This is a genomic window from Kitasatospora sp. NPDC048722 (assembly GCF_040650235.1).
GTDB lineage: Bacteria > Actinomycetota > Actinomycetes > Streptomycetales > Streptomycetaceae > Kitasatospora.
Genome location: NZ_JBEZGX010000025.1, coordinates 56,660 through 113,144, shown reverse-complemented (window position 1 = coordinate 113,144; position 56,485 = coordinate 56,660). Strand labels below are relative to the sequence as shown.

Sequence of the window (56,485 nt, the reverse complement as noted above, 5' to 3'; positions counted from 1 at the left end):
GTCGATGGTCAGGTTGACGGCGGGCCCGGCCGCGCGGAGGGATTCGGCCAGGCCGTGGAGTGCTTGCAGGCCCTCGGGGGCTTGGAGCGGAGGCCGCCGGTCCGGCCGGCGCAGCAGGTCGACCATGGCGCGCATGGAGCCGGTGGCCTGCGCGGCAGCGTCCTCGATGTTCGCCAGCGCCTGGTCAAGCGCCTCCGGTGTCGGGGGACGCCCGGAGGCCGTGATGAAGCGCACCGCCTTGACCTGCGCGGTGATGGCGGTGACGTGGTGTCCGACGAAGTCGTGCAACTCGCGGGCGAATTCGAGGCGTTGGTCGTTCAGGCGGGCGTTCTCCTCCCGCTCGCGGGTGGTGTCGAGGAGGCGCAGGTACAGGCCGAGGACGACCACCACGGGTGCGGCGAGCAGCAGGACCGGGCCGGCGTAACCGGCCACGTGGGCGAGCTGGGAGCCGGGCAAGCGCAGGAGGAGCAGCGGGGCCGCCAGCCAGGCGGCGGTGGCGAGCGGGAGCACACGTGTGAGCGGCTGGTACCGGACCGTGCGGGTGACGAGGAGCAGCAGCACGCACAGTTCGACGATGTCGAAGGTGTGCTCGGGGCGGTGCCGCAGCCGGCTCGTGGCGAGGGACAGGGCGGCGGAGGCGGCGACCGCGGCCCACCCGGCGTACGGGAGGCGGCCGGGCGGCGAGAGCAGCGCGGCGAGGCACAGCACGCCGGTGGCGATCGTGGCGAGGGTAGTGGGCGGATAGCCGGTGTCGAGCGCCTCGATGACGATCGCGGCCACGGCCAGGACGACGACACCGACCGTGGCACCGATGGCGGGGCCGCTGCGGGTGGAGGCCCACGAGGTGAAGTCGGCGCGCGTCGGGAGGGGGATCATGACGGTCAACCGTACGCGGCTGCGCAGGTCCGGCGCCTCCACCGTTTGACCGAGGAGGCTGCCCGGGCGGTCGGTCAGACGGCTGTTACGGGCGCGCGGTCGGCGCGGACAGGATCGGTGACGTCGATCTGCCGTCCGCCCCGGGGACTTCGGAGTTCCATGTCTCGCAAACCCATGCTTCGCAAACCCATGTCCCGTAAGCCCGTCTTCCGTAAACCCATGTTCCGCAAACCCATGTTCCGCACCGCCTGGCGCACCGTCCGCGCCCACCCGTCCCGAACGGGGCTGACCACGCTGGCCGTCGCGGTCGGCGTCGCCTTCGTGACGGGGATCCTGCTGGTCACCGCCACCGTGTCCGACGCCCTCACCGGGGCCTCCCGGCAGACGTACGCGCACACCGACGTGGTCGTCCGCCCGGATACCGGGAGCGTCGGTGCGGCGCCCGGCCTGGGCGAGGCCGAGTTGCAGCGGGTGCGGGGCCTTCCCGGGACGGGCCGGGTCATCGCGGCCGTCTCCGGGTACACGGCCCTCGGCTGCCCGGACGGGCGTTCCGCCGACCGCGGCGGCCCGGCCGTCGGGGCGGGGTACGGCGACTCGGACCCGCGGTACTCGTTCACCGGCGGTCGCCCGCCCGCCGGCAGCGACGAGATCGCCGTCGACGAGGCCGCTGCCGCGCGCTGCGGCTACCACGTGGGGGACGCCGCACGGATCTCGGTGGACGGTCCCGGCCTCACCGTGCGCATCAGCGGCGTCTTCACCACCCGGGCGGAGCCCGCCGTCACCGAAGGCGGGAGCGTGGTGCTGTTCGACACCGCGACGGCGCAGCAGCACTTCACCGGGCCCGGCCGCTACACCGAGTTCCACGTGAAGGCCGTGCCCGGCGTCACCGCCGAGCGGCTGCGGCAGGCGACGAGGACGGCCGTCCCGGGCGCCACAGTCCTGACGGCGGACCTCCTCACCCACGACCGGGCGTTGCGCGCCGACGACCAGGTCGCCTCACTGCGCACCACGCTGTTGTCCTTCGCCGCCGTCGCGCTGTTCGTCTCCTGCTTCCTGATCGCGAACACCTTCGGCATGCTCGTGGCCCAACGGACCCGCGAGGTCGGCCTGTTGCGGGCGATCGGGGCCTCGCGCCGCCAGGTCGGGCGCCTGGTGCTGGCCGAGGCCTCCCTGGTCGGGCTGGCGGGCTCGCTGCTGGGCGTCGTGGCGGGCGTCGGCGTCGGCGCGGTGCTGCGCCCGATCGCCGGCGACCTCGGCAAGGGCGGTCCGCTGCCGACCGGGGACACGCTCAGCCTGCCCGCGTACGCGCTGATCGTCCCGCTGGTCACCGGGGTGCTGACCACGGTGGTCGCCGCCTGGCTCCCGGCGCGGCGGGCCGGGCGGATCGCGCCGCTGGCCGCGCTTCGCGTCGCGGCGGCTCCGGCTCGGGAGGGCGTCGGGAGGGGACGCGTGCTCGCAGGCGTGGTGCTGGCCGCCGGTGGTGCGGCCGGCCTGCTGAGCGGGGCGAGGAGCGACCGGATCCAGGAGGGCGCGCCCGTACTGGCCCTGGGCGGCGTGCTGGTGGCCGGTGGCCTGCTCGCGCTCATGCCGACGCTGGTCGGGCCGCTGCTCGCGGTGGTCCGACCGCTCCTCGGTCGTGCGGGGATCGGCACGCGGCTCGCGGAACGCAACAGCGCCCGCCACCCGCGCCGCGTGTCCGCCCCGGCCGCGTCGCTGGTCATCGGCGTGAGCCTGGTGACCACCCTCACCGTCGTCGCCGCCGGCGGCCTCGCGGCCGCGGACGCCGCGGGCGCGCACGTGCTCAAGGCGGACTACCTGGTGTCGATGCGGAGCCTGGACGCTCAATCGGCCTCCGTGGAACGGACGTTGGCCGCCAGCGCCGAGGTCACCGCCGCCGCGGCACTGCGGGAGGTGGAACTGACGGTCGACGGGGTGCGCGAGTTCGGCCTCGCCCTGCCGCCGAACGCCGTGCGGGACATGCTGCGGCTGCGCGTGAGTGGCGGAGTGGCCGATGTCGGCGGCGGGAAGGTGCTGGTGCCGGCCGGTTACGGCCGGGCGGTGGGAAGTACGGTGCACGCGCGCCTGGTTGACGGGCGGACCGCCGAGTTGACGGTAGCGGGGGTCTACCAGCCCAACGCGCTGGTGAGCGGCTTCCTGGTCGATGCCGCTGCCTTTCCGCCCGGCGCCGTCCAGAGCGTGCTCGTCCGTACCCGAGACCGCCCGGGCCCCGAGCTGCGCCGCGCGCTCGCCCACGCCCTCGGCGACAGCCCGGCCCTGCGCATCGACAGCAGCGACGACCTGGCCCACGCCGCCGCCGCCGACACCGACCGCATGCTCGACCTGCTCTACGCCCTGCTCGGCCTCTCCATCGGCGTCGCGCTCCTGGGCGTCGTCAACACCCTGGCCCTGTCCGTCACCGAACGCCGCCGCGAGATCGGCATGCTGCGGGCCATCGGCCTGACCAGGGCGGGCGTACGCGCCATGGTGCGCGCCGAGTCCCTCATCGTCACCGTTCTCGGCGGCGTCCTCGGCCTGGCCCTGGGTCTCCTGGTCGGCTGGGCGAGCGGCGAGGCGATCGCACGCCACACGCCCGGCTTCCGCCACGGCGTCCCCGTGCTGCGCCTCGCCGTCCTGCTGGCCGCGGCGACGGGAGCGGGCCTCCTGGCCTCCCTGTGGCCGGCGCGCAGGGCGGCCCGGACGCCGGTCCTGGCGGCCATCGGGACGGAGTAGCTGCGCGTAGCGCGAATGCCCGCATCCACGTGTCCAGGGAGCCGCCGCAGGCCAGGGACCGAACCTCGTTGCACCAGAAGGGAAACCAAGCACATGCGCCGCCTCTGGCGAACCCCCCTCCTGCTCCTGGCGGAGGCGGTGACGGCCGCCGCCGTGACCGTTCCCGTGCTGTGGGCGTACGGCTGGAACCGCTTCCGGAAGCCGCCCCTGCCGCCGCTGGGCAGGGTCGCACCTCCGGACCGCCGGTCAGGTGCTCCGGTCGACAGGCCGTAACGCCGGGAGGCCGCCATCCCCTGCCCGGGGAAAATGAGTTGCCCGAGGGGCGCGGTCTCGATGAGGATCGGCCGCATGGACTTTTAGCGGTTGCCGCGTAGCTGTCACCAACCCGTCGCGCGGGTTGGCACCTGAGCCTGAGCACTCGGCTCCGGGGTGATCACCCGCGCCCACGTGTGCATCCGTCATGTCCGGGAGAGCTGTGGCTCGGCCTGCGAGCGCTCCTGGTGAGTCCTGAAAGCAACCACATTCATGAATACCGACCGCAAGGCCCTGTGGGCCGTGCGTCAGTCCGTCCTGCCCACCGTCGTGCGGCCCTGCCCGGACTGCTCCGGCGTGCGTCACCGGGCCTCGGGGAAGATCCGGGTCAATGCGAGCGGGAAGCTCCTCGACGTCTGGCTGCTGCTGAGCTGCGCGTCGTGCGACCGGACCTCGAAGGTGCCCGTTCACGAACGCGTCCACGTGTCGTCGCTCGAAACCGCCCGCCTGGTGGCGTACGAGAACAACGATCCCGAAGTGGTGCGGGAGTTGACGATGAGTGCGTCGCTCGCCGCGAAGAACGGGTATCGCCTGGACTGGACCGGCACCTGGGACGTCGAGGCACGCACGCCCCTCTACGCGCTCGACGACCCCACGCCGCTCAGGGTGCTGGTCGGCTTCGAGCTGCCCGCGCCGGTCCGGGTCGAGCGGCTGCTCATGCTCGGGCTCGGTCTCAGCCGCGGTGCGGTTCGACGCATGGTCCGGGACGGGCGCGTCCGGCTCCCGTTCGCTCCGGATGCCAAGGCGCATCGGGACTTCGAGTTCACCATCCACGGTCCTGGGTCCGTCGATGCGGCGAAGGGTTCGAAGTCCGTTGATGTGCGGATGAGTTCCGTCGGGTCGCCCGACACGTCGGCGCACCTGCCGCGCTCTGCGGCGGTCGGCGGCTGAGGGAGGGAGCGATGGCAGGGCCTCCACGAGCGATCGGGAGGCCCTGCCCGGACCGCCCGCCGCTCGGGCCGCCTCAGGCCGTCGGCAACGGCTGCGGGGCGGCCGGGCCGGTGTAGCGGGCGGCCGGGCGGATGATCTTGGGGTCGGCGGCCTGTTCCAGGATGTTGGCGCTCCAGCCGATCGCCCGGGCCGCGGCGAAGGTGGGGGTGAACATCTCCCTCGGCAGCCCGCACAGGTGCATCACCACGCCCGCGTAGAACTCGACGTTGGTGTGGAGTTCGCGGCCCGGCTTCAGCTCGGCCAGGATCGCCTCGACCCGGGCCTCCACCTGGACGGCGAGCTCGACCAGCTCGCCGCCGAAGGACTCGGCGACACCGCGCAGCATGCGCGAGCGGGGGTCCTCGGTCCGGTAGACGGCGTGGCCGAAGCCCATGATCCGGTCGCCGGCGAGCACGTGCTCGCGGATCCAGCCGTCGATCCGCTCCGGGGTGCCGATCGCGTCCAGGGTGTCGAGGGCGCGGCTCGGCGCGCCGCCGTGCAGCGGCCCGGAGAGCGCACCGAGGCCGCCGACCAGGCAGGCCACGAGGTCGGCTCCGGTGGAGGCGATCACGCGGGCGGTGAAGGTCGAGGCGTTGAAGCCGTGGTCGACCGTGGAGATCAGGTACTGCTCGATCGCCCGGACCTTGCCCGGCTCGGGCTCCTCCCCGGTCAGCATGTAGAGGTAGTTGGCCGCGTAGCCGAGGTCGTCGCGCGGTTCTATCGGCTGTTCGCCCTGCTGCAGCCGCTGGAGCGCGGTGAGGATGGTGGGCACCAGAGCGGTGGCGAACAGCGCGTCCTCGACCCGCTGTTCGGGCGCGGTGTCGTAGAGCGGCCGGACGCCCCGGTCGGCAGCGGCGACCGTGAGTGCGGCGCCCAGGGCGCCGAGCGGGCCGCCGTGGCTGGTGCTCGCCGCCAGCGCGGGCAGGAGCGGTCGCAGCGCGTCGGGCAGGCGGCGCAGCGGTGTGGTGCGGGCGAGGAAGGCGGCGCGGCCGGGGGCGTCGGGCAGCTCGCCGAGGAGCATCAGGTGCCAGACGTCCTCCAGGGTGCGCTGCTCGGCGAGGTCGATCGCGGAGTACTGGCGGTAGCGGTAGAAGCCCTCCAGCCCTCGGACGTCGCCGAGTTCGGTCTCGGTGACGACGACGCCCTTGAGGCCGCGCGGGACCTCGATCTCGGTGGTGTTCGGCATGGCAGTGGCCCTTCTCGTGCGTGCTTCGTGCCAGGTGGTGGGTCTTTCCGGCGACGTTCTGTACTCTCCGACTGTTGATCCATGTTGTCAACGTTGATTGAAATCAATGTGGAATACTGTGGATCATCATCAAGGCATGCGGAGACGGGGCGCAGGTACCCGATCGGAGGGCGAGGGCGGACCATGGCCGAACGCTTGACCACCCAGCAGGTCGCCGAGCAGCTCGGCGTCAAGGTGGAGACGGTGTACGCCTATGCCAGCCGCGGGCAGCTCAGCAGCGAGCGGGCCCCGGGCGGCAAGGGCAGCACCTTCGACGCCCGCGAGGTGGCCGAGCTGGCCGCCCGTGGCCGCCGCGCCCCGGTGCGCCCGGCGCCGGGCGAGGCTCCCGCTGCGGCACTCTGGGGCAGCGAACCGGTCACGGTGCGGACCGGGCTGACGCTGATCGAGAACGGTCGGCTCTACTACCGAGGCCGGGACGCCGTCGAGCTGGCCTCCCGGTGCGGCTTCGAGGCCGCGATCGGCTGGCTCTGGGGCCTGGGCGCCGACGCCCCGGTGGAGCTGCGGGTCCCGCCCGCCACCGCCGAGGCGCTGGCCCGTGCCGCGGCCGCGCTGCCCGACGGGATCCGGCTGCCTGACCGGCTCCGGATCTCGGCGACCGTCGCCGCCGCGCTCGACCCGCTGCGCTTCGACCTGCGCGAGCGGACCGTCCACGCCGCCGGGGCGGCACTGATCGCCGGGATGGTCGAGGCGCTGCCCCGCACCGCGCCCGATCCCGGCCCCGACGCTTCGCTGGCCGCGCGGCTGTGGAGCCGCCTCGCCACGGCCGCGCCCACGCCGGAGGCGCTGTCCTGCCTGGACCGCGCACTGGTCCTGCTGATCGACCACGAGCTCGCGGTCTCCACGGTGGCGGCCAGGCTTGCGGCGTCGGCGCGGGCCCATCCGTACGCCGTGGTCTCCGCCGGACTCGGCGCCACCGACGGTCCGCTGCACGGCGCGGCCAGCCCGCTCGCGCACCGGATGCTCGCCGAGGTGCTGGCCGACGGCGCCGTGCCGGTGGTGTCCGACTACCTGCGCACCGGCCGACCGATCCCCGGGCTCGGCCACCGGCTCTACCCCGAGGGCGACCCCCGTGCGGTGGCGCTGCTCGACGCGGTCCGACGACTCGACGGCGGTGCGGCCGTGGTGGCGGCCGTCGCCGACGTGGAGGCGGCCGCGGGACCGGCCGGCCGGCCGGAGCTGCGGGCCAACATCGACCTGGCGCTGGCCGCCATGGCGCTGACGGCCGGGCTCCCGGCGGAGGCCGGCGAGGTGGTCTTCGCCGTGGCCCGCACTCCGGGCTGGCTGGCCCACGCGGTGGAGGAGTACCACGAGGAGCCCCTGCGGATGCGGGCCCGGGCCGGCTACGTGGGGCCGCGTCCGCAGGCGTAGGAGGCGTCCTCCGGCCCAGGTGCCGGAAGACCGCGACGCCCCTCGCCGGGGTCCCTGCTCGTGAAGATCGGCGAAGCTGCCAGGCGCAGCGGCGTGGGCGCGGGGTCGTTGCGGCACTACGAGGACGAGGGCCTGATCGTCCCCGGCCGTTTCGACAACGGGTTCCGGACTACTGCCAGTCCACGATCGACCGGGTGCTCGTCATCCGCTCGTGCCCGGTGCTCCCCGGATCCACCCCTGGCCGAGGGGCGCGGGTGCTGCAGGAACTCGAAGCGGGTCGGACGCTCGGCAAGCACGCCCTCGATCCGTGGCGTCGGGAGCGGTCCTGCCTGCGGCTCACAGGAGGACGGGCAGCGACTCCAGCCCGTGCACGAGCCGTGAGTGCCGCCAGCGGAGTCGGTCGGCGGGCCGGGCGAGGCGCAGGCCGGGGAAGCGGGCCAGCAGGACGCGCAGCGCGGTCGCCACCTCGGCGTGCGCGAGGGGCGCGCCGAGGCAGCGGTGGATGCCGTGGCCGAAGGCCAGGTGCGCGCGGGCGTCCGCCCGGTCCAGGTCGAGCCGGTCCGCGTCCGCGAAGCGGGCCGGGTCGCGGTTGGCGGCGCCCGGGCTGACGAACACCGGGCTGCCCGCCGGGACGTCCGTCCCGCCGATGCGGACCGGCTCGGGGGCCCAGCGCCAGGTGGCGACGGTGACCGCCGAGTCGTAGCGCAGGAGTTCGTCGACGGCGCCGTCGATCCGGCCCGGGTCCGTGCGCAGCAGCTCCAGCTGGTCGGGGCGCTGGAGCAGGGCGAGGACGGCGTTGCCGATGGCGGCGGTGGTCGTCTCGTGCCCGGCGACCAGGAGCAGCACCGCCAGCGAGACCAGTTCCTGCTCGGTCAGCCGGTCGCCGTCGCCGTCACGGGCGGCGACCAGCGCGGAGAGCAGGGCGTCGTCCGGGGTGCGGCGCTTGGACGCGACGAGCCCGGTCATGTAGTCGGCGAGCGCGTGGGAGGCGGTGTCGGTGCGTTCGTGGTCGCCGGCGGCGAACAGGTCCGTCGACCACGCCCGGACGGCGTCCCGGTCGGCGGCCGGGACGCCGAGGAGCTGGCAGATCACCGTGACGGGCAACGGGACGGCGAGACCTGCGACGAGGTCCACCTCCTCCCCGGGCGTCCACGAGTCGAGCAGGGCGTCGGCGAGACCGTGGACGTACGGGCGCAGGCGGTCGACGGCACCGGGGGTGAACGCCCGCGTGACCAGCCGCCGCAAGCGGGTGTGGTCCGGCGGGTCCGTGGCCAGCATGTTCTGCGAGACGGCCGGGTGGACGTCGCGCCCGGTCTCCCGGCCGGCGAAGAAGCGCGCGGTGTCCTTCGACAGCCCGGGATCGGCCAGCGCCTGCCTCGCCTCGGCGAAACCGGTCACCACGTAGCCGGCCCTGTGCCCACTGCCCGGGAGCTTGAGCACGGCCGCTTCGCTGCGGAGCGTCGCGTACGTCGAGTACGGGTCCCGGAAGAACCCGGGGTCCTGGAGGGGCGTGCTCATGGTCATCCGTTCGCGGTCTTGGGAACCAAGGGAGGCCGCCGTGCCGGTCGGCCGGTGCGGCGCGGGACCGAGCGTAGTCACACCGGATCCGCCGCGACCGCTCACCGGGCCCGCGGGCCACGGCGTTTGACGCCGTGGGGGCGCCGCGAGGGCGGACACCACAGTCGGCGCCGACGTGCGGACCGGCAGCGGACGGGGGCGTCGCAGCACTGCCGAAGGATGTGGACGCGCTGCCCCGGGCCTTGACGGCGGGACGATCCGCCGGCCGCCGAACCCCCCGTCGGGATGGCGGCGATGAGGACGATCAGGCCGGCGAGCAGCCCGATCAGCGCCGCGTCGCGGACGGATGCCGGAGTGATCCGCGCGTGCCGTCCGTGAGGCGGTCCGCCCGCCTCCGCCGGTACGTCGTCGTCCCGGGCCCTCCCACGGCGCATGGGGGCGCTCCTTCCGTTCCACTTTCTGACCGGGTCATGTCGAGCGTATCGACCGGTGCGCGGAGGAACGGCAGGGAGGGCCGGAGGCTTCGTCCCGGCCCGTCTCGACGCGGCCGGCGTGGTCAGGACCTTCAGGGGGAACACGCCGAAGGGGGCGACCGCCGTTACGGCGGCGAACCGGACGATGCCGCATCCTGACCGGACCTGACCGAGTCCGCTCGCAGCTGACCGCACTACTGAGTCGAGAGGGAGACGCCGTTGCGTATCACCGACGCCCGTACGGGCCGGCACAGCGAGATCCGCCCCCGCCGGACCGGACTCCTGCGCGTGACCGTCGACGTGGGGGAGCGGGGCCGGCCGTTCCGGCTCGACGATCTGCGCGCCCTGCTGGTCGGTGACGTCCTGGCGCGCACCTGCGAGACGCACGGCCTGCAAGTGCTCACCGAGCTCGCCGTCCCGAACGGTTCCGGCGACCCCGACGGCCCGGACGAGCAGCTCCGGGCCCTCCGCATCGCCGCCGACCGACTCGGCATCCATCCGCCCGCTCACCAGCACGCGCGCGCGGACGCGCAGGACCGGCCGGTGGCCGACCTGGCCGTCACCAGCCGCCCCGACGCCGACCCCGAACCGTCGGCCGCCGTACTCCTGCTCACCGGTCCCGTGGCCGAGGACCTGCCGACCCCGGCCCTCACCCCCGAGGACGACCCCCTCGCGTTGCGCCTCGCCCTCCTCGAACACGCCGTCACCGCCCCCGTCCGGCTCACCGCCGGCACCCTGGCGGACGCCGCCGAGAAGCTGACCCGCTGGCGCGCGCTCGTCGCCGACCTCGCCTCCATGCCCTCCGGCGCTCCGGAGGCCGACATGGTCCAGGCGAGCTTCGACGGCCTCGACGAGGACCTCGACGCCCGGGTCGCGCTGCGCGCACTCGACGCCCTGGAGGCCCGCACCGACCTGTCGCCCGGCACCCGCTTCGAGACCTTCGTGCGGCTCGACCAGGTCCTCGCCCTCGAACTCGGCCGCGACATCGGCCGCGGGCCGCACTGAGCGCGAGGCTCCTTCGCGTGGCGGCCGAAATCGAGAGCGGAGCACCGGCAGGACGTGACACGGTGGCGGCATGAGCCCACCGAGCCTCGAACGGACCGGTCCCGCCGGCGGCCAGGTGATCGTGCTGACGGGCCCGCCCGGAGCCGGCAAGAGCACCGTCTCGGCGCTCCTCGCCGACCGCCTGACCCCGAGCGTCCACCTGCACGGCGACGACTTCTGGCACTACATCAAGCAGGGTCGGCTCCCGCCCCACCTGCCCGAGGCCCATCGGCAGAACCAGGTGGTCCTGGAGGTCCTGGTCGCGGCGGCGTTCGGCTACGCCGCCGGCGGCTACCACGTGGTGTACGACGGCGTCGTCGGCCCCTGGTCGCCCGGAGTTCGCCCGCGAGCGGATCCGCACAGAGCGCGGCGAGCCGGGCCCGGGCGGACGGCGTGTCGGGGCAGTGGTGGCAGGCTGCGTTCTGGACGCCGGGTTCGCAGTCGTCGAGCCCCTCCTCGGTGAAGCCGTCCGCCGTGGCCTGGCCCCTCTCCGAAGTCTGGCTTCTCCTGCCGGACCCATGACCAGCCGCAGGAGAGAACACAGAGCGGCGTGGGAAGTCGGCCTGGCCGACTTCCCACGCTCGGGCGGGCCTGCGGCGGCGTCAGCCCGTGATCGGCTTCAGGGCGGTGGTCATCATCGCCGCCATGCCCGAGCCGCCGTTGTAGGAACCGACGGTGGCATCGTTCAGGGCGTTGACGATGTCGTCACCGGCGACCTGGTTCCCGTTGCCGACGATCACGGTGTCCCAGTTGCCGCCCGCCGCCTCGGCGGCGTCGACGGCGCCGCCGGCCACGCCGCTGGAGCCGTTGTGGGACCCGACGGTGGCGTCGTGGCCCGCGTTGATGATGTCGTAGCCGGCGACCTGGTTGCCGTTGCCGACCACCACCGTTCCGTGGTTGCCGCCGGAGACGGCCTCGGCGCTCGCGACGGTCGGTACGGCGGCGATTCCGGCGGCGGCGAGTGCGGCCAGCGTCCAGGTGGTGCGACGGTGCATGATGATTCTCCGTTCTGTCAGAAAATATCCCTTTTGCGGGAGCGAGGGAGACAGTAGGCGCCGCTCCTGCCGTGGTGGGCGATGGTCCGCCGGTCGCGGTGTGTCGGACGGGGCGGGCGGGACCGGTCGGGTTAATCGCGCGGTGAAGGGCCCCGCGCGCGGGGGCTACGATCGGGGCTCCCTTCGACCGGCGATCAGGAGCTCACCGATGCGCGTGGACCGACTTCGCGGACCGGCCCGGTTGCCGCGGGCAGCCGGGGCAGCCGGGGCAGCCGGGGCAGCCGCGGCGGTCGTGGCCCTGGCCGCCACCGCGGCCGCCTGCGGGCCGAACAACGACGCCTACGTGGCCCTGCAGAACACGATGAAGTCGCACATCACCACGCAGGACCATCGGCCGGTCGGTTCGGTCTCCTGCACCCCGCACGTCCACGGCACCATGCGCGGGGAGACCGTTCACCTGCGCTGCCAGGTCGACTTCGCCGACGGGACGTCGTACACCGCGAACGCGGCCATCCACGACCAGAACTCCGGCGGTACGCACAACCGGCCCGACACCTATTCCTGGGACAGCCCGCCGCCCACGTGATGCCGGGCGTCGGCGCTTCGAGGCCCTCACCATGCGGCGCCTCGCGACCGCCCTGGAGACCGGGCCCTCCTCGCTCTACGCGCACGTGGTGAACAAGGAGGAGCTGGACGAACTGCTCATCGGCCGTCTGTGCGCCCGGATCGACCTCCCGGAGCCGGACCCGGCCCGGTGGCGGCAGCAGATCACCGGCGTCTGCACCCAGCTGCGCGACCAGTACCTGCGCTACCCCGGCACCTCCCGGGCCGCCTTCGCCGCCGCCCCGTCGGACCTCGACACCCTCCGGGTCGGCGAGGGCCTGCTCGCCATCCTCCTCGCCGGCGGCATCCCCCCGCAGGTCGCCGCCTGGGCCATGGACTCGCTGATGCTCTACGTGAACGCCTACAGCCTTGAGCTCTCCATGGCCGACAAGCGCCACGAACGCGGCGACGGCGCCTGGGTCGTCGAACGCGAGGAACTGCTGCGCCGCTTCGCCGCCCTCCCCGACACCTACCCCCACACCTGGCGCCATGCGGAGGAGTTGACGGCCGGCACCACCCATGACCGCTTCGACTTCACGCTCGGCCTGATGCTCGACGGCATCGAGAGCGCGCGGTCCCGCACCTGAGGACCCGACGGGCGCGTCCTCGGAACGAGGGTGGGGCCGCGGTCCGGCAGGAGGGCCGGGCGCAGTGCGCGCAGTGCCGCCGTCCGGCCGCGAGCGGGACCCCTACCAGCCCCACTCCACCGGGCCGATCGGCTGCAACCCGGCCTGGTGTGCCAGCCATTCGGCGCGCTCGACGTCGCCGTGCCGGAAGTGGACGAAGACCGTGTGCTCCTCGGCGGGCACATCACGGAACACGTCCCGGCTGTTGAGTGCGATCTGGACGTAGGCGTCCTTGTGGCGAACCGCCAGGCCGAGTTCCGGAACGGCCGGCCAGCTGAAGCGGTCCCAGTCGATCGAGCCCGGACCGGACCCGACCACCCCGAAGAACGCCTCCTCGATCGACCCGACCGGCCGCCGTTCGAGGATCAGTGAGATCGGGAGCAGCGCCGCCACGTTCGGGTCCCCCGCCACGACCATGCGTCGGACCTCGTCGTTGGACTCCGGCCGGTACGGGTCGTCAGGGGCGATCGTGGCCGTCGGGAAGGCGGCCGCCATGCGCTGCGCCTCTTCGAGCGTGAGGGCCTTCGTCTCCGCGCTGACGTTGAACGAGTTCATGGGGATCGCGAGGTCCAGCAGCCGCTCGACGGCGCGGTAGGCGGTCGGCAGATCGGGGGTCCGCAGGACGGGCAGGGCGTTCGAATTGCTCACACCGGGCAGTCTGACAGGCCGGGTGCCCCGTGATCACACGGGTTTTCGCCGCTCGCCCGCCCTCCCCGTGGGTCAGCGGCGGCCCCGCGCCGTCGGGGGTTCGACGAGGCGGTCGCCGACGAGGCGGGTGCCGGCCTGCTTGACGAGCTTCAGGACGGGGGAGACCTCCATGCCCTGCAGGCCGGCGAGGGAGCCGATGCGGTCGGAGGTGAACTCGAACAGCTCGTCGAGGTCGCGGCAGTGGGCGACGGCGTGGACGTTCCAGGGGCCGGAGACGGCTGCGGCGAAGGCGATCTCGGGCTCCTGGGCGAGCGCGCGGCCCACGGCCTTCACGGCGGACGGATGGACGCGGAGCCAGAGGTTCGCGCGGGCGTGGTAGCCGAGGGCCGGCGCGGCGATCTCGACGTCGACGTGGACGGCCCGGTGCCGCAGGAGGGTGTCGAGGCGGCGCGAGGCGCGACCGGGGGTGAGACCGGCGGCGGTGGCGAGGTCGACGAGGCTGGCGCGGCCGTCGGCGGCGAGGGCGGCGAGGAGCTTCTCGTCCTCGAGGGTGAGGAGGAGCGGCTCGCGGGCGACGACCGGCGCCTCGGCGAACGGGGGCTCGCCGCTCCCGAGGGCGGCTTCCTCCGCCGGGGTCAGCGTGCCCTGGAGGGCGGTCCAGTAGTGGCCGCGACCTCCGAGGAACTGGCGGAGCATGGCGAAGGCGTTGATGTCGAGCACCGCCGCCGTGCGGGGGAGCCGCCGGCCCAGGAGGTCGTCGTGCTGCTCCCGGGTCCGGGATTGCGTCGCACACGTGACCTCGCAGCCGACGGAGCCGAGGGCCACCCAGTTGACGTCGTCGCGCCCGGCGAGCGCGTCGGCGATCGCCGGCCCGCTGCCGGGGCGGCAGCGCAGCCGCACCAGCCACCGGCTCTGGCCCAGGGCGCCCGGGTTGACCACACCGGCCACGCGGATCACGCCGTCGGCGCGCAGGCGGCGGTAGCGGCGGTTGACGGTGGCCTCGGTCAGGCCGAGGGCGGCGGCGATCGAGGCGAAGGAGGCTCGTGGGGCGATCTGCAGAGCGCGAATGATTCGCACGTCTTCGGGGTCTGGAGATGAGGATTCGGACGTGAGGAAGCCTGCCATGACGCCGATCCTACAAAGCCGGGCCGGTGGCTCGCGTCCGGTGCGCTGTCGGCGGGAGGCTTGCTGCGGCCCCCTACGGAAGCTCGAAGAAGAAACGGGGATGACGCTGCAGATGTCATCGATCGGTATCGAAGAACAACCCCCCACCGCGCTCCTCGTCGGCGCGTCGCGCGGCCTCGGCCTCGCGATGGCGGCGGAGTTCGTGAGCCGCGGCTGGCACGTCGTCGGCACCGTCCGCGGCACCGCCGCCAGGACGCCGCTGCACGAGCTCGCCGACCGCGCGGACGGGAAGGTCACCGTCGAGCACCTCGACATCAACGAACCCGCCCACCTGCCGCCGCTGCGCGAACGGCTCGCCCGGCGGCGGTTCGACGTGCTCTTCGTCAACGCCGGCACGGCCAACGACGAGCACACACCGGCGGGTTCGGTGTCGACGGCCGACTTCGTCGACGTCATGGTGACCAACGCGCTCGGCCCCCTGCGCGTCATCGAGGCCCTGGAGGACCTGGTCTCCCCGGCGGGGCTGATCGGGGCGATGTCCTCCGGGCAGGGCAGCATCACGAACAACACGACCGGAGGCCGGGAGGTCTACCGGGCGAGCAAGGCGGCCCTGAACATGTTCCTGCGGAGCTTCGCGGCCCGGCAGGGTGGGACGGGGCGCGCGGTCGTGCTCATGGCGCCGGGCTGGATCCGCACCGCCCTGGGCGGTCCGGACGCGCCGTTCACGATCGAGGAGACCGTCCCGCCGGTCGTCGACGTCCTGCTGTCCCGGCTGGGCACGCCCGGCCTGGCGTACCTGGACCGCTTCGGCCGGACCGTCCCCTGGTAGGCCCGGCACGGCGGGAGGAACGCTACTGCGTCGGCTCCACCGCGATGTCGCTGAACACCGCCTGGGCGTCCTCGGTGTAGGCGCCGACGCTGCCGCTCAGGTACGGGCGTTCCTCGTCGTCGTAGGAGACCAGGCCCTTGCCGTCGACGCTCACGACCAGGTGGGCACCGCTCTGGACCACCCGGACGCCGGACCAGTCGCCCACGGGGAACCCCTCGGCGGCCGTCGCCAGGAAGCGCTGGCCGCCGGGGTAGGCGGGGTCGCGCTTGCCGAGTTCCCAGCCGTTGGGCTTGAGGATGAGGTAGTAGAAGTGGTCCGGGTCGGTGTACGCCCACACCAGCCACGCCACCTCCCAGGGGTTGGGCGTGGGCGTGCGCAGTTGGGCGATCGTGCGCATGCGGGCCCGGAGGGTCATGTCCCCGTACTGCCGGGTGGAGACGATCAGTCCGGCGTGGGTCTCGTCCGTGCGCCGCGCCGGCTGGGGGGAGAGGGCCAGGCCCTTCGTGAAACCGGTGTTCTCGCCGTGGCCGTCGAAGACCGACCGCCAGGGGCCGTGGACCGAACCGTCGGTCCACGGCCGCACCGGCTCCCCGTACTCGTCCCCCCGGATGGCGCTCACCGCGAAGGCGAGCCCCGCCAGCGCGGCGGCGGAGAGGAGGACGACGGTGAGGAGCCGGTGAACTCTCGTCATGCCGTCGAGTATGACTCCGGGCCCTCGGGCTGGGGGACGGCGAGGGGGGCCGGTGCGGGCGCCGGGTCGGCGTCGACGCCGAAGTCCTCGGCGAGTTGGGCCAGGATCCGCGCGGTGGCGTGCCCGTCCCCGAAGGGGTTTCCGGCCCTCGCCATGCGCCGGTACGCGTCGTGGTCGTCCAGCAGACGCATGGCGGCGTCCAGGATCACGTGCGGTTCCGTGCCCACGAGTTGGGCCGCGCCGGCCTCCACGGCCTCGGGCCGCTCGGTGGTGGTGCGCAGCACGAGGGTGGGCTTGCCGAGGGTGGGGGCCTCCTCCTGGATGCCGCCGGAGTCGGTCAGGACGAGGTCGCAGCCGGCCAGGGTGGCGGAGAAGTCGGCGTAGTCGAGCGGTTCGACGATGCGGATGGCGCAGTGGCCGGACAGTTCGGGCAGGAGTGCCTCGCGGACGGCGGGGCTCTTGTGGAGCGGTAGCACGAGCTCGACGTCGCCGCGGTCGGCGAGCCGGCGCAGGGCCCTGCCCATGGCGCGCATCTTGTCGCCCTGGTTCTCGCGTCGGTGCAGGGTGACCAGGACGCGGCGCGGGCCGCTGCTCTCGAAGTGGTCGCGGCCGGCGCCCTGTTCGAGCACCCACAGCAGGTTGTCGATGACGGTGTTGCCGGTGACGAACACCTCCGCCTCCGGGACGCCTTCGGCGGTGAGGTGCCCGGCGGCGCGGGGGGTGGGCGCGAAGTGCCAGCGGGCGATGCGGCCGATGAGGCGGCGGTTGAGTTCCTCGGGGAAGGGGTTGTCCGCCACCCCGGTGCGCAGCCCGGCCTCCACATGGGCGACGGGGACGTGCTCGTAGAAGGCGGCGAGGGCGCCGGTGAGGGCGGAGGTGGTGTCGCCCTGGACGACGACGAGGTCCGGGCGTTCGGCGTGGACGACCTCGCCCAGGCCCTCGACCAGACGGGCCGTCAGCTTGGACAGCTCCTGCCGCTCTCTCATCACGTCGAGCTCGAACTTCGCCTCGACCTGGAGCAGTTCGAGCATCTGCCGGAGCATCTCGCGGTGCTGGCCGGTCGAGACGACCAGGGGCTCGAAATGCGGGGAGGCGGCCATGGCGCGGACGACCGGCGCGAGTTTGATCGCCTCCGGGCGGGTGCCGAGGACGAGCATGGCGCGGACGGGTGTGGTGTTCGTGTTCGGGGACATGAGTCTCCAAAGAGGGTGCCTGCCGAGGGGCAGGGAGGGTTTTCCGCACAGGTGTTCCGCACGTGCGTGCGTGGAAGGTCATGCGTGGGCGCGTGCGTGGACACCTCCACGCACGCGTGTGCTGCTCGCCGTGCGCGTGGAGGGTGTTGAGGGCAGAGCGGGTGTGCGTCAGGTGCGCGCGGTCTTGAGCCAGGTCTGCTTGCCGGTGAGCATGCGCCACAGGCCCCACCATCCGGCGGCGAACCAGATGTAGCCGTAGACGACGAACACGTGGGAGAGCAGGACCGCGCGGACGAGACCGAGCCCGCGCTCGCGCCGGAAGTAGACCCAGCCGTAGGCGTACGCCGCGGTGAAGGACAGGACGTACGGGCCGATGATCCACATGGGCGACACCAGCGGGTGCCCGGCCTCGACGGAGCCGAGGAGGACGCCACCCGTGGCGATGACGAAGGACAGCGGAAGCAGGGAGGTGAGCAGGATCAGCACGGGGCTGGAGAGGTGGTACAGCAGGTCGATCGCGGGCTTCGTGGGCACTTCGCGCAGGATCAGCGGGACCAGCCGGGCCGACTGCAGGTGGCCCTGGAACCAGCGGGAGCGCTGGCGCACCAGCCGCCGCACGTCGAGCACGGCCTGCTGGGAGACGGCGGCGGTGGTGCAGTGGTGGTTGGTCCAGCCGCGGGCGATGAGGCGCACCCCGAGGTCGAGGTCCTCGGTCAGGGAGTCGCTCCAGGGCCCCGAGCCGTCCTCGCCGCAGAGGGTGTCGAGTGCGGAGAGCCGCATGAACTGCCCGTTGCCGCCCATGCCGACGCTGCCGAAGTAGCGGCGGGCGGACTGGAAGATGTCGCCGTAGATGACGAACTCCATGTCCTGGAGGCGGGCGAGCAGGCCCTGTCGACGGTTGTACATGCGCACGCCGATCTGGGTGGCGCCGGTGCGCGGGTCGTCGAAGTACGGGTCGACGGCCTGGACGACGTGCGGGTCGAGGCGCCCGTCGGCGTCCACGACGCAGACGATGACCTCGCCCGGGTCGCGGCCGTCCAGGATGCCGGACTCCCGCAGGTGCCGGATGCCGGCGTTGAGGGCGGCGCCCTTGCCCCTGCGGGCGTCGGGCAGGTGCCGCTGGAGCAGCTTGACCCGGGCGGGGTCGGCGGCGCGGGCGATCTCCGCGGTGCGGTCGTCGGACGCGTCGTCGATGACCAGCGCCATGAAGTCGGCGGCCGGCAGCGAGGTGATCCGGGCCAGGCTCTCGGCGAGGACCTTCTCCTCGTTCAGGCAGGCGAGGAGGAAGACGTAGAGACGCTCGGCGTGCGGACCGTGGTCGTTGCGGACCCGGCGCCTGGAGAGTACGAAGAGGGCGGCGTTGTAGCAGCCCGCCATCACGATGATGGCGACGCTCGACCAGAGAAGAACCTCCGTGATCACCGGCGATCACCGGAGTTTCGGAGAGCGAACCAGAACTTGGTCAGCAGGAGAACGGTGGCTATCGAACAGTAGAGCAGGAATCCGGCACCGGCCGCCTCCTGCAGTCCCCTGGCGAAGGGTATGCCCGGCAGAACTTCTGGGGCCGCCATCAGTCCTGCCAAGGGCAGGACTATCCCCAGAGCGGGTTTTCCGTACATGAGATCCCCCCGGATTTCAGCACGCCTGTCGGTCTGAGGCGTGCGTTCGGAGGCTATCAGATGACAAGCATCCTAAACGTGTGATCGTGGAACGCCTTGAATCGGAATATTAAATTCCGTGGAACGGCGGTGGGCTGTTTCGACCGGACGTTCGGTGTGCCGCTGATCGCTTGATCGACGCAGGCCGAGGGGCGGAGATTGGCCGAATGTGGTGCCATCGAAGGGGCCGCGTCCCGCGTCGTGGCCGTGGGTCCGTTCGGGCGGAGCCGGCCGCCGAAGAATGCATGGTCCGGACCATGGAATCCTGTTGACACTCTTCTGGCCCGGCGTGAGAATCGGCGGAATGCCGGGGCTTCGCCGCTGTGCCTTGCCATGTCTTCACCAGATTCACCGGGGGGTGCCTGGGGTGAGGGACCGGCAAATCCATGAATCAGGGGGGACAGCAATGAGCAATGCGAGAGGGAGAATTCCGTTTGCCCGGGTCCCGGTCATTCTGACCGTGGTCACCGCCCTGCTCGGCGGCGTCGGACTTTCCACCGGTGCCGAGGCGGCGGCCGGCGACGGCAGGCCTGCAGGGTCGTCCGACGGGCCCAAAGGCGTGAGCGCCGCGTCCGGCTCCGAGGACCTGACGGCCTGGAGCGCCGCCCAACGGGCGAACGACAGCATGCGCCGGTCGCACCGGCTGACCGTCACCCCGGCTCCCAAGGCCACAGCCGAGCGCCCGTCCGTGCAGGCCCCGGCCGTGTCGGCTGGCACGTCGGCCCTCGTCCTGTACGACACCACCGGCCCCTACGGCTACCTCGGCGAGCTCTACGCCATGGCGACCGCCAACCTCGCCGGCCACTTCGGTACCGTCACCGCCAAGCCGGTCTCCGCGTACGCCCCCGGCATGGTGGAGCAGTACTCGGCCACCTTCTACGTCGGCTCGACGTACTACGGCGGCTCCATCCCGGATGCCGTCCCGCCAGCGTTCTACCAGGACGTGATGACGACCGCCAAGCCGGTCGACTGGATCGGCGACAACGTCTGGAACATGGCCAACGCCGTCGGCATCGAGAACTTCAAGAAGAAGTACGGCTGGGACCCGACCAACTCCTACTTCTCGACCAACGGCAGCGTGGGCACCATCAACCAGGTCGCGTACAAGGGCCGGACGCTGACCCGGAAGATCCCCGCGGGCGCGGACGGCGGCGTGCTCCACCCCGCCCTGTCCGGGGCCGGCTACCCGCAGGTCTCCCAGCTCGCGCTGGCCACGGACGCCTCCACCGGGGCCGTCACGCCGTGGGCGATCCGCTCCGCCAACCTGACGTACGTCGGCGAGATCCCCTTCGCCTACGTGTCCGAGTCGGACCGCGTGGTCGCCTTCGAGGACCTCCTCTTCGACGCCCTCGCCCCGGCGACCACCGAGCGCCACCGCGCGTTCGTGCGGCTGGAGGACATCAGCCCCGGATCGGACCCGACCGAACTGCGCACCATGGCCGACTACCTGGCCTCGCAGCACATCCCCTACGGGATCAACGTCATCCCCGTCTACACCGACCCCCGGGGCGTCTACGACAACGGCACGCCCCAGACCGTCACCCTGGCCCAGGCCCCGGACGTCGTCGCCGCGCTCCAGTACATGCTCGCGCACGGCGCCGTCCTCATGAACCACGGCTACACGCACCAGTACAGCAACGTCAACAACCCGTACACCGGCGTCACGGCCGACGACTTCGAGTTCTTCCGCTCGCACGTCGACGCCGCCGACAACGTCGTCTACGACGGGCCGCCCGCCGAGGACTCCACCGCCTGGGCCCAGTCCCGGGTGACCGCCGCCCTCGCCGGCTTCGCCGCGGCCGGCCTGCCCAGGCCCGCCCTCTGGACCACCCCGCACTACGCCGCCTCGGCCGCCGACTACCGGGTCTTCGGCCAGAACTACACGGCCCGGCTGGAGCGTCCGCTGTACTTCGCCGGAACGCTGAGCGGCGCACCCGTGAACCCCGGCCGCTACATCGGGCAGTTCTTCCCGTACGCGGTCAAGGACGTCTACGGTACGACCGTGCTCCCCGAGAACATCGGCAACTACGAGCCCGTGCCCGTCAACAACCACCCGGCACGGCTCCCGGCCGACCTGATCAACTCGGCCAGGGCCAACCTGGCCGTCCGCGACGGCGTGGCCAGCTTCTTCTACCACCCGTACTACGACGTGGCGCCGCTCCAGCAGACGATCGACGGCATCAGGGCCCTCGGCTACACCTTCGTCGGCCCGACGGACCTCGCCAACTGAGCGGCCCGGAACAGGTGAGGAGCTCTCAGCAGTGAACCCGATGAAGAGGGCGGCCGCCGCCCTCTCGGCGCTGGCCGTCCTCTTCGTCGCCGCCGGATGCTCCGCGGAGTCCGGCGACGACGAGGACAAGCCCAAGCCCGGCCCCTCGGCCGGCGCAGCGACCGGCCGACCCGACGACGGGAAGACGAGCGAGATGCGCGGCATGACGCTCCCCTCGTGGAACACCGACGACTACGACAGCCCGCAGGCCGCGACCTACCTCCAGCAGATCGCCGCCACCGGCACCCGGTGGGTGACCTTCACCCCCACCTGGTACCAGGACCGTGTCACCGACTCCGCCATGCGCACCACCGACGAGACCGCCGCCGACGACGGCCTGCGCAACATCATCCGCCTCGCCCACGACGCGGGCCTCAAGACGATGATCAAGCCCCACGTCGACCTGACCAAGGGCGGCGACCGCGCCGAGATCAGGCCGTCCGACCCGGACGCCTGGTTCACCGCCTACCAGGGCTTCATCACCCACTACGCCCAACTCGCCACCGACAACGGCGTCGACCAGCTCGCCGTCGGCACCGAACTCGCCGGCACCTCCCAGGACGGCGCGCACTGGAGCAGGGTCATCGCCGCCGTCCGCGACCGCTTCAAGGGCCCGCTGACGTACGCCGCCAACTACGACGAGTACCGGAAGGTCCCCTTCTGGAAGGACCTCGACGTCATCGGCGTCGACGCCTACTGGCCGCTGACCGACAAGGCGACGACCGACCCGGCCCAGCTGCGCCAGGCGTGGCAGCCCATCGCCGACGAGCTCGCCGCGTTCTCCCAGAGCCAGCAGCGGAAGATCCTCTTCACCGAGGCCGGCTACGTCAGCCAGCGCGGCACCACCACCGCCCCCTACTCCTGGACCGTCAGCAAGCGCGACGGCGATGCCGAACAGGCCGCCGCCTACGAGGCGTTGCTCGCCACCTTCGACGGTAAGCCCTGGTGGGCCGGCGTCTGCTGGTGGATGTGGGACGACTGGCCCGACAGCGGCGAGACGAAGAAGAAGCTCGCGTACACGCCCCACGGGAAGCCCGCGGAGGACGTACTGAAGAAGTGGTGGGCCCAGGCAGGGTGACGCCGTCGGGCGGGTAAGGCGCTCGGAAGCGGCCGGAGCGCCGCGGCGGGCGGGGGCGGCGCCGGGCGGGCAGAGTGGTCGCATGCAGGAGCACGAGGAGACTCCACAGGAACAGCGGGCCGGCTGGTTCGAGCTGTTCTTCGACCTGGTGTTCGTGGTCGTGGTGAGCGTCCTCGCCCAGGGGCTGCACGGCGACCCCGGGGCGAAGGAGTTCGGCACGTTCCTCGTGCTGTTCTTCCCGGCCTGGTGGGCGTGGGCGAACCTCACGGTGACGATCAACGTGGTCGGCTCGGACCGCCCCCGCGGCCAGGCGCTGCTCCTCGGGACGATGCCCGCGCTCGGGCTGATGGCCGCGGCGGCGCCGGAGGGGCTCGGATCGCGGGCGTGGGCGTACGCGTTGGGTGCGGCGTGGGTCCGGCTGGGGTTCTTCGCGATCTGGCTCGACCGGGCGCGGCGGCCCGGGAGCCCGCTGCCCGTCTGGCGGCCCGTCCTCTACTGCCTCCTGCCCGCGGTGCTCTGGGCGGTCTCCGCCGCCGTGCCGGGGCCGGGGAGGTTCGTCCTGTGGGGCGCGGCGACGGCGCTGGAGGTCGTGCTGCTCTCGGTGCGCGCCGGGATCAGCGCCGAGTTCTACGCCCGGCTGTCGGTCGAGCACCTCGTCGAGCGGATCAGCCTGTTCGTCGTCATCGTGCTCGGCGAGAGCGTCTACACCATCGGCGTCACCCTGTCCGTCCACTTCACCCGGGCGTCGGGGGCGACGGCGCTGCTGGCCTTCGTCGTGGTCGCCGAACTCGCGCTGGTCTTCTTCGTCTGGGGCACGGCGGAGGCGGCGCGGGGACTCGCCCACGTCCAGGCCGAACGGTCCGACCGGGCCATCCGCGACACGGTGATGTACCTCCCGTTCGTCCTGGTCTCCGGTGTGACCGTCATCGCCGCCGCCCTCGGCACCGCGGTGGCCTCGCCCACGCACCACCTGCCGGTGGGCGCCCGCTGGGCGTTGTGCGGCGGCGTCCTCGCCTTCTACACCGCCAACGCCGCCATCTCGCTGCGCTACGGCGACCGCCCGCGAACCGTCCTCGGCTGGTACCTGCCCGCCCTGCTCCTCACCCTGGCCGGCCTGGCACCCGCCTCGGTGTTCCTCCCCGCCTGGGGCGCGGTGGGCTGCGCGGCCCTGGTGGTGTTCGCCCTGGCCAAACTCGCCCGCCACCGCAGCGTCGCCCGCCGCAGCGGCGTCCTGGGTGACGGCTGACCGGCCGGGTCCCTCGTGACCGCGGGGACGGGCGGTCCACGGCTCGGCATGCTGTCGAGGCCCACGACCAGTCCGGCCATCTCGGCGTTCCGTCCGGTGCCCTGACGGGCTTGTGGCAGTGCGGGTTCCGTTTATGGGGATGTGGAGGCGATGCGGAACGTTGATTCGTCGCGTTCCGTTCAAGCGCCGCTTACCCCATCATGGAACGGTGTCCGGCGCGCCTACGCGCGTAGCACCGCCCCCTGTACCCCCACTGCACGGAGGACTTGACCCATGCTCAGACGCCTCGACGCCATCCGCCCCGTCGCCCTGGGGGCGGTCGTCCTGACCGTCCTCGCGGGATCGAGCGCCGTCCCCCACCGGGCCGCCGCGGCGACGACCACGGCGAACGCCACGACCGCGACGGCCGCGGCCCCCGCCGCGACCGCGCAGCACCGCGTCCTGTTCGACGACAGCAAGGCGGAGACCGCCGGCAACGCGGACTGGATCATCAGCACCAGCCAGCCGGACCCGCTCGCGGAGAACGCCAACCCCCAGTCGGAGACCGACTGGACGGGTGCCATCTCCAGCTGGGGCGTCGCCCTCCAGAAGACCGGCCAGTACAGCCTCAAGACGCTGCCGAGCGGCTCCACCATCACCTACGGCACCGGCGGCGCGCTGGACCTCGCGAACTTCGACGAGTTCGTCCTGCCCGAGCCGAACATCCGGCTCAGCGACTCCGAGAAGACCGCCGTCATGACGTTCGTCCAGAACGGCGGCGGCCTCTTCCTCATCTCGGACCACACCGGCAGCGACCGCAACAACGACGGCTGGGACTCCCCGGCCATCCTCAACGACCTGATGACCACCAACTCGGTCAACAGCAAGGACCCGTTCGGGCTCTCGATCGACCTGCTCAACATCCAGACCGACAACCCGACCGCGATCAGCGACGCCGCCGACCCCGTCCTGCACGGCCCCTTCGGCACCGTCACCGGCAGCATCATCCGCAACGGCACCACCTTCACCCTCAAGCCCGCCGACAACCCCTCCGTCAAGGGCATCGTCTACCGCACCGGCTACTCCGGCACCACCGGCGCGTTCTTCGCCACCAGCAGCTTCGGCAAGGGACGCGTCGCCATCTGGGGCGACAGCTCCACCATCGACGACGGCACCGGCGAGCCCGGCAAGACCGTCTACGACGGCTGGAACGACCCCGCGGGCACCGACGCCGCACTCGGCCTGAACGCCACCGCCTGGCTCGCCGGCAGCGGCAGCGGCGGCACCACCGGCAGCGTCACCCTCACCAACCCTGGTGCCCGTACCGCCACCGCCGGGACGGCCACCAGCGTCCAGCTGTCCGCCACCGACACGGCCGGCGGCACCCTGACCTACGCCGCCTCCGGCCTGCCCGCCGGCCTGGGCGTCAACGCCACGACCGGTCTGATCAGCGGCACGCCCACCACCGCCGGCACCTACTCCGTCACGGCCACCGCGACCGACTCCACCGGCCCGTCCTCCTCCGTCACCTTCACCTGGACCGTCCAGCCCGCCGGCGGCGGCAGCGGCTGCACCGCCGCCCAGCTGCTCGCCAACCCGGGCTTCGAGGCCGGTTCGACGGCCGGCTGGACCGAGACCAACACCAGCGGCACCAGCTCCATCAACAGCAGCTCCAGCGAGCCGCCGCACTCCGGCACGTACGACGCCTGGCTCGACGGGTACGGCAGCACCAACACCGACACCCTCGCCCAGACCGTGACCCTCCCGGCCGGCTGCAGCACCTACAACCTCAGCTTCTGGCTGCACATCGACACCGCCGCGAGCAGCACCACCGCCTTCGACAAGCTGACGGTGACCGCGAACGGCACCACCCTGGCGACCTACTCGAACGTCAACGCGGCCGCCGGCTACCAGCAGCACACCCTCAACCTGTCCGCGTACGCCGGGCAGAGCGTGACCCTCAAGTTCAGCGGCTCGGAGGACTACACCAAGCAGACCTCCTTCGTCCTCGACGACACCGCCGTCAACGTGGCGTGATCCGGGACCGGTTGTCCTCCTTCCGAGAAGGAGGACAACCGGCTGGAGAGTCCGCGACATTGACGGCGGCTCAACACCGTCGCTGCTAGCCTCGGCCCATGTCTGCGGAGCCATTCCTGACGCTGGACCCGGCCTCGGCCGACTTCGTCGTCGACGTCTCCAACGTCGTCCGCGACGACGCCCTCCTGAGCTCCCGGAAGGCCGACCTGGAGCGGCTCACCGCGCTGTGCCGCGCGCTGGCCTCCCACGTGGGCGACCACACCCTGCAGATCTACGCCGTCGTCGACGACTCGCTGCTCACCGACGCCTACCTCACCCGGGCCGAGCGGGCGCAGCTGCGCGACTGGGTCGACGCCGGGCTGATGGAGCCGCGCACGGTCGCGGACGACCGGCTGATAGAGATCGCCGACCTCTCCGGCGTCTCGGTCGTGAGCGACGACGGCTTCGTCGAGTTCCACCGCCGCTACCCGTGGATCTCCGGCAACCGCGACCGCTTCGTGAAGCCCGTCCCCCTTCCCGGCGGCCGGGTGGGCATCGTCGGGCGGGTCATGCCCGTGCCGGAGGACTGGCAGATCACGCGCAAGGAAGAAGAACGCCTGCTGCTCTCCGCCGGGATGATCGACCGGCGCACCGGCAGCGGCCCGCGTCGCGAGTTCCTCGAACGGCTCTGGCGCTGCCCGGAGCGCGGCTGCCGGCTCTTCGAGGGCGGGCGCCGGACGGGAGCGGGACAGGCGCTGCCGCGGCACGACCGGGGCCGGGCGGTCTGCCCGACGCACCGGCTGCCGCTGATCGACCGCGGGCCGCGCCCGAGTCAGGTCGAGGTCAAGATCCACGTGAACGACGAGGTGCAGACGCGCGTCGTGGTCGTGGCCGGTCACGACGTCGTCGTCGGACGCGACCCGGTCGCCCGCAAGGGGCAGCGGGCCGTCCTGATCGGCCCGTGGCTCACCGGCGCGGCCACCCACCTCGTCAGCCGCTCGCACGTCCGGCTGGCCTGCCACGACGGCGTCCTGGAGGCGCACGACACGAGCACCAACGGCTGCCGGGTCCGCTCGGCCGACGGCACGGAGCGGGAGGTCAGGCCCGGGCGGACGTGGCAGCTGCGGCGCGGGCAGCGGCTGCTGCTGCACGAGTCCGTGTGGGTCGAGATCAGCGGCCGGACCTTCGTCTTCGAGGGCGAGACGCCGCTCCCGGAGGCGCCCGCGCGCAGCGAACCCTCGGGACCGACGATGCTCGGGCAGATCCTCCCGAAGCAGGACCACCGCAAGGGCAGGCGCCCGGCACGCTGAGGACCGAAGGTCACGGCGCCGTCACCCCGTGCGGTTGTGGGCGGCCGGAGCCTTCCGGCGGGATCATGGGAGGGTGATCCGCAGCGGGGTGCGCCGATGAACGTGATCACCGACTGGCTGCGCGGGCTGTCCGGACCGGTGGTGTACGCGGTCGTCGCGGCGCTCGTGTTCGCCGAGGACGCGATCTTCGTGGGTTTCGTCGGCTTCGTCGTCCCCGGTGAGACCTCGGCCATCCTCGGTGGCCTCCTCGCCCACCAGGGCAAGGTCTCGCTCGCGTGGATCACGGTCGCCGTCGTCGGCGCCGCCATCCTCGGCGACTCCGTCGGCTACGAGATCGGCCGCCGCTTCGGGCCGTCCCTCCTGCACACGCGCGCGCTGCGCCGACACGAGGAACGGATCGACAGGGCACGGGACTTCATGAGCCGGCGCGGTTCGGCCGCCGTCTTCTTCGGCCGGTTCATCGCCTTCCTCCGCACGATGGTGCCCGCGCTGGCGGGCACCTCCCGCATGCCCTACCGCCGCTTCCTGTTCTACAACGCCGTCGGCGGCATCGCCTGGGGCATCGGCTGCACCCTCCTCGGCTACTCCGCCGGTGCCGCCTACCGCCGGGTCGAGGGCCTCGCGGGCCGCGTCGCGGCGATCACGCTGGCCGCCCTCGTCATCATCGCCGTCGTCGTGTGGCACCTCCGCAGGCGCCGTGCGCGGGACCGCGACGAGAAGGACTGAGGCCTGCTCCCGCTCCTCGGGGCACACCGGCGAGGGTGCGTGGAGGGGGCCGTCGAGCGGGCCTTAGGGTGTCTCCATGCTGCTGATCCATGACGGGGAAACCACCGACGACGCGTCCGTGCCGCGCACCGGAGGTGTCCCGCTCGTGCCTGGCGGGTTCGTCTGGCCGACGTGCCGCGCGTGCGGTGGAGCCATGCAGTTCCTCGCCCACCTGCCCCTGGACACCGGTGTGTTCTCGGTGTTCTTCTGCCAGAACGATCCCGGCATGTGCGACGACTGGGATGCCGCTTCGGGTGCCAACCGCGCGTACGTCTTCTCCGGCGAGCTCACCGCGGCCACCGTCCCGGCCGACGGCGAGACGCTCCTGGGCGCGGTCACCGCGCTGCGCCTCCACCGCGATGACGAACCCGTGGACGGGCTGGTCCTCGGACGGCTCGGCGGTGAGCCGGACTGGATCCAGGACGACGAGACGCCCGACTGTCCTTCGTGTGCAACCCGTATGACGTTCACGGCGGAGCTGGAGGAGGGGTACGACTTCGCCACCTCCGCGAACTTCGGCGGCGGGGGCCGGGGCTACCTCTTCGACTGCCGACCCTGCGGCGAGGCCGCGTTCCTCTGGCAGCGCTGATCTCCGCGATCCGGACCCTCCGGTTCTAGGGGTTCTGGCCCCTGCGGTCGTCCCGCGGGCGGAGCCAGCTCCTCTTCGAGAGGAGGCGCTGCGCCGCGGTGACGATCGGGTGCTCGGCCGCGATCCGGGCGGCCTGCTCGGCCGCGCCGGGGTGGCCGCGTTCGTCGGCCCAGCCGTACCACTCGATGGCCGCCCGGTACGAGCCGTTGCGCTCCAGCGCGCGGGCGCCGTCCAGGATCGCCCCCAGATTGCCGGCCTCGCCGGCGCGTTGGAGCCAGCCGAGCGCGATCCGGTGGTCCTGGGCGGTGCCCGACTCCAGGTGGAGGCGGGCCAGCTTGCGCATCGCCCCGGCGTCGTGCGCCGCGGCCGCGTGCTCGAGCCAGTGGCGGGTGCGGGCGGGGTCGAGGGTGGCCATGATCGACGCGGCGGCGCGGTCGCCGGCCTCGGCCAGGGCGCGGTAGCGCTTGACGGCCGCCTTCCTGAGCCGCTTGCGCTCCTGGCCCGTGGGGGCGGTCTCGTGCAACACCAGCGACAGGCGGGCGACCTCGCGAGGTGCGGTGGGGTCACCCTGTTGCTCGGCCGCCAGGAAGCAGGTGAGTGCGTGCGCCGGATGGCCGTTGAGTTCGTGGAACTGCGCCTGCTCCCGGGCGGAGAGCGACGTGGAGGGGATCGGCACCTTCGCGGCGGAGGGGGGTCGGGCCTTGGACGGCGCGGACTTGGCGGGGGCGGGTGCCTTGGCGGGTGTGGACGCCTTGGTGGCGGGGGCCTTCTTCGCGAGCTTCCGTGTCGGTGCCGGAGACTGCGCCTGCGCCGGTGCCTTGGCGGGTGCGGCCGCCTTGGCCGGGCCGGCGGCCCTCGTCGCTCTGGATGGCGCAGGGGCTCGATCCAGACCCTTGCGCAGCCGCTCCGCCTCCGCGCCCGCCGCAGGGTGGTGGCTCTCGGCGGCGCGCCGGTACCAGGTGAGCGCCTGCTCGGCCCGGCCGGTCCGTTCGAGGATCTCCGCGGCCCTCACCATCGCGTGCGCATGGCCCGCCTGCGCGGCCTTCAGGTACCACCGCAGCGCCTCGGGGACGCGGGTCTCCTTGTGGTACCAGCTCGCGACATCGAACGCGGTGACGCCCTCGTTGCCCGGCGGTGCGTCCCGGTACGCGGTCAGGAGCCCGCGCTCGCGCCAGGAGACGCCCACCTTGAGTCGCGCGACGGCGTCGGTGGCCTGCTGGTTGGAGCCCTTGGCGGCGACCGGTTCGAACCAGACCAGCGCCTCGGTCCGTCCGACGCCGTCCGGTTCGGCCTCCGCCAGTGCGCCCAGGCGCATCGCCGCCTGGGACTCGCCGCCCCGGGCGGCCGTCCGGTACAGCGCCACGGCCTCGGACCCGCGGTGCGGGAAGTACCGCTCGATCAGCTGCGCCGCCTCGCGGGCGGCGGTCTTGTTGCCGGCCCCGGCGGCCCGCAGCATCCACTGCAGGGCGTCCTGGACGTCGCCGACCGTCTTGACGGCCAGGGCGACCTGACGCATCGCGTTGGCGTTCCCGGCCTCGGCGTCGGCCCTCCACCTGGCTCCGGGCTGGCCGGCGTACGGCGTGGAGGGCTTCTCCTTTCGCGCCGCGGGCTGTTTCGCCGTGGGCTGCTTCGACGCTGTCGGCGGCTGGGTCGTCCCCTGCCGCTTTCCGGTGGCCGTCGGCGACGCCGCGAGGTTGCGCTCCTCGCGCTTCCAGCCGTCGGCGGTGGGGGAGAGGCCCGGCCCGGTCGGTGGCACCGTCAGCGACTGCCGCGGACCCGCGGCCGCGGGCCGGCGGCGCAGCGGCTCGCGCAGCTCGTTCGCGACCTGCCAGCGGTCGACGATGGCGGCCAGGACGGCGGAGGGCAGCCAGCCGGTGACGTCCGGCTCGGCGGCCGGCAGCAGGGCGGCGAGCCGGCTCGTGGTCGGCCGGTTCTGCGGAAGGGGCTCCAGGCACGGGCGGACCACCCTGGCGACCGCTGCCGGGAGGCCGTCCAGCCGGGGCCGGCCGGCGAGGATGTCGGCCGTGATCTCCGATTCGGAGCCGGCCCCGAACGGATGGCGGTCGAGCGCCGCATAAGCGAGGACCAGTCCGAGGGAGAACACGTCCCCCGGCCGCTCCACCGTCCGGTTCCTCAGTTGCTCGGGCGAGGAGAACGCACGGGTGCCGGGGTTGCCCGCCCCGGTGAGGGCGGTCCCGTCGGTGCGGGTGAGGTCACGGGCGATGCCGAAGTCGATGACGCAGGGGCCGTGGCTGTCCAGCAGGACGTTGGAGAGGTTGAGGTCCCGGTGGACCAGGCCGACGGCGTGGATCCGGGTCAGCGCGTCGACCAGCCCCGCGGCGAGGACCTGCCAGGTGCGCCCCTTCAGCGGGCCGCCGCAGACGCGGAGCGCCGACCGGAGGTCGATGCCGCGCATGTAGCGGGTGGCGAACCAGGGCTCGTCGGCGGTGGTGTCGGCGTCGACGACCCTGGCCGTGTGCCGGCCGCCGACCGCGCGGGCCGCCCGCACCTCCCGGACGAAGCGTTCGCGGTAGGTGCGCTGGTCGGTCGCCAGGCGGTCCGGCCTGATCACCTTGAGCGCGACCTCGCGCCCCGCCCAGTCGCCCGGCTCGATCCGGCGGGCGTAGTAGACCGTGCCGTACCCGCCCTCACCGAGTCTGCCGTACAGCCGGTACGGGCCGATCCGATCCGGATCGGTGTTCCAGAGGTGTTCCAACTCGTCTTCCTCGTCGCCTCTTTGACTGTTCCGCCGGACTGGACCGGGTCCGCCGTCCGCTTCCGCTCAGCCCAACCGGGTGGGTTCGTCCGCCCTGGACGAGCGCCGGGGTGCCTTGGCCGGCACCGCCGCCGGGCGTTCCCCGGGCCACTGCTGGCCGCTGCGGCACAGGACGACGCCGGGGGCGATGAGGATCTCGTCGTCCGGGCCGAAGGGGCGGAACAGGGACTCCCGCGGGCGCCGCGGTGACTCCTCCCGCAGGCGCGGCAGGTCCGTCCAGGCGGTGGGCCGCGCGCCGGGCCGGGCGGTGCGGATCGCGCAGCCGGCCATGCTGGTGTCGAGCACCTGGAGGGCGCCCCGGCGAGAGGTGAGGACCAGGTGCTCGCGGCTGATCGGCTTCCGGCGCTCCTCGGCGAGGTGGCACAGCTCGATGCGGTCGAGGTTGGCCCGGCCGAGGACGAACTCCACGCGTTCGTCCTGCACCAGGTTGTGCCAGGCCCGGCACTGCCCGTCCACCATGACCTTCAGCTGGACGCGGGGACGGCGCGGCCCGGTGTCGGTGAGCAGCGTGCCGTGCGTGCGGCAGACCACTCGCCCGCGCCGGAAGGCCGGTGCGGGGTGGCAGCCCGGCAGGGGGCAGCGCCAGGACCGCTCCAGCACCTTGCGCCGCGGCCGGCCCTCGAAGAGCATCCCGTCGCCCCGCAGCCGGTCCTTCTCGCCCTCGAGGGAGATCTCCCGGTCGGAGTAGACCCGCATGTCGCGCAGGACGAGCCGCACCGGTCCGCCGTGCGGGCGCACCGGTTTGAGGAAGCGGTCGCGGTTGCCCTGGATCCACCGGTGCTCCGCCCGGTGCCCGATGAAGTTGTCGCCGCTGATGACCCTGATGCGGTACTCGTCGGCCTGTTCGAGCAGGTCGAGGTCGGCGGTGCCGACCGAGGCGATCAGCCCCCGGTCCCGCCACTCGCGCAGCAGACGGGGCTCGTCCGGGTGCGGGTACTTCCCGTCGGACTCCGGCCGCATCAGGCTGTCGTCGGCGATCGCGTGGACGGTGACCCGGTCGTCGCCGGTGAACTCCCGCAGGGCGCGCAGGACCAGGCGCAGCCGCCCGAGGGCCCGGGGCGCCTCCCCGCCGAGCGCGGTCTCCCGCACGACGTTCGACAGGTCGATCAGGTAGTCGACGTCCTCGGCGTCGCCGCGCAGGTGGCGCTCCATCCGCCGGAACTGCGCCTGATCACTCGCCACTTCCACCCCCGCACGTTCCCGCGCCCCGACCGGTGGTACGAGGCCGCGCGTTTGAGATCTTCCCTGATGCTGTGACGATCAGAACGAACCGTGTGGCCCTCGGCTTGTCGGACGTCGCCAACCGTGCGACGTTCCCTGCGTCGTCAACTGTGCCTGCAGTAGCCGGATGGGTTGGCGGCCGGTGGGAAACACTGGTACTGCAAGTCTGCGGCGCGATGGCTCAGGAAGCGGCCGATGCATCGGTCCTTGCCGACTCGGCCATGGGTTGCGCAGAAGGCGAGAGCCGCGGAACCGTCGCTGAAGGGGCCCGGTTCGTAGATGACCCAGTACCCGGGGCGCAGTGAGGCGAAGTCGTCGCTTCGCAAGACCTGGGCCGTTGGTACGTCGGCCCGGACCTGTGCCAGCCGTTGGTCCCGAGTGGCGATGCCTGTGGAGACCGGTTCGGAGTAGAGCTGTGCGATCCAGCTGTCCGCGCCACCTTCTCCTGCTCCGGCGACCGTTGTGGCGGGTGCCGGAGGGGAAGCCGGGGGCTGGTTCGGCGCTGGTTCCGGGGTCGGAGTGGGAGCCGGAACCGATACTTCGACCGGTGATCCGGGAGATTGCGCGGCCGAGGAGGGGTGCGTGAAGACGCCGCTGATGAAGGCCACCGCGATCGCACCGATCGCCCCGACAATCGCCGCAACGATCTGAACTGTGTGCTGCTTCAACCATGGGTCGGAAGAAGGAGAAGCCATGTCACGCCCCTGCATCAGTCATGGAAAAGCAGGCCAGCTGATCATCAGTCAGTCACCGTTGGTCAAAAGGTACATGACCTCCGGGTGCGATGCCCCGGGGCCGGGATTTTCGTAGCTGGACCGTGGCAGGGCCGTGACTGCCGGACGGGCGGGGCGGTCGCGGCGAACGTGCGGTGGCCGCGTCCGCCGCCGAGCCGACCGATCACTTGTCGGGCCGTCAGCCGCTCCGCGCCGTGCCGCCGATCACCGGGACGTCCCGATCCCGGGCAGGGCCTCGAACACCGGACCCGCCGACGCGCTGGACCACTTCGCGCCCCGGAGGTCCTCGGCTGCGCCGAGGTCCGCAGCGGCTGTCGGCACCTGGAACGGGGGTCAGGCGTAGTCGGCCGTGGGTTGGTCGATCCCGGGGCCGCCGGGGTGGGGGGTCCGGACGTAGCCGTCCGGAGGTGTGGGGAGTGCCTGGACGCAGGCTTCGGAGCAGGCGTTGACCAGGAGCGGAAGCACGTCGGTGGCGACCCGCAGGGAGATCCACGCCTGGTGGGTCCCGATGCCGTCCAAGGGCCGGTTGCACACACTGCACGCACCGACCGCCGGGGAACCCCGTCCCGTTGCCCCGCCGCCGGACCGGAGCGGGGGGAACGGTGGGCGGAACTTCTCGTTCCCGTACAAGGCGCGCGTGCTCACCGTGCTCCGCTTCAGGTCCGGGCACCTGGTCAGCTCGTACGGGAACCAGTGCAGCCGGTACGACGTGTATGGTGCTCGTCTCCCCGCTGATCGCGTACACGGTGACGGTGTCGGTGGACGGGAACGGCTTCGTGGCCGCGTTCGTGTGCGGCATCGCCTTCCGGTTCATCCGGCAGGCACCCGTCCGCCGGCACGGCGCCTCGGCTCCGGACGTCTCGGACTTCCAGCTGATCGAGGACACCAACTCGATCATGACGATGGGCATGTGGTTCTTCTTCGGCAACGCCGTCGTGCTCACGGTGAGCGAGGGCGTCGACTGGTCGATCGTCGTGGTCGCGGTCGCCGCGCTCACCGTGGTGCGGATCGTGCCGGTCCTGCTCGCGTTCCTCGGCTCGACGTTCAGCCGGCGCGAACGGCTCATGGTCGGCGCGCTCGGTCCGCGCGGCACCACGTCCATCGTGTTCGGCCTGCTCGCCTTCAACGGCCTCCCGGACGGGCCGCTCGCCGTCACCGCGCTGGACACCATGACGCTCACGGTGCTCGGCAGCATCCTGATCCACGGTGCCGGGTCCGTGGCCATCGCACGGCTCCTGAACGGTCGGTCCGCCGGGCCGGTCGCGACCGCCGCGACCCCGGGGCACGAGGAGGCCGGGGCGCCGAGGGAGTGACGGCCGGCCGGGGCGGCGCCGGGTGCCGCGCGGTGCGGCGTGAGAGGCTGAACGTCATGGAACAGCGCGTACTCGGCCGCACCGGCCGTCCCGTCTCGATCGTCGGACTCGGCACCTGGCAGCTCGGCGCGGACTGGGGGGACGTCCGCGAGGAGGACGCCCTGGCCGTGCTGGACGCCTCCGTGGCGGCCGGCGTCACCCTCTTCGACACCGCCGACGTCTACGGAGACGGCCGCAGCGAGCAGTTGATCGGCCGCTACCTGAAGGGCCGCCCGGACGCCGGGGTGTTCGTCGCCACGAAGTTCGGCCGCCGGGTCGAGCAGCGGCCCGAACACTACCGGCTCGCCAACTTCCGGGCCTGGGCGGACCGTTCACGGGCCAACCTGGGGGTGGAGCGGCTCGACCTGGTGCAGTTGCACTGCCCGCCGACGCCCGTCTACTCCTCGGACGAGGTGTTCGACGCGCTGGACACCCTGGTGGCGGAGGAGCGGATCGCCGCGTACGGGGTCAGCGTGGAGACCTGCGCGGAGGCGCTGACCGCGATCGCGCGCCCCGGTGTCGCGAGCGTGCAGATCATCCTGAACGCCTTCCGGCTCAAGCCGCTGGAGCGGGTGCTGCCCGCCGCCGAGGCCGCCGGGGTGGGGATCCTGGCCCGGGTGCCGCTGGCCTCCGGACTGCTGTCGGGCCGCTACACCCGGCAGACCGTGTTCGCCGCCGACGACCACCGGACCTACAACCGGCACGGCGAGGCCTTCGACCAGGGCGAGACCTTCTCCGGGGTGGACTTCGCGACCGGTGTCGAGGCGGCGGCGGAGTTCGCCGCGCTCGCGCCCGAGGGCGCCACGGCGGCGCAGACGGCGCTGCGCTGGATCACCCAGCAGCCGGGGGTGACGACGGTGATCCCGGGTGCCCGCAACGTGGCGCAGGCGCGGGCCAACGCGGCCGCCGCGGACCTGGCACCGCTGCCGGGGGCCACCCTGGAGGCCGTGCGGGAGCTGTACGACCGCCGGATCCGGCCGCAGGTGCACGACCGCTGGTGACGGCGGCCGGCCGTGGGGCCGCAGTGGCTGAAGAGGGTGCGATCAGCGGTGCGATATAGAGATCCCATGGGAGATGACGGCACCGACGGCCTGTCACGCGACCCTGCCGAGGTGATCGCGTCGGTGATGGCCGCGTCGCGCCTCTCCGTCGCCCTGTCGGCCCGCGCGCTCGCCGACGTCGACGTCTCGCTGAGCGTGCCCCAGCTGCGCACGCTGGTCGTGCTGAAGAACCTCGGCTCCACCAAGCTCGCGGTGCTCGCCTCGGCGCTGGCCGTCAACCCGTCGACGGCCATGCGGTCGGTGGACAGGCTGGAGGCCGCGGGCCTGGTGGACCGTCAGGCCAATCCCGGGAACCGCCGGGAGGTCGTGCTGAACCTGACCCCGGCCGGCCGGCGACTGGTGGACGAGGTCCTCGGCCACCGGCACCGCGAGGTGGCGAAGATCGTCGCGCGGCTCTCGCCGGACCAGCGCTCCGCGCTGGTCGAGTCCCTGCCCCGGTCGTCAAGACGCTGATCCGGTCCCTGTCGCTGGGCTCCGGGATCTCGGGTGGCGTGCTGGTCGGTGCAGGTCAGGGGCGCTGACGGCGTCGCGAAGGGTGGCTCCCGCCTGGCCCGGCGGCGCTCGATCCCGGCGGCACAGTAGCGTTACGTTGATATGGCATGTACGCTGCGTGTCGCTGGTTGAACACCATGCGGGCCTGGTCGCCACTCCGTGGGGGGAGTCACGTCCAGGCCCGGTCGCCGGCCAGGCCTCGGTTGGGCTCGTGGGGGAGCTTCAGCCGAGGCCGTCGGTGGCTGTCATTGTTATGCCCGCCCTGACGGTGTTTCAGTCATGACGAGGCGCGAAGGTTTCGGCGGAGGGGAACTTTTTTGCGATTGCCGTCGGACCAGCGCCCATGCGGGGCCGCGGCCTGCGGTTCCTCAGGGGAACAGCGCCGTGGCGATGGCACTTTCCACGGACGGTCTCCTCCTGGCGGGTGGGTTCGACGGTCATCGTGACGCTGGCGGCGCGTCCGTCGTCGGTGGCGGCGCTCCAGGTCTCGAAGCCGGGGACGGCGCCGTTGTGGTACCAGGCGGTCCTGCCGCACGGCAGCCGTGTGCTCATGATCCCCAGTCCGTGGCCGTAACCGGGCTTGCTCGGGCGGACGGTGGTGCGCATCTGCTTGCGGGGCCCTTGAGGAGCCGACCGCGCAGGAGCTCGGAGAAGAAAGAACGGGCGAGGTCGGAGCCGGTGGAGACCATCGCACCTCCCGCCCAGGATGTTCGCCGCCGGGGACGAGCTCGACGGTCGGGCTCGGGTCCCAGGTCCTACGGCGCCGTACTCCTGTGGACGTGCACGTACCGCTGGAACCAAGAGCCCACGCCCCCCGGTGGGTTGGGGCGTGGGCCGGCGAGGGGCGGGTCGTCGGGTCAGGGCTCGAGGCGGATGCGGACGCGGCGGTTCTGGCGGCCCTTGTTCTCCACCTTGGTGACGGTGATGCGGCCGATCTGGCCGGTGGAGGCGACGTGGGTGCCGCCGTCGGCCTGGGCGTCGAGGCCGACGATGTCGACCACGCGGACCTCGGGCATGTCCGGCGGCGCCTTGAACTGGGTGCGCACGAGGTCCGGGATGGCCTCGGCCTCCTCCTTGGGCAGGGTCCGGACCACGATCTTGCGGTCGGCCGAGATCTCCGCGTTGACGGCGTCCTCCAGAGCCTGCTTGAAGCCCGGCGGGACCTCGGGCAGGTTGAAGTCCATCCGGGCCTCGCCCGGCTCCATGTTGTTGCCCGTCACCAGGGCGCCGAAGTCCCGGAAGACGGTGCCGCACAGGACGTGGAGCCCGGAGTGGGTGCGCATCAGGGAGCTGCGCCGCTGGTCGTCGAGGGCGCCGGTGACGGTGGTGCCAGCGGGCGGGACGGGGTCGCCCGGGGCCGGCAGCAGGTAGAGGTCGTCGCCCTTGCGGGTGCCGATGATCGAGGTCTGCACGCCCTGCCAGATCAGCACGCCGTGGTCCGGCGGCTGGCCGCCGCCACCGGGGTAGAAGGCCGAGCGGTCCAGGACGATCCCGGCCTCGGGATCGGCCGGATCCGACCACAGGACCGTGCAGTCCCATTCCCTCAGCGTGACGTCTTCCCAGTCCAGCCGGTACGTGCGGCCGTGGTGGTCGATTCCCATGGGCAGTTGGAGCCGCGGCCGCCCGACCGGGCCCGTCGGCTCCCTCTCCTTTCCGGTGACACTGCGGTAGTTCTGCGGTACGCGTGGCGATCCCCGCGCGCGGACCTGCCCGAAACCGCCTGTACGGCCGCGCGTCGCCAGTCGCTCCGAGCATACGCGGTCCGTCGTCGGACACGTGACGCTACGTCAACTCATCAGCCGGAGCAGCGCGGCGGTCGCGGCACCGAGCGCCACCACGAGGAGGAAGGGCGCCCGAAGGAGCGCGGCCACCACCGCGACGCCGAAGCCGGCCGCGCGGGCGTCCAGGACGAGGCCGTGGCCGCGGCTGAAGGTCTGCACGGCGACCAGTGCCGCGAGCAGGGCGACGGGCAGCAGCGCCGAGATCTCCTGGACCCGCCGCCGCTTGAGCACCGACTCCGGCACGCACAGGCCGGCCAGCTTGAGCAGGTAGACGCCGAGGCTGCCGAGCAGGATCGCGGTCCACATCAGCGGCTCTCCTTCCGCAGCGCGAGGCCGGCGACGCCGGCGACCAGGCCGGCGAGCAGCACCGGCACCCCGACGGGCAGGAACGGCACCCCGGCGAGCGCGACGGCGGCCGCCGCCACGGCCACCGCCCAGAACCGCCGTTCGCGCAGCCGGGGCATCAGCAGGGCGACGAACGCCGCGGGCGACGCGACGTCCAGGCCGAGCGCCTCCGGATCGGGCAGGACCTTCGCGCCGAGGGCGCCGGCGAGCGTGGCGATGTTCCAGCAGACGAAGACGGCCGCGCCGGTGGCGTAGAAGGCCAGCCGCGCCTCGCGCTCGGTCCTGCGGCCCATGGACATCGCCGAGCTCTCGTCGAGCACCAGCTGCGCGGTGGCCACCCGCCGCAGGCCACCGACCTGCAGGAGGGCGGAGAGGTTCAGCCCGTAGAGGCTGTTGCGCACGCCCAGCAGGGTCGCGGTCGCCGCGCCGGTGAGGGCCGCGCCGCCGGCGCCGAGGACGCCGATCACTGCGAACTGCGAGGCGCCGGAGAACATCAGGAGGGACAGCACGCAGCTCTGCACCACCGAGAAGCCGGCGACGACGGCCAGGGCGCCGAAGGACAGGCCCAGGGCGCCGACCGCGAGCCCGACGCCCACCGCGTCCCGCAGCACGGCGGCTCTCTGCCGCGGCCAGCTGTCGGCGGTGGGTACCGGGCTCGCGGTGGGTTGCGCTTTGGTCATGGGTTCCGCTCTCGCAGCACGATCGTCAGTTCGTCGTGCGCCTTGGCGCACAACTCAGCGGCCGCGTCGGGGGTTTCGCCCTCGGCGATGACGTAGCCGAGCCGATGGTATGCGTTCTTGGCGGGCTCCACCCGCTGTTCCGGGCGAGCCGTGACGGTGACATGGCGGATGCCTTCGACGGCCTGCGCCGCCTCGGTCCCGGAGACGTGCGAGAAGGTGCCCTCGCGCTCGACGAGCAGGAAGCGGATGGCGGCGGCCCGGGTGGGGGCGCGGTCCAGCCGGGGCGGGCGGCCGAGGGCGGCGCGGACCTGCTCCTCGAGCAGGTTGATCCCGGTGGAGAGCCGGACGAGCTCGGGGATCATCCCGCCCGCGAGGCGGCCGTTCACCTCGATGACGGCCGCGCCCTCCGGGGTGAGCCGGACCTCGGTGTGGGCGGCGCCGTTGGTCAGCCCGACCGCCCGCACGGCCCGCCGGGCGGCCCCGGTCAGGTCGTCCGCGACGTGCGGCGGCACGGCGGCCGGGAAGACGTGGCCGTGCTCGACGAAGTGCGGCGGGCCGCCGAGGTGCTTCTGAGTGATCCCGACGCAGCGCACCTCGCCCGCCCAGCTGAACGTCTCGACGCTGAACTCCGGTCCGTCCAGGTACTCCTCGACGAGCACCGTGCCGGCGGTGGCCTGGCCGCGGACGTTGACCGTCTCGGCGAGGATCACCCGGCTCTGCGCGACCGCCTGTTCGGTCGTCGAACAGAGCAGCACGTTGTTGGAGCCGCTGTCGTCGGCGGGCTTGACCACGCAGGGCAGGCCGATCCGGGCCACCGCCTCCGGCACCTCCGCCGGGTCGGCCAGGATCGCGAACCGCGGCTGCCGGACACCGGCCTGCGCCAGGCGGGCCCGGGTGAGCGCCTTGTCGCGGCACGCGGCCATGCTCTCCACGGAGTTCCCGGGCAGGCCCAGGAGCGTGGTGAGTCCGGCCACCGCGGGGAGGTAGAAGTCGCTCGTGGTGGCGACCCCGGCGATCTCCTCCCGGCGCCAGGTGGCGCGGACGGTCTCGCGCAGTGCCGCGGCGGAGTTGGTGTCGCAGGTGACCACCTCGCAGCCGGTGTCGGCCACGCCCGGGTAGCGCTCGGGGGAGTTGGTGAGCAGGACCGGGGTGAGTCCGAGGTCCCGGGTGAGCCGCAGGGCGAGCATGCCGGTGCCGGTGGTGTTCGACTCGACGAAGAGCAGGCGCTGGCGGTCCGCGGAGCGTTCGATCTCCTCGGCGCGGGACCAGCGCTCGGCGACCTGGCTCGGGGTGATCGTGACCGGCGCGGTGGCGGGCACTTGCCGGTCCACCTGGTGCTCGGTCCAGTAGGCGTCGTCGTAGATGGTGCGGGTGTAGCGGTCCCCACGGTCGGGGAGGATGCCGACGATCTTCGTCCCCGGGGCTGCCCGGGCCGCCAGGTGGCGCAGCAACTGGTAGACGGACCCGGAGGTGTTGCCCGCGAAGATCTGCTGGTCGCGGGCGAGGTCGCGGGTCGCGGTGAAGGCCTCCAGGTCGTTGAGCCAGTGCACTTCGTCGATCAGCCGGCGGTCGAGGTTGCCCGGCATCAGGCTGTTGCCGAGGCCGCTCTGCTTGCGTCCGGGCCGGTCGGGCTGGCCGAACAGGACGCTGCCGACGGAGTCCACCCCGACGACCCGCAGCTCGGGCAGGGTGGTCCGCAACTGCCGCGCCGTGCCGCAGAGCGAGCCGCCGCTGCCGACCGAGCCGACCAGCACGTCGAACCCGCCCAGGTCGTCGAGCAGTTCGGCGGCCAGGGCGCGGTAGCCGGCCGGGTTGTCGGGGTTTCCGTACTGGTCCGGCCAGAACGCGCCGGGGAGTTCGGCGCGCAACTGGGCCAGGAGCTCCAGGCGGGCGCCCTGCCAGCCCGTCCCGGTCATGGCCTCGACGATGTGGACCTCGCACCCGAGGGAGCGCAGTTTGGCGAGGGTGATCTCGTCGATGCGCGGGTCGGTGACGATGTGGACGGGGTGGCCGAGCGCGCGGCCGACGAGGGCCACGCCGAGGGCCATCGTCCCCGAGGAACTCTCGACGATCGCGGCGCCGTCGGACAGGGCGCCGGTCCGTTTGGCGGTCAGGATGATGTTGCGGGCGACCCGGTCCTTCATGCCGAAGAGGTTCTGGCACTCCAGCTTGGCAAAGACCTCCACGCCGGCGGGTGCGTCGAGGCGCAGCCGGACGAGCGGGGTGTGGCCTATCGCGTCGACAACACTGTCAAAGAGCACAGTCTCCTCCGATGGAGCCGGCGTGGTGGACAGAGGGGTGCGGGGTGTCGTAGTCGGCCTTGCCGAGCGTGCGGTGGACCTCGACCGCGCCCGGGAGGCGGGCGCAGCGGGCGAGGACCTGTTCGAGCCGCTGCGGGTCGGTGCCGTGTTCGCCGAGGAGGATGCCGAGGACGGTGCCGCTGTGGGCGACGACCAGGCCGAGGCCGTCGTGGTCGCGGCAGATCCGGTGCAGCTCCTCGAAGTCCGGGCGGGGGAGCCGGCGGGTGTGCAGTTCGGCGCTGCGGGTGGCGACCTCGCCGATCGTGGCGAGGTCGCCTGAGCCCACGGCGGTGCTCAGGGTGTCGAGCAGGTCGCGGTACTCGCGGCGTTCGCGCAGGGTCGGCGCCGTGACGGTCCGGTTGAATCCGACGGTGTCGACCGTGCCCCCGGGGTCGTGGGCCACGACGGTGAGCGGGGGCAGGAAGCCGAGCCGCTCGCGCAGGCGCACCTCGCGGTGGTAGTAGCTGACGACGCCCGCGTACATGACGCCGTCGGACGGCTCGATCCCGCGCAGGAAGTACTCGATCTCGGGTTCGGTGAGCGTGATCCCCAGGGCGTCGGCCACGGCGCGGGCGGTGGCGACGAGGTCGGCCGAGGAACTGGCCAGGCCCTTGCCCTCGGGTATCGCGGTGTCGAGCTCCAGGGTGCCGCCGCCGATGTACCCGTGGGCGCGCAGGATCCGGGTGGCGAGCCGTCGGGACTTGTGCTTCCAGGCGGGTGTGACCGTGATCTCGTCGGTGGTCGTGGTGGCCCGGAAGACGGCCGTCGACCAGGCGTCGATGGGCAGGGTCACCAGGAACCGGCGCTGGCGTTCCAGCAGCATCCCCTGCAGCAGTTCCCCGAAGGTGCCGTTGGCGACCCCGATGCCCGCTTCCTTCCGTATGAACATGGTGGTTTCCTCGTTGACCGTCATCGGCCGTCGGTGGGTGTCCATGATCGTCCGTCGCCGTGCGGCGCCGGGCGTTGCCGTGTCCCGCCGGCGGTTCAGGCGGACGTGAGGCCCAGCAGGCGGTCCGACTCTGCCCCGGCCTCGCGGATCCGGCGGCGCCGGGCGTCCCAGGCGGCCTGGATCCCGTCGTAGCGGTCGGACTGGTCGGTGAGCATCGCGCGGACCTCGTCCGGCCGGGTCGACCCGGCGGAGACCTTGCGCCCGATGCTCGCGTCGGTGTCGAAGGCGGTCGCGAGCAGGCGCTGCGGCTCGGGGATCTCGAAGCCGTGCTCCTTCGCGACCTTCCGCAGGAGGTCGGGCCGGACGTCCTGCGGGGACGCGCCCTGCTCGACGGCGGCCAGGACGTAGCCACCGGCCACCACCTGGGCCGTCCGCCACGGGACGCCCGCGTCGAGGGTGAGCAGGTTGGCGAGGGTGAACCCGCCGAGGAACTCGCGCTCGCAGGCCTGGCGCATGCGGTCGGCGCGGAACTCCAGGTTGTCCAGGACGGCGGTGGCGAGGGTCAACGCGCTGCGGGCGGTGCGGAACGCCGTCAGGACGTTGGCCCCGGCCTCCTTGGAGACCTCGACCGAGTTCGAGTACGGGGTGTTCCGCTGGCCCGTCAGGGTGTCCACGTGGAAGGCGGCGAGGTGGGCCGTCTTGCCGCGGATCCGTTCGAGGAGCGGGAAGTTCTTCTTCTGCGGCATCGCCGAGGAGATCCCGGCGTAGGCGTCCGGGAGGTCGATGAAGCCGTACTCGCTGCTGCCCCAGGAGATCAGGTCGGTGGTGAAGCGGCTCAGCACCACGCCGAACAGCGACAGTTCGCCGGTGATGCGCAGCGCCCAGTCCCGGGAGGCGACCGCCACGAGGGCGTGCGGGCGCGGGCCGGCGAAGCCGAGCAGCCGGGCGGCGCGGTCACGGTCCCACGGGAGCTCCTGACCGGCCATCGCGCCCGCGCCCAGCGGGCACAGGTCGATCTCGTCGTAGGCCGTGAGGAGCCGGCGGGCCGCCAGCAGCACCTCCTCGCCGACGGCGGCGAGGTAGTAGCCGGGGGTGATGACCTGTGCGGCCTGGGCGTGGGTGTACCCGGGCATGAGCAGCTCGGTGGTCTCCCCGGCCAGGCGGTGGGCGGAGCGGCCGAGGGCGAGCAGGGCGTCGGCGGTGAGCGCCAGCTGGTGCCGGGCGAACATCACCTGGGCGCAGGCCTGGAGGTCGTTGCGGCTGCGGTCGACGTGCCAGGCCGGGACGGGAGCGGGCAGCCGGCCGTCGACGTGCCGCTCCAGCGCGAACGCGATGTCCGACATGTTGTGCTCGGGATCGGCGGAGAGCGTCGTCGCCGTGACGCCGTGCAGCGCCTTGCCGATCAGCTCGGCCTGCCCGGCGTCGATCAGGCCCATCCGCAGGTACTCCAGGGCGAGCACCTTCTCGACCGCCAGGTACCAGGGGAGGAGGTGCTCCAGCTCGAACTCGAACTGCGGGGCGAGGACTTCCTCGTGCAGCAGGGTGTGCGGGTTCGCGGTGATCCTTCCGGTCAGGGGAGCCGCCACGGGTCACAGACCTTTCTTGCGGATGGTGAAGGCCAGGCTCTCGTGCTCGTGGAAGTAGGGCCGGTAGCCGGCGTGCGGGGGCTCCATCCAGCGCAGCAGCTCCACCGCGGCGACCTCGTCGGCGAGCCCGGCGTCGGCGAGGTAGGCGTCCAGGTCGGGGCGGTCGAAGAAGCGGCAGTAGAAGTCGGCGTGGTCCAGGTACTCCTTCGGCCGCACCTCCTTCATGCCGGGGTCGCCGACCTGACAGTCGTTCATCGTCCACATGTTCGCGACGATGTGCCCGCCGGGGCGGCAGATCCGGTACAGCTCCTGGAGCGCCTTGACGGGCTCGGTGAGGTGGCCGAGGAGGTCCCAGCAGAAGATCCCGTCGACGGAGTCGTCGGGCAGCCCGGTGGCGAAGGCGTCGGTCACCTTGAAGACGACGTTGTCGGCGTTGGCCTTGGCCACCACCCGGCGGGCGATCCCCATCGCGTTGCGGGAGGTGTCGCCGCCGAGGACGACGGTGGCCGCCTGGGCGAGCGGTGGCAGGTTGCGGCCGTCGCCGCACGGCAGGTCCAGGACCACGAAGGCGTCGTGGTCGGCGAACAGCTTGGCCGCGTTCACGACGTAGGGCACCGGCGGGTCGCCCCAGAGGTTGGTGTGGCCGTCCTCCAGCCGGTAGGCGTCGTTCCACTGGCCCTTGGCGAGTTCGTCCTGCTCGTTGGCGGCGCCGGGGCGGCCGGCGGTGGTGTCGGTGGTCACTGGGCGGTCCTCTCGTTGTCCAGGGCGAAGAGCTCCGCGACGCAGCGGTGGGCGTCGACGAAGGCGCGCGAGTATCCGGGGGTCGGAACGAGGTGGTTGTAGAAGGTGGCGCCCTCGCACAGGGGCCCGATCAGCCAGAGCCGCGGGTCGCTCACGCCGGCGGCGTCGACCGGGTGCAGCGAGGCGTCGACGTCGGCGCCCTGCACGGCGGTGCTGTCCGGGAGCAGGCGGCGGATCCGGCCGTTCTCGTGGAGGGAGCGGATCAGCGGGCTGGCGGAGGAGTCCACGGCGGGCCAGGGCGAGTTTCCCGCGCAGAGCCAGTCGACGTCCTCCCGGTGCGGGGTCGCCAGGCGGGTCGAGGCGAGGGTCCAGCGGCCGCCGTCGTCGTTCCAGTGCAGCGACGGGGCCGCGCCGAACGGCGTGCGCACGACCCGCGCCTCGATGAGGGCGAGGAGTTCGGCGTGCCGCTCCTTCTGGGGGCCCACCACCGCGCGGTTGAACAGCGGCACGGTGGTGCGCAGGAACCGGTCGAGGGAGGCGCTGGTCAAGCCGCCGAAGTTGACGGCGTCGCGCAGGGTGTCGCGGACCTCGCGGACCGCCTCCAGGGCCGCCTTCAGGGGGCTGTGGTCCAGCCCGCGTTCGGCCTCGACGAGATCGTGGCGAATCGTTTCCGTCAGCCAGTGCTGATAGCCGGCGCTGTCGTGCAGCTCCATGGCCGCCGAGTCGTCCCAGGCCTTCAACGGGTCGAAGGGGCCGTGCAGTTGGTCGAGCAGGTCGAGCGTCGCGGGGAGCTTGTCCGTGTTCGCCGCCGCGGTGAGCTCGGCGGCGAGCGCCGCCTCGGCGTCGGCGCCGCCCTCGACCAGGGCGCGGCACCGGTGGTAGGCGATCCGCATCTCGGTGAGCAGCAGCGGGAACAGGCAGTCGTCGAAGTCGAGGGGCCCGGCCTCGCGGAACTCGGCCACCGTCGCCCGGGTGAGGACGAGCGGCTGGAAGCGGCTGTTCATTCGCATGCGGTGCGGGCGGGCCCGGAAAGGAACTCCGGAGCGGGAATAGAGGAGCAATTCCGGTTCGGAGCCGCCGGGACGATAACGCAGCCGCCCGCCGTCCCGGACGAACCGGCCGCCGCGGCCCACCGTCAATGCGGCGATGACGTCCATGGCCGACAGGCCGAAACCGGCGACCGCCACCGAATCCTCCGGCTGGATCGCGGCGAGTTTGTCGGGAAGCGGGTACGGGTCGCCGATGTGCCGGGCGGCGGCCGACGGGAATTCGGCCGCGATCGGCGGGGAATTCTCCCGGTTGGGGACGTGACCGACGGTCAGGAAGGCGTAATCGGTGCCGACCGTGGAACCGTCGGCCAGGCCGATCCGGACGCCCGAGCCGGGATCCGAGACCAGCGAGGTCGCCCGGGAGCGGTGGACGTTCACGCTCATCCAGGACGGGGTCCGCTCCCGCAGGCGGGCGAGGAACCACTGCAGGTACTCGCCCAGCACCCGCCTGGGCAGGAAGTCGTTCGGCCGGATCGGACGGCCGGTGCGGCCCACCGTGTGCCCGTCCCCGGCGATCATCAGACCGCGCTCGGTCACCCACTCGTACAGGCTCGGGCCGGGCTCGCCCGCGTACGCCCCGACCGCGTCCCGGTCGGGGAACATCGATATCTCGCCGCACAAGGTATTCAGCAGTAAGTAGTCGGGTTGTGAGACGGAATGGAGTCCCTCGCCCTCGGATAAGGGGTCGATGAGCTCCACGCGTAACCGGCCGGGTGGTGCGCCGGGCTTTCCGGTCCTGGGTGCCAGGGTGACGATCCGCTCAAGGATGCTGCACCCGCGAGAACCCATGCCGATGATGGCTATTGAATACTCCGATGCCACGTGAAAACCCCCGGAGACATGAGAAGTCGATGAGATCGACGGCGGCCACGCTACGCGACCGACAACCCAAAGTCCATACTCCGATTACGACTTGTCCATACAGGAGAGTCTGTAGTCGATCAGTGTGACGTGTGGTGCTTCGATCAATTCGTGGGCTGTGTGCTGTCCGGGAGGATCCTGAGGCGATTTCCGTGCCGGGGTGCACTCGCGCTCCGTCCGGTTCCCGCCAGCGCGTCGGACCACCGGAACGGTCGCCTCCGGTGGGTATCCTGCCGGGGACCGCCCGACACCGGAACGCGCCTGGAGCACGTGATGGCAGCGCTGCAGACCGGCACCCTGGACGTCCCCGGGGCGCGCCTGCACTACGAGCTCAGAGGCACCGGAGCACTGCTCCTGCTGGTGCCCGGCGGCGCCTCGGACGCTGCGGTCTTCGAACCGCTGGCCGAACAACTCGCCGCCCGCTACCGGGTGCTGAGCTATGACCCGCGCGGAATCTCCCGCAGCGCGCTCCACGGGCCGCCGGTCGACCAGCGGGTCGACGTCCAGGCGCAGGACGCGCTCCGGCTGCTCGACCTGCACGCCGTGGGCGACGAACCGGTGCTCGCCCTGGGGAGCTGCGCCGGCGCGCTCGTGGCCCTCGAACTGCTGCGGACGAACCCCGACCGCGTGGTGGCGGTGGTCGCCCACGAGCCCCCGGCGATGCGGCTGTTGCCGGACAGCGAGGCGCAGGTCGCCTTCTTCGAGGGGGTGTACGAGACCTACCGGCGGGACGGCGTCGCGGCGGCGATGCTGAGCCTCGCGAGCGCCTTCGGCGGACGGCCGGCGCCCGCGCTGCCCCAAGTGCGGGACAACAACGAGTTCTTCCTGGCCCACGTCATGCGCCCGACGACCGCGTTCCCCGTGGACGTCGCCGCACTGAGCGGGCTCGCCGACCGGATCGCGCCGGCCGGCGGCCTGGAGTCGCGCGGCTACCTGATCCACCGTCCGGTCGCCGGGCTCGCCGCCCTCCTCCGCCGCGACCTGGCGCTCTTCCCGGGTGGCCATGCCGGGTACGCCAAGCACCCGGAGGAGTTCGCGCGGCAGTTGGGTGCGGTGCTGGACGGGCTTCCGGCCGGGTCCGCGGCGGTGCCGGTGGGCCTGGAGGGGGCGTCGTGAGACTCGTGATGGGGGCGCAGAACTGCGGGTTCGGGCCGGCGGCCGAACTCGTCGCGGTCTCGCGCGCGTTGAGCGGTCATGAGCGGATCTTCGTCGGGGACGGCGTGGCCGCCGAGTTCGCGCACTGCAATCCGGACGCCTTCGACGAGATCCGCTCACCGGCACCGCGCGACGCGGACCTGCGCCGGCTGCTGGACGGCTGCGACCGCGTGGTGTCCGTGATGGACGCCGACCTCGTGCTGCACGGCGTGCTGGCGGACCGGCCGGTGGTCCTGCTGGACAGCCTGTTCGCGTTCTGGCGCCTGGAGCGGCCGTTGGCGGAGATCCTGGGGCTCTGCGAGACGCTTCCGCGGTCCGGGTTCGGGGCGGCGGACGGGCACCTCGGTGAACTCTCCCCGCACGAGCGCGTGGTGGCCGCCCATCTGCTGGCCACCCACGGGCTGGTGCAGAACTTCCCCGGCGTGCGGCAGCGGATCGCGGAGTTCGCCGCCCTCGGGGTCGGGCGGGTGCCCCGGACGACCGGTGCGCTGGTCGATCACGACGGGCTGCGGGCGGCGGCGAGCGCGGAGCCGGCCGCGCCGGAGTACGACCTGCTGGTCAACCTCGGCGGATTCCGCAACTTCCTGCTCGACTTCGACGAGCACAACGACTACCTGCTGCTGATCGAGCGCTGGCTGCCCGACCTGCTGCGCGACTGGCCCCGGTTCCGCCGCGTCCTGGTCTGCGGCGGGCCGTTCGGCGGCCGGCGGGCGCGCACGGTGACGGTGGACGGCCGACGGGCGGACTGTCGGCTGGTGCCGCAGCGCGAGCTGCTCCGGCACGTCGCCTCCACCCCGCACTACCTGCTCACCCCCGGCCTGACCGCCCTCCACGAGGCCCTGGCGCTCGGCCGCCTCCCGCTCGCGCTGCCCGAGCAGCACTACGCGCACCTCTTCACCGTCCGCCGGCTGGAGCGGACCCTGTTCGCCAAGACCGCCGTCGGCCTGGCCGACCTGCTGCCCGACCGCCCGGTCCCGGAGGACGATTTCGCGGGGACGGCGGCGCTGGTCGACGTGGCCGGGCGGATCCGCCGCGACGACGGGCACTACGCCCGGTTCCGCCGCTGCCTGAACGAGCGGATCGAGCAGTACCTGGCGCTCGGGACGGCAGAGCGGCGTTCGGCCGTCGAGGAGTTGCGCGCGGCCATGGACGGACCGCCGCTGGGCGAGGCGCTCGCGGAGGTGCTCCGGTAAGGGGTGCCTGATCGTGCCGGCCCGACGGCTCCTCCGCGACGACCTCAATCCCTCGGGACGCGCCGGGCCCCGGGCGCGTCCCCGGGCCGACGATCAGATGACGTCGGCCAGGTCCCGCAGCAGCCGGGCCTTCGCCCGTGCGCCGACGATGCTGCGCAGGGGCTCGCCGTTGCGGAAGAGCACCATCGTCGGCATGGAGAGGATCGAGTAGGCCGCCTGGGACTCGGGGTTGGTGTCGACGTCCAGCTGGACGACCTTGAGCTGCCCCGCCTTCTCCTGGGCGATCTCCGCGAGCGCCGGTGCGACCATCCGGCACGGCGGGCACCAGTCGGCGGTGAACTTCACCAGGACGGGCACGTCGGCCGCGAGCACCTCGGCGGCGAAGCTCGCGTCCGTCACGGCCGGAAGTTCCGTTCCCGTCATTTCAACTCTCCTTCATCTGGGCGTGGTTGGCGGACAACTCGCAGTGCGGCTCGGGGCCGCCCGGATGGTCGGCCCCGACCCGGAGCTCGGCGCGGGCCAGCTGGGCGGCGACCCGGTCGCGCACCTCGTGCAGCCTGGCCAGGCACTCGTCCAGCTCGGCGAGCCGGCTGCGGTAGACGTCCAGCGATGCGGGGCAGGAGTCGCCCTCCGGGTGCCCGGCCTGGAGGCACTCGACGAACGGGCGGGTCTGCTCCAGGTCGAAGCCGAAGTCCTGGAGCGTCCGGATCTGCCGCAGGAGCCGCAGGTCCTCCTCGTCGTACGCCCGGTATCCGTTGCCGGTTCGCCGGGCGGGCAGCAGCCCACGCGACTCGTAGTACCGAAGGGTGCGGGTGGTCGTCCCCGCCTGTGCCGCCAGTTCGCCGATCCGCATGAGGAGAACGCTAGACCTTGACGCCGACGTCAAGGCCAGCGGTGCTGTTCGGACCGGCGGGACGGGTGGGCCCGGAGTCCATCGCGCGCTACGCTGCCACGGCACTCGTGGACGGGGGAGGGGCGACGATGGCGCGCACGTACGAAGAGCCCTGGTACGCCACCGGGCTGAGGGCCGGGCTGGAGCTGGTCGGGTGGGTCGGGCTGCCGATCGCGCTGTGGCCGCACTCGGTGCTGCTGGCGATCGGGGTGGACGTCGTGCTGATCGGCGTGCCGGCCGTTCTGCATACGCCCGGGGACAAGCCGGCGACGGTCGTCGCGGTGCCGGGGTGGGTCACGGTCCTGATGGTGCTCGCGGAGCTGGCGGGGGCCGTCGCCGCTGCCTGGCTGCTGTTTCCGGTGTGGGCGGCGGTGCTCGTCTCCGTCCTCGCGCTCGCCTGTTGCGTCACCGAACTGCCCCGCTGGCGGTGGCTGTCGACGCTCAGGCCGCCCGGCGGGCGCGTTCGGTGACGGTGCGGGCCGTCCGGCCGAGGACCACCGGGTGGAACGGCGCGACCGACCACCGGTAGACGTGCCCGGCCACGCCGTGCGGGTGGAACAGCACGCGCTGCCGGTACCGGGTGCCGTGGTCCCCGTCCGGGGTGACGGAGAGCTCCAGCCAGGCCAGGCAGGGGAGCCGCCGCTCGGCGCGCAGCCGGGTCAGGCGGCCCGGTTCGATCTCCTCGACCCGCCAGGAGTTCTCCTCCGGTCGGGCCGGCGCTTGGTTGTCAGTCCAGGCCCCGGGCGTGCCGCAGCCGCGCGGTGAGGGTGTCGGGGTCGATGATCGGCGCCGGGTAGTCGGGGGCGAGGAGCCAGGGGCGGTGGATGGTGGCCCCGGGGAGGTGGGCGAGTTCGGGCACCCAACGGCGGACGTACGTCCCGTCGGGGTCGTAGCGGTCGGCCTGGCGCAGCGGGTTGAGGACCCGGTTGGGGCGGGTGTCGGTGCCGGTGCCCGCGACCCACTGCCAGTTGAGCTGGTTGTTGGCCACGTCGCCGTCGACGAGAAGGGAGAGGAAGTGGGCGGCCCCGATGCGCCAGTCCAGATAGAGGCTCTTCGCGAGGAAGCTCGCCGTCAGCAGCCGGCCGCGGTTGTGCATCCAGCCCTCGTGGGCGAGCTGGCGCATCGCGGCGTCGATGATCGGGTAGCCGGTGCGGCCCGTGCGCCACGCCTCGGCCTCGCCGTCGTCGTGGTGCCAGTGGTCGTCCTTGGTGCGGTAGTCCCGCCGGGCGGCCTCGGGACGGGCGGCGAGTACCTGGTGGTGGAAGTCCCGCCAGGCGAGCTGCCGGACGAAGGCCTGGGCTCCGTCGCCGCCGTGCTGCCGGGCGCGGACGGCGAGTTCGGTGGGGGACAGGCAGCCGAAGTGCAGGTAGGGGGAGAGGCGCGACGTGGCGTCGGCGGCGAGGTCGTCGTGGACGTCGGCGTACGCGTCGACGTCCCAGCGGCGCCGGACCTCGCGGGCGGCCGTCTCCCCTCCGCGCGGCAGGGCGGGCGAGGACGGGCGCGCGATCGGCAGGTCCTCGCTGCCGATGCCGTCCGGCGTGTCGAGCTTCCGGGGTGCTCCCAGGACCGTCCGCCAGGGGGACTCCTGCCAGACGCGGTGGTACGGGGTGAAGATCGCGTAGTGGTCGCGGTTCGCCGGGGTGAGCCGGCCCGCTCCGACGACCGTCAGCGAGGCGTCGTGGACGTGCAGGCGGTCGCCGAAGTGCTTGCGCAGCGCGGCCTCGCGCCGTCGGGCGTAGGCGCTGGCCCCGGCGGCGAGGTGGACCGTGGTCGCGGCGGCTTCGGCGGCGACGCGCGCCGCCTGCTCGGCGGTGTCCCCGCGGCGGAGCACGAGCCGGGAGCCGGTGCGCCGCAGCGAGGCGTCCAGGTCGGCGAGGCAGTCGGCGAGGAACGCCAGCCGGTTGGGAGCCGCGAAACCGGCGGCCTCGACGGCAGGGTCGAGGACGAACAGCGGCACGACCTCGTCGCCCGCGGCGCGGGCGGCGTGCAGGACGGGGTTGTCGTGCAGGCGCAGGTCCTGGGTGAACAGGGCGATGGAGACGGTCACGGGTGGGGCCTCGCAGGTGGTGCGGTCGGGGTTCTCGGGTCCCGGCGCGGCGGCAGCGGCACGAACCCGCTGGTGCGGGCCGCGTACTCGGCCCAGCCGGGGCGTTCGGCGGCGAGTTGGCGCTCCAGCATCGGCTTCCCGCTGCCGAACGCCAGCAACCAGGTCATCAGGACGGGGCTGAGGACGAACGCCCATCCGACGGGCGTGTCGGCGACGAGCAGGAAGACGCCCCACCAGACGCAGGCGTCGCCGAAGTAGTTGGGGTGGCGGGTGTAGCGCCACAGGCCGCGGTCCATGATCCGGCCCCGGTTGGCGGGATCGGCCTTGAAGCGGGTGAGCTGCCGGTCGCCGACCGCCTCGAAGGCCAGACCGACGGTCCACAGCCCGACCCCGGCCCAGGCGAGCGCGCCGGGCGGAGACTGCACGTACTGCGCCGCCTGGACGGGCAGCGAGACGAACCAGACGATCGCGGCCTGGAGCAGGTACACCTTGCGCAGCGCGTACCGGACGCGGGCCGGGCCCTCGGGCACCCGGGCGAGCATGCGGGCGTAGCGCCGGTCCTCCGGCAGGCCCCGGGCGCGCCACCACAGGTGGGCGGAGAGCCGGACGCCCCACACCACGACGAGTACGGTGACGAGCACCCGCCGGCCGGGGTCGCCCTCGCCGTCCGACAGGAGGTAGCCGACGAGCGCGAGTTCGGCGAACGCCAGGCCCCACGCGACGTCGACCGCCCGGTGCCGCCCGGTGCGCACCCCGACGACGAACGTCGCGAGCATGATCGCGAGGACGGCGGCGGCGGTGACGGCGAGGTTGAGGGCGAACGCGCCGCCGTCCGGGACGGCCTGGCTCATGAGGGCGCCCCGCGGGTGAGGAGGATCTGGTGGACGTCCAGGTAGCCGGTGCGGAACCCGGCCTCGGAGTGCGCGAGGTACAGCTCCCAGGTGCGCCGGAACACGTCGTCGAAGCCGAGTGCCGCGACCTGGCCGGCGTGCGCGGTGAACCGCTCGCGCCACAGCCGCAGCGTCTCGGCGTAGTGCGGCCCGTACGCGTCGGCCGCGCGCACGCGCAGGGCGGTGTGCCGGGCGGCGGTCTCGGAGATCGCCCGCAGGGACGGGATCAGGCCGCCCGGGAAGACGTACTTGAGGATCCACGTGTAGGTGCGGCTGCTCGCCGTCATCCGGTCGTGCGGCATGGTGATCGCCTGGAGGGCGACGCGTCCGCCGGGCGCGAGGACCCGGTCGAGGGTGCGGAAGTAGTCCGGCCAGAACGGCCGTCCCACGGCCTCGATCATCTCCGCGCTGACCACGGCGTCGTACGCGCCCTCGGCGGCGCGGTAGTCGCGGAGCCGCACCTCGGCCCGTCCTCCGTACCCGGCGTCGGCGATCCGGCGTCGGGCGAGGGCGAGCTGCTCCTCGGACAGCGTGAGGCTGACCACCCGGGCGCCGCGCGAAGCCGCGCGCACCGCCAGTTCGCCCCAGCCGGTGCCGATCTCCAGCAGCCGGGTGCCGGGGCCGACGCCGGCGAGGTCGAGCAGCCGGTCGATCTTGCGGTGCTGGGCGGCGGGCAGGCCGTCCCAGGTCGCGAGCGGCGCCCGGCCGGGGCCGGTCGGGAAGAGCGCCGACGAGTAGGTCATCGTCGGGTCGAGGAAGAGCGCGAAGAGGTCGTTCGACAGGTCGTAGTGGCGCGGGATGTTGCGCCGGGCGCCCTCGACCGTGGGCGACTCGGCGGCCGGCGGGCGCTGGACGTACAGCCGGCGCAGCCAGCGCGTGCCGGCCGGGACGAGGGTCTGCGGGGCGGCGGCGAGCGCGGTGAGCAGCGCGGTCAGGTCGGGGCTGTCCCAGTCGCCGGCCTGGTAGGCCTCGCCGAAGCCGATCAGGCCGCTCTCGCCGACGCGGTGGAGGAACGCCTGCGGGTGGTGCAGCCGCAGCACGGGGGCGCCGGGTGCGGCGGGGCGCAGGACGCGCCCGCCGGGGAGTTCGACGCGCAGGCCGCGGCGGGCGGCGACCCGGCGCAGCAGCCGGCCGGCGACGGCGGCGCGCAGCGGCGCGTGCGGCACGCGGGCGACGTCGGGCCAGCGGGCGGGGTCGACGACCGGGGTCGGCGGGGTGGGTGGTGCCGACCGTGGGGCGGCCGGGGTGGTGGTCATGCGGAGGGCACCTCTTCCTCGGGTACGGGATGCCCGGCGGAGGGCCGGGCGGTGTCGGGGACGGGCCGGGGGTGGACGGGCAGGCCGCGCAGCCACAGCCGGATGCCCTGGTAGCGGATGTGCAGGCTCACGGCCTGGGTGGCGAACGGGTGCCGCAGGGCCGCCCGCAGCAGGGTGGCGGGGCTCGCCGGGTGTGCGGTGCCGCGCACGGTGGCGGTGAAGACGCGCCCGCCGGGGCGCTCCAGGTGGACGGCGAGGCGGAGGTGCTCGCCCGGCTCCGGCAGGGACATCCGGTAGCCGCCGTCGACCGGGAAGAACGGCGAGACGTGGAACTCCTTCGGCGTCCCGGCCCGGCCCTCGGTGTCCGGGCGCAGCAGGTAGCGGTGACGGCCGCCGTAGGTGTTGTGCACCTCGGCGACGGTGCAGAGCGGGCGCCCGGCCCCGTCGCGGCACCAGTACACGGTGAGCGGGTTGAACACGTACCCGAGCGACCGCGCCTGAGTGAGCATCAGCACCTGGCCGCGGCCGAGGTGCACCCCCCGGGCGGCGAGGTAGTCCTGGAGATCCTGCCGGATCGTCACGTTCCCCTCGCCGTCGTGGAGGTGGTGGTCGCGGGGCCGGAAGGAGGCCAGTGCCCCCAGCGGCCAGGGGAGCCGGGGGATCCGGTCGAGATCCACCAGCCACAGGTAGCCGCGGTGCCGGAAGGCGTGCCGCAGCGGGGACGTGCGCACGTGGGCGGTGCGCGTCTCGTACAGCACGGCGCCCCATGGGCCGGGCAGGCGCCGGACGTCGGCGTTCACGGTGCCTCCGCTCCGAGCAGGGTCCGGGCCGCGCGGACACCCGAGCGGCAGCCGTCCTCGTGGAATCCCCAGCCGTGGTACGCGCCGGCGAACGCGGTCCTGGCGGTGGCGAGTTCGGGCAGGCGGCGCTGGGCGGCGACGGTGCCGGCGGTGTAGATCGGGTGTTCGTAGACCGTGCGGGAGACCACCAGGTCCTCGGGGACGGCGTCCTGCTCGTCCTCGTTGAGCGTGACCAGGTAGTCGTCTCCGGTGTCCAGCCGCAGCAGCCGGTTGAGGTGGTAGCTCACCCGCACCCGGTCGGCCGGGCCGTCGCACGCGGGCATCCGGTAGTTCCACGAGGCCCGGGCCCAGCCGGCCTCCGGCAGGAGGGAGGAATCGCGGTGCAGGACGGTCGGGTTGCGCGTGTACCGGAAGGCGCTGAGGACCTCCAGTTCGGCGTCGGTGGGGTCGGTGAGCAGCCGCAGCGCCTGGTCGGCGTGGGTGGCGATCACGACCGCGTCGGCCCGGGTGCGCCGTCCGTCCGCGGTGACGACCGTGACGCCGCCCGGGTGGCGGCGCACCGCCCGGACGGGGGCCGACCGGTGCACGGCGCCCTGCCGTTCGGCGAGCTTCTCGGCGATCCGCTCGACGTACGTCCGGGACCCGCCGACGACCGTGCGCCAGGTCGGAGAGCCGTTCACGCTGAGCAGGCCGTGGTTGTCGAGGAACCTGAACAGGTAGCGGGCCGGGTAGTCGCCCGCGAGATCGGGCGCGCACGACCACACCGCCGAGACCACGGGCGTCATGAAGTGGCTCACGAAGTACGGCGAGAAGCCCTCGGTGGCGAGGAACTCCCGCAGGCTGGGGCCTTCGTCCCCGGGCCTCGCGAGCAGGCGGCGGGCCCGCCGGTGGAAGCGGGGCACCTCGGCCAGCATCCGCAGGTACCGGCCGCGCAGCGCGACCCCCGGCCGGGCCAGCAGACCGGCCGGGCCGCGCGCACCGGCGTACTCCAGGCCGCACCCGTCGCAGTGCACGGACATGCTCATGTCGCTGACTCGGGTGCGTACGCCGAGCTCGGCGAACAGCCGCACCAGGTGCGGGTAGGTGCGCTCGTTGTGCACCAGGAACCCGGTGTCCAGGGCCGCCGCGCGCCCGGCCGGCCCGACGGCCTCCTGCGTGTGAGCGTGCCCGCCGAGCCGCTCGTCCGCCTCGAACAGCTCGACCCGCACGCCCGCCCCGGACAGCTCGTACGCGGCGGTGAGCCCGGCCACGCCGGCGCCCACAACCACGGCGTGGCGCACGGGCGGTCCGCTCCGGGGGCGCGGGAGGGCTCCGGAGGTGGAGACGGTGTCGACTGTCGTCACGAAGGCCCCTCGGTTCGTCGGGGCCGCTGGTGCGGCCCGGGTGCTGTCTGCACCTGACCTTCGAAGCCGTCCGTGCGGCGGATTGGGTCGTGGCGCCGCCGATGTGCCGCGGCTCGTGCCGTCAGGGGACGAGGGCCTCCTCCAGGAGGTCGAGCGCGCCCGCGAGGGTGCGGGGGCTCGTGGTGCGGGCCGGCAGCCGGGAGCGGTCCCAGCCGGGACCGGCGACCAGCACCACCGCCCGGCCGCGGGAGCCGCGCGGCCCCCACGCGCTGTCGGTCACCTGCCGCACGAGCTGCCGGTCGGCCGTCCGCCGGTCCTGCGACCAGAGCATCACCGCACCCGGACCGATCCGCTGCACCGCGTCGAGCAGCGCCCGCGGCGGGACCGTCGACCCGAGCATCCGGAACGGCAGCGCCCGCGCGGTCAGCCCGGCCGCGGTGGCGTCCAGCGGCAGCGTGTGCCGCTCGGCGGGCATCGCGGCCAGCACGACCGGCGGCACCGCCCGGACCTCCGCGGGCCGCACGGCGGCATGGCGCAGCACCGAGGCCACGTGCCAGGACAGCAGGTGCTCGACCTCGACGTACTGCTCGCCCTCGGTGGCCCACTTGCGGCCGGCGGCGCGCAGCGCGGGCATCATCACCTCCGTCCACGCGTCGACGACCCCCAGCGTGTCGACGGCCTCGCGCAGGATCCTGGCGACCTCCGGGGCGTCCAGCCGCACGGCCGCCCGGGCCAGTCCGCGGCACTCGGGGCGTACCGGCCCCACGCGCAGTGCCCGGCTTCCCCCGGGGCGCGGGGTGGCCGTCCCCTCGGGCGGGAGCGGCTCATCGCGCGCCGCCGCGAGGACCACCCGCGCGGCCTCGCCCGGCGGGACGCCACGTGCGGTCAGCCGGCACATGGCCTCGAGCACGGCGATGTCCTGCG

Annotated in this window: 50 protein-coding genes and 2 pseudogenes (2 of these 52 cut by a window edge); 22 read left to right on the top strand and 30 right to left on the bottom strand. The window is 73.0% G+C overall.

Annotated elements, in window-relative coordinates; translation table 11 throughout:
* Positions 1–876: the 5' portion of a histidine kinase gene (locus AB0C76_RS20110; RefSeq protein ID WP_359966859.1), read on the bottom strand. It extends 372 nt beyond the left edge of the window; the window shows 876 of its 1,248 coding nt (coding positions 1–876); it begins with the start codon at positions 874–876; its stop codon lies off the left edge, out of view.
* A 219-nt stretch (positions 877–1,095) separates the two neighbouring features.
* On the opposite strand from AB0C76_RS20110, the gene AB0C76_RS20105 reads away from it, so the two are divergent.
* Both AB0C76_RS20105 and AB0C76_RS20100 read left to right on the top strand, forming a co-directional pair.
* A complete protein-coding gene (locus AB0C76_RS20105) occupies positions 1,096–3,606 on the top strand; it encodes an ABC transporter permease (protein WP_359966856.1) in 2,511 nt (836 codons plus the stop codon).
* A gap of 609 nt (positions 3,607–4,215) precedes the next feature.
* Positions 4,216–4,809 (top strand): DUF1062 domain-containing protein, encoded by a 594-nt coding sequence (locus tag AB0C76_RS20100; RefSeq protein WP_359966853.1) that lies wholly within the window; start codon positions 4,216–4,218, stop codon positions 4,807–4,809.
* A gap of 73 nt (positions 4,810–4,882) precedes the next feature.
* Here AB0C76_RS20100 and AB0C76_RS20095 read toward each other — a convergent pair whose 3' ends face one another.
* Positions 4,883–6,034, bottom strand: a complete 1,152-nt coding sequence (locus tag AB0C76_RS20095) for a citrate synthase/methylcitrate synthase (protein WP_359966850.1) — start codon at positions 6,032–6,034, stop codon at positions 4,883–4,885.
* A gap of 183 nt (positions 6,035–6,217) precedes the next feature.
* On the opposite strand from AB0C76_RS20095, the gene AB0C76_RS20090 reads away from it, so the two are divergent.
* Both AB0C76_RS20090 and AB0C76_RS20085 read left to right on the top strand, forming a co-directional pair.
* The gene (locus tag AB0C76_RS20090) at positions 6,218–7,462 is read left to right on the top strand and encodes a citrate synthase (protein WP_359966847.1); all 1,245 of its coding nucleotides are present in this window, start codon (positions 6,218–6,220) and stop codon (positions 7,460–7,462) included.
* Positions 7,463–7,522: 60 nt separating this feature from the next.
* Positions 7,523–7,630, top strand: a pseudogene (locus AB0C76_RS20085) (MerR family DNA-binding transcriptional regulator); the annotation flags it as partial.
* Between the two features lie 168 nt (positions 7,631–7,798).
* On the opposite strand, the gene AB0C76_RS20080 reads toward AB0C76_RS20085, so the two are convergent.
* Complete coding sequence (locus tag AB0C76_RS20080; RefSeq protein ID WP_359966844.1) at positions 7,799–8,980, bottom strand: cytochrome P450; 1,182 nt, start codon at positions 8,978–8,980, stop codon at positions 7,799–7,801.
* 692 nt (positions 8,981–9,672) lie between these two features.
* Here AB0C76_RS20080 and AB0C76_RS20075 point away from each other — a divergent pair.
* Together AB0C76_RS20075 and AB0C76_RS20070 are read left to right on the top strand one after the other, a co-directional pair.
* A complete protein-coding gene (locus AB0C76_RS20075; protein ID WP_359966841.1) occupies positions 9,673–10,458 on the top strand; it encodes a hypothetical protein in 786 nt (261 codons plus the stop codon).
* A 70-nt stretch (positions 10,459–10,528) separates the two neighbouring features.
* Positions 10,529–10,960, top strand: coding sequence for a zeta toxin family protein (locus AB0C76_RS20070; protein ID WP_359966838.1), 432 nt, complete (start codon positions 10,529–10,531; stop codon positions 10,958–10,960).
* 139 nt (positions 10,961–11,099) lie between these two features.
* On the opposite strand, the gene AB0C76_RS20065 is transcribed toward AB0C76_RS20070, so the two are convergent.
* The gene (locus AB0C76_RS20065) at positions 11,100–11,492 is read right to left on the bottom strand and encodes a hypothetical protein (protein ID WP_359966835.1); all 393 of its coding nucleotides are present in this window, start codon (positions 11,490–11,492) and stop codon (positions 11,100–11,102) included.
* A gap of 208 nt (positions 11,493–11,700) precedes the next feature.
* Between AB0C76_RS20065 and AB0C76_RS20060 the strand changes: the two genes are divergently transcribed.
* Together AB0C76_RS20060 and AB0C76_RS20055 are read left to right on the top strand one after the other, a co-directional pair.
* Complete coding sequence (locus tag AB0C76_RS20060; RefSeq protein WP_359966832.1) at positions 11,701–12,078, top strand: hypothetical protein; 378 nt, start codon at positions 11,701–11,703, stop codon at positions 12,076–12,078.
* The gene (locus AB0C76_RS20055; protein ID WP_359966908.1) at positions 12,050–12,682 is read left to right on the top strand and encodes a TetR/AcrR family transcriptional regulator C-terminal domain-containing protein; all 633 of its coding nucleotides are present in this window, start codon (positions 12,050–12,052) and stop codon (positions 12,680–12,682) included. Before AB0C76_RS20060 ends, AB0C76_RS20055 begins: the two co-directional genes overlap by 29 nt.
* Positions 12,683–12,784: 102 nt before the next feature.
* On the opposite strand, the gene AB0C76_RS20050 is transcribed toward AB0C76_RS20055, so the two are convergent.
* Both AB0C76_RS20050 and AB0C76_RS20045 read right to left on the bottom strand, forming a co-directional pair.
* Positions 12,785–13,369 carry a hypothetical protein gene (locus AB0C76_RS20050; protein WP_359966830.1) on the bottom strand — a complete coding sequence of 195 codons (585 nt, stop codon included), beginning with the start codon at positions 13,367–13,369 and terminating at the stop codon, positions 12,785–12,787.
* Positions 13,370–13,441: 72 nt separating this feature from the next.
* The gene (locus tag AB0C76_RS20045; protein WP_359966827.1) at positions 13,442–14,446 is read right to left on the bottom strand and encodes an Lrp/AsnC family transcriptional regulator; all 1,005 of its coding nucleotides are present in this window, start codon (positions 14,444–14,446) and stop codon (positions 13,442–13,444) included.
* Between the two features lie 160 nt (positions 14,447–14,606).
* Here AB0C76_RS20045 and AB0C76_RS20040 point away from each other — a divergent pair, with 160 nt between their 5' ends.
* On the top strand, positions 14,607–15,323 hold the full coding sequence (locus tag AB0C76_RS20040) for an SDR family oxidoreductase (RefSeq protein WP_359966824.1): 717 nt from the start codon (positions 14,607–14,609) through the stop codon (positions 15,321–15,323).
* A 22-nt stretch (positions 15,324–15,345) separates the two neighbouring features.
* On the opposite strand, the gene AB0C76_RS20035 is transcribed toward AB0C76_RS20040, so the two are convergent.
* From AB0C76_RS20035 to AB0C76_RS20025, 3 genes are all read right to left on the bottom strand, one after another.
* Entirely contained in the window at positions 15,346–16,014 is a 669-nt protein-coding gene (locus AB0C76_RS20035; RefSeq protein WP_359966821.1) for a calcium-binding protein, read from the bottom strand.
* Entirely contained in the window at positions 16,011–17,207 is a 1,197-nt protein-coding gene (gene wecB / locus AB0C76_RS20030) for a UDP-N-acetylglucosamine 2-epimerase (non-hydrolyzing) (RefSeq protein ID WP_359966818.1), read from the bottom strand. The genes AB0C76_RS20035 and wecB overlap by 4 nt, the downstream gene beginning before the upstream one ends.
* 168 nt (positions 17,208–17,375) lie before the next feature.
* The gene (locus AB0C76_RS20025) at positions 17,376–18,629 is read right to left on the bottom strand and encodes a glycosyltransferase (RefSeq protein WP_359966815.1); all 1,254 of its coding nucleotides are present in this window, start codon (positions 18,627–18,629) and stop codon (positions 17,376–17,378) included.
* Positions 18,630–19,325: 696 nt separating this feature from the next.
* Here AB0C76_RS20025 and AB0C76_RS20020 point away from each other — a divergent pair.
* From AB0C76_RS20020 to AB0C76_RS19990, 7 genes are all read left to right on the top strand, one after another.
* Complete coding sequence (locus AB0C76_RS20020) at positions 19,326–21,095, top strand: polysaccharide deacetylase family protein (RefSeq protein WP_359966812.1); 1,770 nt, start codon at positions 19,326–19,328, stop codon at positions 21,093–21,095.
* A 40-nt stretch (positions 21,096–21,135) separates the two neighbouring features.
* Complete coding sequence (locus tag AB0C76_RS20015; protein ID WP_359966905.1) at positions 21,136–22,212, top strand: hypothetical protein; 1,077 nt, start codon at positions 21,136–21,138, stop codon at positions 22,210–22,212.
* Between the two features lie 82 nt (positions 22,213–22,294).
* A complete protein-coding gene (locus tag AB0C76_RS20010; protein WP_359966809.1) occupies positions 22,295–23,458 on the top strand; it encodes a low temperature requirement protein A in 1,164 nt (387 codons plus the stop codon).
* 273 nt (positions 23,459–23,731) lie between these two features.
* Positions 23,732–25,474: an Ig domain-containing protein gene (locus AB0C76_RS20005; RefSeq protein ID WP_359966806.1), complete on the top strand. Its 1,743-nt coding sequence runs from the start codon at positions 23,732–23,734 to the stop codon at positions 25,472–25,474.
* A 98-nt stretch (positions 25,475–25,572) separates the two neighbouring features.
* Complete coding sequence (locus tag AB0C76_RS20000) at positions 25,573–26,763, top strand: hypothetical protein (RefSeq protein ID WP_359966803.1); 1,191 nt, start codon at positions 25,573–25,575, stop codon at positions 26,761–26,763.
* Between the two features lie 96 nt (positions 26,764–26,859).
* Positions 26,860–27,489 carry a DedA family protein gene (locus tag AB0C76_RS19995; protein WP_359966800.1) on the top strand — a complete coding sequence of 210 codons (630 nt, stop codon included), beginning with the start codon at positions 26,860–26,862 and terminating at the stop codon, positions 27,487–27,489.
* Between the two features lie 76 nt (positions 27,490–27,565).
* Positions 27,566–28,117, top strand: coding sequence for a hypothetical protein (locus AB0C76_RS19990; protein ID WP_359966798.1), 552 nt, complete (start codon positions 27,566–27,568; stop codon positions 28,115–28,117).
* Between the two features lie 25 nt (positions 28,118–28,142).
* On the opposite strand, the gene AB0C76_RS19985 is transcribed toward AB0C76_RS19990, so the two are convergent.
* The 3 genes from AB0C76_RS19985 to AB0C76_RS19975 form a co-directional block, all read right to left on the bottom strand.
* On the bottom strand, positions 28,143–30,833 hold the full coding sequence (locus AB0C76_RS19985) for a serine/threonine-protein kinase (protein ID WP_359966795.1): 2,691 nt from the start codon (positions 30,831–30,833) through the stop codon (positions 28,143–28,145).
* Positions 30,834–30,899: 66 nt separating this feature from the next.
* Positions 30,900–32,075 (bottom strand): FHA domain-containing protein, encoded by a 1,176-nt coding sequence (locus AB0C76_RS19980; RefSeq protein WP_359966792.1) that lies wholly within the window; start codon positions 32,073–32,075, stop codon positions 30,900–30,902.
* Positions 32,076–33,181: 1,106 nt separating this feature from the next.
* On the bottom strand, positions 33,182–33,367 hold the full coding sequence (locus AB0C76_RS19975) for a hypothetical protein (RefSeq protein ID WP_359966789.1): 186 nt from the start codon (positions 33,365–33,367) through the stop codon (positions 33,182–33,184).
* A gap of 194 nt (positions 33,368–33,561) precedes the next feature.
* Between AB0C76_RS19975 and AB0C76_RS19970 the strand changes: the two genes are divergently transcribed.
* The 3 genes from AB0C76_RS19970 to AB0C76_RS19960 all read left to right on the top strand — a co-directional run bounded on the left by AB0C76_RS19970 (position 33,562) and on the right by AB0C76_RS19960 (position 35,714).
* Positions 33,562–34,161 (top strand): cation:proton antiporter, encoded by a 600-nt coding sequence (locus tag AB0C76_RS19970; protein WP_359966786.1) that lies wholly within the window; start codon positions 33,562–33,564, stop codon positions 34,159–34,161.
* 56 nt (positions 34,162–34,217) lie between these two features.
* Positions 34,218–35,201, top strand: a complete 984-nt coding sequence (locus tag AB0C76_RS19965) for an aldo/keto reductase (protein WP_359966784.1) — start codon at positions 34,218–34,220, stop codon at positions 35,199–35,201.
* Positions 35,202–35,267: 66 nt separating this feature from the next.
* The gene (locus AB0C76_RS19960) at positions 35,268–35,714 is read left to right on the top strand and encodes a MarR family transcriptional regulator (RefSeq protein ID WP_359966782.1); all 447 of its coding nucleotides are present in this window, start codon (positions 35,268–35,270) and stop codon (positions 35,712–35,714) included.
* 312 nt (positions 35,715–36,026) lie between these two features.
* Here AB0C76_RS19960 and AB0C76_RS19955 read toward each other — a convergent pair whose 3' ends face one another.
* The 9 genes from AB0C76_RS19955 to AB0C76_RS19915 all read right to left on the bottom strand — a co-directional run bounded on the left by AB0C76_RS19955 (position 36,027) and on the right by AB0C76_RS19915 (position 45,913).
* On the bottom strand, positions 36,027–36,359 hold the full coding sequence (locus AB0C76_RS19955) for a hypothetical protein (RefSeq protein ID WP_359966780.1): 333 nt from the start codon (positions 36,357–36,359) through the stop codon (positions 36,027–36,029).
* A gap of 251 nt (positions 36,360–36,610) precedes the next feature.
* The gene (locus tag AB0C76_RS19950; protein WP_359966777.1) at positions 36,611–37,354 is read right to left on the bottom strand and encodes an alanyl-tRNA editing protein; all 744 of its coding nucleotides are present in this window, start codon (positions 37,352–37,354) and stop codon (positions 36,611–36,613) included.
* Positions 37,355–37,540: 186 nt separating this feature from the next.
* The gene (locus tag AB0C76_RS19945) at positions 37,541–37,840 is read right to left on the bottom strand and encodes an AzlD domain-containing protein (protein ID WP_359966774.1); all 300 of its coding nucleotides are present in this window, start codon (positions 37,838–37,840) and stop codon (positions 37,541–37,543) included.
* Entirely contained in the window at positions 37,840–38,559 is a 720-nt protein-coding gene (locus AB0C76_RS19940) for an AzlC family ABC transporter permease (RefSeq protein ID WP_359966771.1), read from the bottom strand. The genes AB0C76_RS19945 and AB0C76_RS19940 overlap by 1 nt, the downstream gene beginning before the upstream one ends.
* A complete protein-coding gene (locus AB0C76_RS19935; protein ID WP_359966768.1) occupies positions 38,556–40,820 on the bottom strand; it encodes a pyridoxal-phosphate dependent enzyme in 2,265 nt (754 codons plus the stop codon). The genes AB0C76_RS19940 and AB0C76_RS19935 overlap by 4 nt, the downstream gene beginning before the upstream one ends.
* Positions 40,810–41,748 (bottom strand): kinase, encoded by a 939-nt coding sequence (locus tag AB0C76_RS19930; RefSeq protein WP_359966765.1) that lies wholly within the window; start codon positions 41,746–41,748, stop codon positions 40,810–40,812. The genes AB0C76_RS19935 and AB0C76_RS19930 overlap by 11 nt, the downstream gene beginning before the upstream one ends.
* Before the next feature lie 95 nt (positions 41,749–41,843).
* The gene (locus AB0C76_RS19925; protein ID WP_359966763.1) at positions 41,844–43,334 is read right to left on the bottom strand and encodes a lyase family protein; all 1,491 of its coding nucleotides are present in this window, start codon (positions 43,332–43,334) and stop codon (positions 41,844–41,846) included.
* Between the two features lie 3 nt (positions 43,335–43,337).
* A complete protein-coding gene (locus AB0C76_RS19920) occupies positions 43,338–44,075 on the bottom strand; it encodes a class I SAM-dependent methyltransferase (protein WP_359966761.1) in 738 nt (245 codons plus the stop codon).
* Positions 44,072–45,913: an FAD/NAD(P)-binding protein gene (locus tag AB0C76_RS19915; protein ID WP_359966902.1), complete on the bottom strand. Its 1,842-nt coding sequence runs from the start codon at positions 45,911–45,913 to the stop codon at positions 44,072–44,074. Before AB0C76_RS19915 ends, AB0C76_RS19920 begins: the two co-directional genes overlap by 4 nt.
* Before the next feature lie 345 nt (positions 45,914–46,258).
* Here AB0C76_RS19915 and AB0C76_RS19910 point away from each other — a divergent pair, with 345 nt between their 5' ends.
* A complete protein-coding gene (locus tag AB0C76_RS19910) occupies positions 46,259–47,101 on the top strand; it encodes an alpha/beta hydrolase (RefSeq protein WP_359966758.1) in 843 nt (280 codons plus the stop codon).
* Positions 47,098–48,333: a hypothetical protein gene (locus tag AB0C76_RS19905; RefSeq protein ID WP_359966755.1), complete on the top strand. Its 1,236-nt coding sequence runs from the start codon at positions 47,098–47,100 to the stop codon at positions 48,331–48,333. The genes AB0C76_RS19910 and AB0C76_RS19905 overlap by 4 nt, the downstream gene beginning before the upstream one ends.
* A gap of 93 nt (positions 48,334–48,426) precedes the next feature.
* Here AB0C76_RS19905 and trxA read toward each other — a convergent pair whose 3' ends face one another.
* Together trxA and AB0C76_RS19895 are read right to left on the bottom strand one after the other, a co-directional pair.
* A complete protein-coding gene (trxA, locus tag AB0C76_RS19900; protein ID WP_359966752.1) occupies positions 48,427–48,756 on the bottom strand; it encodes a thioredoxin in 330 nt (109 codons plus the stop codon).
* 1 nt (position 48,757) lies between these two features.
* Complete coding sequence (locus AB0C76_RS19895) at positions 48,758–49,186, bottom strand: MerR family transcriptional regulator (RefSeq protein WP_359966749.1); 429 nt, start codon at positions 49,184–49,186, stop codon at positions 48,758–48,760.
* 128 nt (positions 49,187–49,314) lie between these two features.
* Between AB0C76_RS19895 and AB0C76_RS19890 the strand changes: the two genes are divergently transcribed.
* Positions 49,315–49,695: a hypothetical protein gene (locus AB0C76_RS19890; protein ID WP_359966746.1), complete on the top strand. Its 381-nt coding sequence runs from the start codon at positions 49,315–49,317 to the stop codon at positions 49,693–49,695.
* On the opposite strand, the pseudogene AB0C76_RS19885 reads toward AB0C76_RS19890, so the two are convergent.
* The 7 genes and pseudogenes from AB0C76_RS19885 to AB0C76_RS19855 form a co-directional block, all read right to left on the bottom strand.
* Positions 49,667–49,924 (bottom strand): annotated as a pseudogene (locus AB0C76_RS19885) (DUF2867 domain-containing protein); the annotation flags it as partial. The gene AB0C76_RS19890 and the pseudogene AB0C76_RS19885 sit on opposite strands and share 29 nt — an antisense overlap.
* A 28-nt stretch (positions 49,925–49,952) precedes the next feature.
* The gene (locus AB0C76_RS19880; RefSeq protein WP_359966743.1) at positions 49,953–51,272 is read right to left on the bottom strand and encodes a deoxyribodipyrimidine photo-lyase; all 1,320 of its coding nucleotides are present in this window, start codon (positions 51,270–51,272) and stop codon (positions 49,953–49,955) included.
* Positions 51,269–52,123, bottom strand: a complete 855-nt coding sequence (locus AB0C76_RS19875) for a DUF1295 domain-containing protein (RefSeq protein WP_359966740.1) — start codon at positions 52,121–52,123, stop codon at positions 51,269–51,271. The genes AB0C76_RS19880 and AB0C76_RS19875 overlap by 4 nt, the downstream gene beginning before the upstream one ends.
* Positions 52,120–53,418 carry a cyclopropane-fatty-acyl-phospholipid synthase family protein gene (locus tag AB0C76_RS19870; RefSeq protein WP_359966737.1) on the bottom strand — a complete coding sequence of 433 codons (1,299 nt, stop codon included), beginning with the start codon at positions 53,416–53,418 and terminating at the stop codon, positions 52,120–52,122. Before AB0C76_RS19870 ends, AB0C76_RS19875 begins: the two co-directional genes overlap by 4 nt.
* Positions 53,415–54,176 (bottom strand): DUF1365 domain-containing protein, encoded by a 762-nt coding sequence (locus tag AB0C76_RS19865; protein WP_359966899.1) that lies wholly within the window; start codon positions 54,174–54,176, stop codon positions 53,415–53,417. Before AB0C76_RS19865 ends, AB0C76_RS19870 begins: the two co-directional genes overlap by 4 nt.
* A 38-nt stretch (positions 54,177–54,214) precedes the next feature.
* The gene (locus AB0C76_RS19860) at positions 54,215–55,498 is read right to left on the bottom strand and encodes an FAD-dependent oxidoreductase (RefSeq protein WP_359966896.1); all 1,284 of its coding nucleotides are present in this window, start codon (positions 55,496–55,498) and stop codon (positions 54,215–54,217) included.
* A gap of 184 nt (positions 55,499–55,682) precedes the next feature.
* On the bottom strand, positions 55,683–56,485 hold the 3' portion of the coding sequence (locus AB0C76_RS19855) for a MerR family transcriptional regulator (protein WP_359966734.1). It continues 151 nt past the right edge of the window; only the last 803 of its 954 coding nucleotides appear in the window; its start codon lies beyond the right edge, outside the window — the gene reads right to left on this strand; its stop codon occupies positions 55,683–55,685.

Excerpts from the sequence above, each read along its gene's own strand:
- AB0C76_RS19930 (WP_359966765.1), bottom strand. The coding sequence starts at position 41,748 with ATGTTCATACGGAAGGAAGCGGGCATCGGGGTCGCCAACGGCACCTTC.
- AB0C76_RS19960 (WP_359966782.1), top strand. The coding sequence starts at position 35,268 with ATGGGAGATGACGGCACCGACGGCCTGTCACGCGACCCTGCCGAGGTG.
- AB0C76_RS20065 (WP_359966835.1), bottom strand. The coding sequence starts at position 11,492 with ATGCACCGTCGCACCACCTGGACGCTGGCCGCACTCGCCGCCGCCGGA.
- AB0C76_RS19955 (WP_359966780.1), bottom strand. The coding sequence starts at position 36,359 with ATGCGCACCACCGTCCGCCCGAGCAAGCCCGGTTACGGCCACGGACTG.
- AB0C76_RS19870 (WP_359966737.1), bottom strand. The coding sequence starts at position 53,418 with ATGACCACCACCCCGGCCGCCCCACGGTCGGCACCACCCACCCCGCCG.
- wecB (WP_359966818.1), bottom strand. The coding sequence starts at position 17,207 with ATGTCCCCGAACACGAACACCACACCCGTCCGCGCCATGCTCGTCCTC.
- AB0C76_RS20035 (WP_359966821.1), bottom strand. The coding sequence starts at position 16,014 with ATGACGAGAGTTCACCGGCTCCTCACCGTCGTCCTCCTCTCCGCCGCC.
- AB0C76_RS19890 (WP_359966746.1), top strand. The coding sequence starts at position 49,315 with ATGGCGCGCACGTACGAAGAGCCCTGGTACGCCACCGGGCTGAGGGCC.
- AB0C76_RS19970 (WP_359966786.1), top strand. The coding sequence starts at position 33,562 with ATGGTGCTCGTCTCCCCGCTGATCGCGTACACGGTGACGGTGTCGGTG.
- AB0C76_RS19895 (WP_359966749.1), bottom strand. The coding sequence starts at position 49,186 with ATGCGGATCGGCGAACTGGCGGCACAGGCGGGGACGACCACCCGCACC.
- AB0C76_RS20105 (WP_359966856.1), top strand. The coding sequence starts at position 1,096 with ATGTTCCGCAAACCCATGTTCCGCACCGCCTGGCGCACCGTCCGCGCC.
- AB0C76_RS20000 (WP_359966803.1), top strand. The coding sequence starts at position 25,573 with ATGTCTGCGGAGCCATTCCTGACGCTGGACCCGGCCTCGGCCGACTTC.
- AB0C76_RS20070 (WP_359966838.1), top strand. The coding sequence starts at position 10,529 with ATGAGCCCACCGAGCCTCGAACGGACCGGTCCCGCCGGCGGCCAGGTG.
- AB0C76_RS20015 (WP_359966905.1), top strand. The coding sequence starts at position 21,136 with ATGAAGAGGGCGGCCGCCGCCCTCTCGGCGCTGGCCGTCCTCTTCGTC.
- AB0C76_RS19875 (WP_359966740.1), bottom strand. The coding sequence starts at position 52,123 with ATGAGCCAGGCCGTCCCGGACGGCGGCGCGTTCGCCCTCAACCTCGCC.
- AB0C76_RS19950 (WP_359966777.1), bottom strand. The coding sequence starts at position 37,354 with ATGGGAATCGACCACCACGGCCGCACGTACCGGCTGGACTGGGAAGAC.
- AB0C76_RS19965 (WP_359966784.1), top strand. The coding sequence starts at position 34,218 with ATGGAACAGCGCGTACTCGGCCGCACCGGCCGTCCCGTCTCGATCGTC.
- AB0C76_RS19990 (WP_359966798.1), top strand. The coding sequence starts at position 27,566 with ATGCTGCTGATCCATGACGGGGAAACCACCGACGACGCGTCCGTGCCG.
- trxA (WP_359966752.1), bottom strand. The coding sequence starts at position 48,756 with ATGACGGGAACGGAACTTCCGGCCGTGACGGACGCGAGCTTCGCCGCC.
- AB0C76_RS19910 (WP_359966758.1), top strand. The coding sequence starts at position 46,259 with ATGGCAGCGCTGCAGACCGGCACCCTGGACGTCCCCGGGGCGCGCCTG.
- AB0C76_RS19915 (WP_359966902.1), bottom strand. The coding sequence starts at position 45,913 with ATGGGTTCTCGCGGGTGCAGCATCCTTGAGCGGATCGTCACCCTGGCA.
- AB0C76_RS20080 (WP_359966844.1), bottom strand. The coding sequence starts at position 8,980 with ATGAGCACGCCCCTCCAGGACCCCGGGTTCTTCCGGGACCCGTACTCG.
- AB0C76_RS20010 (WP_359966809.1), top strand. The coding sequence starts at position 22,295 with ATGCAGGAGCACGAGGAGACTCCACAGGAACAGCGGGCCGGCTGGTTC.
- AB0C76_RS20095 (WP_359966850.1), bottom strand. The coding sequence starts at position 6,034 with ATGCCGAACACCACCGAGATCGAGGTCCCGCGCGGCCTCAAGGGCGTC.
- AB0C76_RS19940 (WP_359966771.1), bottom strand. The coding sequence starts at position 38,559 with ATGACCAAAGCGCAACCCACCGCGAGCCCGGTACCCACCGCCGACAGC.
- AB0C76_RS20040 (WP_359966824.1), top strand. The coding sequence starts at position 14,607 with ATGTCATCGATCGGTATCGAAGAACAACCCCCCACCGCGCTCCTCGTC.
- AB0C76_RS20005 (WP_359966806.1), top strand. The coding sequence starts at position 23,732 with ATGCTCAGACGCCTCGACGCCATCCGCCCCGTCGCCCTGGGGGCGGTC.
- AB0C76_RS20090 (WP_359966847.1), top strand. The coding sequence starts at position 6,218 with ATGGCCGAACGCTTGACCACCCAGCAGGTCGCCGAGCAGCTCGGCGTC.
- AB0C76_RS20060 (WP_359966832.1), top strand. The coding sequence starts at position 11,701 with ATGCGCGTGGACCGACTTCGCGGACCGGCCCGGTTGCCGCGGGCAGCC.
- AB0C76_RS19995 (WP_359966800.1), top strand. The coding sequence starts at position 26,860 with ATGAACGTGATCACCGACTGGCTGCGCGGGCTGTCCGGACCGGTGGTG.
- AB0C76_RS19945 (WP_359966774.1), bottom strand. The coding sequence starts at position 37,840 with ATGTGGACCGCGATCCTGCTCGGCAGCCTCGGCGTCTACCTGCTCAAG.